At 66.2% G+C, this 55068-nt stretch carries 58 protein-coding genes and 3 tRNA genes (1 of these 61 only partly in view); 35 read left to right on the top strand and 26 right to left on the bottom strand.

Translation table 11 applies throughout. From position 1 onward, the window contains the following. Positions 1 to 79: the end of a 2'-deoxycytidine 5'-triphosphate deaminase gene (locus tag AUL28_RS05515; protein ID WP_062230985.1), read on the top strand. It extends 1004 nt beyond the left edge of the window; the window shows 79 of its 1083 coding nt (coding positions 1005-1083); its start codon lies off the left edge, out of view; its stop codon occupies positions 77 to 79. Here the strand turns inward: AUL28_RS05515 and AUL28_RS23150 are convergent. Continuing rightward, complete coding sequence (locus AUL28_RS23150; protein ID WP_062230941.1) at positions 40 to 372, bottom strand: hypothetical protein; 333 nt, start codon at positions 370 to 372, stop codon at positions 40 to 42. The two genes, AUL28_RS05515 and AUL28_RS23150, sit on opposite strands and share 40 nt — an antisense overlap. Between AUL28_RS23150 and AUL28_RS23145 the strand changes: the two genes are divergently transcribed. From AUL28_RS23145 to AUL28_RS05495, 3 genes are all read left to right on the top strand, one after another. Continuing rightward, positions 307 to 741, top strand: coding sequence for a DUF2726 domain-containing protein (locus AUL28_RS23145; protein WP_306302751.1), 435 nt, complete (start codon positions 307 to 309; stop codon positions 739 to 741). The genes AUL28_RS23150 and AUL28_RS23145 overlap by 66 nt on opposite strands. 80 nt (positions 742 to 821) lie before the next feature. After that, positions 822 to 896, top strand: a tRNA-Gly gene (locus tag AUL28_RS05500). Between the two features lie 187 nt (positions 897 to 1083). Further along, positions 1084 to 1158 (top strand) — tRNA-Gly (locus tag AUL28_RS05495). Positions 1159 to 1321: 163 nt separating this feature from the next. Here the strand turns inward: AUL28_RS05495 and AUL28_RS05490 are convergent. The 4 genes from AUL28_RS05490 to AUL28_RS05475 all read right to left on the bottom strand — a co-directional run bounded on the left by AUL28_RS05490 (position 1322) and on the right by AUL28_RS05475 (position 4181). Beyond that, a complete protein-coding gene (locus AUL28_RS05490) occupies positions 1322 to 2986 on the bottom strand; it encodes a peptidoglycan D,D-transpeptidase FtsI family protein (protein ID WP_156419901.1) in 1665 nt (554 codons plus the stop codon). Positions 2987 to 3298: 312 nt separating this feature from the next. Next, positions 3299 to 3694 (bottom strand): hypothetical protein, encoded by a 396-nt coding sequence (locus AUL28_RS05485; protein WP_062230939.1) that lies wholly within the window; start codon positions 3692 to 3694, stop codon positions 3299 to 3301. 68 nt (positions 3695 to 3762) lie between these two features. Continuing rightward, a complete protein-coding gene (locus tag AUL28_RS05480) occupies positions 3763 to 3978 on the bottom strand; it encodes a hypothetical protein (protein WP_058635098.1) in 216 nt (71 codons plus the stop codon). 128 nt (positions 3979 to 4106) lie between these two features. Beyond that, positions 4107 to 4181 (bottom strand) — tRNA-Asn (locus AUL28_RS05475). A gap of 284 nt (positions 4182 to 4465) precedes the next feature. On the opposite strand from AUL28_RS05475, the gene AUL28_RS22535 reads away from it, so the two are divergent. After that, on the top strand, positions 4466 to 4639 hold the full coding sequence (locus tag AUL28_RS22535) for a hypothetical protein (protein WP_156418235.1): 174 nt from the start codon (positions 4466 to 4468) through the stop codon (positions 4637 to 4639). 46 nt (positions 4640 to 4685) lie between these two features. Here the strand turns inward: AUL28_RS22535 and AUL28_RS05470 are convergent, their stop codons facing one another. The 4 genes from AUL28_RS05470 to AUL28_RS05455 form a co-directional block, all read right to left on the bottom strand. Further along, positions 4686 to 6392: a methyl-accepting chemotaxis protein gene (locus AUL28_RS05470; RefSeq protein WP_062230938.1), complete on the bottom strand. Its 1707-nt coding sequence runs from the start codon at positions 6390 to 6392 to the stop codon at positions 4686 to 4688. A gap of 157 nt (positions 6393 to 6549) precedes the next feature. Continuing rightward, a complete protein-coding gene (locus AUL28_RS05465; RefSeq protein WP_062230937.1) occupies positions 6550 to 7677 on the bottom strand; it encodes an osmoprotectant NAGGN system M42 family peptidase in 1128 nt (375 codons plus the stop codon). A 10-nt stretch (positions 7678 to 7687) separates the two neighbouring features. Continuing rightward, entirely contained in the window at positions 7688 to 9397 is a 1710-nt protein-coding gene (ngg, locus tag AUL28_RS05460; protein WP_062230936.1) for an N-acetylglutaminylglutamine synthetase, read from the bottom strand. 2 nt (positions 9398 to 9399) lie between these two features. Then, complete coding sequence (locus tag AUL28_RS05455) at positions 9400 to 11175, bottom strand: N-acetylglutaminylglutamine amidotransferase (RefSeq protein WP_062230935.1); 1776 nt, start codon at positions 11173 to 11175, stop codon at positions 9400 to 9402. 167 nt (positions 11176 to 11342) lie between these two features. Between AUL28_RS05455 and AUL28_RS05450 the strand changes: the two genes are divergently transcribed. The 3 genes from AUL28_RS05450 to AUL28_RS05440 all read left to right on the top strand — a co-directional run bounded on the left by AUL28_RS05450 (position 11343) and on the right by AUL28_RS05440 (position 13988). Next, positions 11343 to 11837, top strand: coding sequence for a MaoC family dehydratase (locus AUL28_RS05450; RefSeq protein ID WP_374701408.1), 495 nt, complete (start codon positions 11343 to 11345; stop codon positions 11835 to 11837). A gap of 16 nt (positions 11838 to 11853) precedes the next feature. Then, a complete protein-coding gene (gene gph, locus AUL28_RS05445; RefSeq protein WP_062230934.1) occupies positions 11854 to 12534 on the top strand; it encodes a phosphoglycolate phosphatase in 681 nt (226 codons plus the stop codon). Positions 12535 to 12626: 92 nt separating this feature from the next. Continuing rightward, the gene (locus tag AUL28_RS05440; RefSeq protein ID WP_062230933.1) at positions 12627 to 13988 is read left to right on the top strand and encodes an APC family permease; all 1362 of its coding nucleotides are present in this window, start codon (positions 12627 to 12629) and stop codon (positions 13986 to 13988) included. Between the two features lie 60 nt (positions 13989 to 14048). Here AUL28_RS05440 and AUL28_RS05435 read toward each other — a convergent pair whose 3' ends face one another. After that, complete coding sequence (locus tag AUL28_RS05435) at positions 14049 to 14885, bottom strand: DUF2076 domain-containing protein (RefSeq protein ID WP_062230932.1); 837 nt, start codon at positions 14883 to 14885, stop codon at positions 14049 to 14051. A 251-nt stretch (positions 14886 to 15136) separates the two neighbouring features. On the opposite strand from AUL28_RS05435, the gene AUL28_RS22985 reads away from it, so the two are divergent. Further along, positions 15137 to 15286, top strand: coding sequence for a hypothetical protein (locus AUL28_RS22985; protein WP_192843406.1), 150 nt, complete (start codon positions 15137 to 15139; stop codon positions 15284 to 15286). Beyond that, the gene (locus AUL28_RS05430) at positions 15283 to 16338 is read left to right on the top strand and encodes an imelysin family protein (protein WP_062230931.1); all 1056 of its coding nucleotides are present in this window, start codon (positions 15283 to 15285) and stop codon (positions 16336 to 16338) included. The genes AUL28_RS22985 and AUL28_RS05430 overlap by 4 nt, the downstream gene beginning before the upstream one ends. Positions 16339 to 16371: 33 nt before the next feature. Here the strand turns inward: AUL28_RS05430 and AUL28_RS05425 are convergent, their stop codons facing one another. Both AUL28_RS05425 and AUL28_RS05420 read right to left on the bottom strand, forming a co-directional pair. After that, the gene (locus AUL28_RS05425; protein ID WP_058602516.1) at positions 16372 to 16623 is read right to left on the bottom strand and encodes a hypothetical protein; all 252 of its coding nucleotides are present in this window, start codon (positions 16621 to 16623) and stop codon (positions 16372 to 16374) included. An 88-nt stretch (positions 16624 to 16711) separates the two neighbouring features. Then, entirely contained in the window at positions 16712 to 16969 is a 258-nt protein-coding gene (locus AUL28_RS05420) for a hypothetical protein (RefSeq protein WP_058602515.1), read from the bottom strand. 181 nt (positions 16970 to 17150) lie between these two features. Between AUL28_RS05420 and AUL28_RS05415 the strand changes: the two genes are divergently transcribed. After that, positions 17151 to 17399: a hypothetical protein gene (locus tag AUL28_RS05415; protein WP_058602514.1), complete on the top strand. Its 249-nt coding sequence runs from the start codon at positions 17151 to 17153 to the stop codon at positions 17397 to 17399. Positions 17400 to 17455: 56 nt separating this feature from the next. On the opposite strand, the gene AUL28_RS05410 is transcribed toward AUL28_RS05415, so the two are convergent. The 3 genes from AUL28_RS05410 to AUL28_RS05400 all read right to left on the bottom strand — a co-directional run bounded on the left by AUL28_RS05410 (position 17456) and on the right by AUL28_RS05400 (position 22168). Continuing rightward, positions 17456 to 18754, bottom strand: coding sequence for an MFS transporter (locus AUL28_RS05410; RefSeq protein ID WP_062230930.1), 1299 nt, complete (start codon positions 18752 to 18754; stop codon positions 17456 to 17458). Positions 18755 to 19010: 256 nt separating this feature from the next. Next, positions 19011 to 20363: a sigma-54-dependent transcriptional regulator gene (locus AUL28_RS05405; protein WP_062230929.1), complete on the bottom strand. Its 1353-nt coding sequence runs from the start codon at positions 20361 to 20363 to the stop codon at positions 19011 to 19013. Further along, entirely contained in the window at positions 20360 to 22168 is a 1809-nt protein-coding gene (locus AUL28_RS05400; RefSeq protein ID WP_062230928.1) for a sensor histidine kinase, read from the bottom strand. Before AUL28_RS05400 ends, AUL28_RS05405 begins: the two co-directional genes overlap by 4 nt. A gap of 269 nt (positions 22169 to 22437) precedes the next feature. On the opposite strand from AUL28_RS05400, the gene AUL28_RS05395 reads away from it, so the two are divergent. Continuing rightward, positions 22438 to 23787 (top strand): dicarboxylate/amino acid:cation symporter, encoded by a 1350-nt coding sequence (locus AUL28_RS05395; protein ID WP_062217488.1) that lies wholly within the window; start codon positions 22438 to 22440, stop codon positions 23785 to 23787. A gap of 69 nt (positions 23788 to 23856) precedes the next feature. Here the strand turns inward: AUL28_RS05395 and AUL28_RS05390 are convergent, their stop codons facing one another. The 4 genes from AUL28_RS05390 to AUL28_RS05375 all read right to left on the bottom strand — a co-directional run bounded on the left by AUL28_RS05390 (position 23857) and on the right by AUL28_RS05375 (position 28203). Further along, on the bottom strand, positions 23857 to 26091 hold the full coding sequence (locus AUL28_RS05390) for a xanthine dehydrogenase family protein molybdopterin-binding subunit (RefSeq protein WP_062230927.1): 2235 nt from the start codon (positions 26089 to 26091) through the stop codon (positions 23857 to 23859). Continuing rightward, a complete protein-coding gene (locus AUL28_RS05385) occupies positions 26088 to 26576 on the bottom strand; it encodes a (2Fe-2S)-binding protein (RefSeq protein ID WP_062230926.1) in 489 nt (162 codons plus the stop codon). The genes AUL28_RS05390 and AUL28_RS05385 overlap by 4 nt, the downstream gene beginning before the upstream one ends. Positions 26577 to 26613: 37 nt before the next feature. Continuing rightward, a complete protein-coding gene (locus AUL28_RS05380; protein WP_062230925.1) occupies positions 26614 to 27876 on the bottom strand; it encodes a cytochrome c in 1263 nt (420 codons plus the stop codon). A 96-nt stretch (positions 27877 to 27972) separates the two neighbouring features. Further along, complete coding sequence (locus AUL28_RS05375; RefSeq protein ID WP_062217480.1) at positions 27973 to 28203, bottom strand: hypothetical protein; 231 nt, start codon at positions 28201 to 28203, stop codon at positions 27973 to 27975. 243 nt (positions 28204 to 28446) lie between these two features. Here AUL28_RS05375 and AUL28_RS05370 point away from each other — a divergent pair, with 243 nt between their 5' ends. Next, on the top strand, positions 28447 to 28959 hold the full coding sequence (locus tag AUL28_RS05370; RefSeq protein ID WP_062217478.1) for a hypothetical protein: 513 nt from the start codon (positions 28447 to 28449) through the stop codon (positions 28957 to 28959). A 3-nt stretch (positions 28960 to 28962) separates the two neighbouring features. On the opposite strand, the gene AUL28_RS05365 is transcribed toward AUL28_RS05370, so the two are convergent. Together AUL28_RS05365 and AUL28_RS05360 are read right to left on the bottom strand one after the other, a co-directional pair. Beyond that, positions 28963 to 29280 (bottom strand): polyhydroxyalkanoic acid system family protein, encoded by a 318-nt coding sequence (locus AUL28_RS05365; RefSeq protein WP_058635115.1) that lies wholly within the window; start codon positions 29278 to 29280, stop codon positions 28963 to 28965. A gap of 151 nt (positions 29281 to 29431) precedes the next feature. Beyond that, positions 29432 to 30823, bottom strand: coding sequence for a DEAD/DEAH box helicase (locus AUL28_RS05360; protein ID WP_062230924.1), 1392 nt, complete (start codon positions 30821 to 30823; stop codon positions 29432 to 29434). 424 nt (positions 30824 to 31247) lie between these two features. Between AUL28_RS05360 and AUL28_RS05355 the strand changes: the two genes are divergently transcribed. Both AUL28_RS05355 and AUL28_RS05350 read left to right on the top strand, forming a co-directional pair. Beyond that, positions 31248 to 32654 (top strand): sensor histidine kinase, encoded by a 1407-nt coding sequence (locus AUL28_RS05355; RefSeq protein WP_156419895.1) that lies wholly within the window; start codon positions 31248 to 31250, stop codon positions 32652 to 32654. 63 nt (positions 32655 to 32717) lie between these two features. Beyond that, on the top strand, positions 32718 to 33089 hold the full coding sequence (locus tag AUL28_RS05350; RefSeq protein WP_082640269.1) for a response regulator: 372 nt from the start codon (positions 32718 to 32720) through the stop codon (positions 33087 to 33089). A gap of 42 nt (positions 33090 to 33131) precedes the next feature. On the opposite strand, the gene AUL28_RS05345 is transcribed toward AUL28_RS05350, so the two are convergent. Further along, complete coding sequence (locus AUL28_RS05345; protein WP_062230922.1) at positions 33132 to 34295, bottom strand: D-alanyl-D-alanine carboxypeptidase family protein; 1164 nt, start codon at positions 34293 to 34295, stop codon at positions 33132 to 33134. A 149-nt stretch (positions 34296 to 34444) separates the two neighbouring features. Here AUL28_RS05345 and AUL28_RS05340 point away from each other — a divergent pair, with 149 nt between their 5' ends. Then, complete coding sequence (locus tag AUL28_RS05340) at positions 34445 to 35407, top strand: DUF808 domain-containing protein (protein ID WP_062230921.1); 963 nt, start codon at positions 34445 to 34447, stop codon at positions 35405 to 35407. Positions 35408 to 35416: 9 nt separating this feature from the next. Here AUL28_RS05340 and AUL28_RS05335 read toward each other — a convergent pair whose 3' ends face one another. After that, entirely contained in the window at positions 35417 to 37234 is a 1818-nt protein-coding gene (locus AUL28_RS05335; RefSeq protein ID WP_062230920.1) for an ABC-F family ATP-binding cassette domain-containing protein, read from the bottom strand. 110 nt (positions 37235 to 37344) lie between these two features. Beyond that, on the bottom strand, positions 37345 to 38268 hold the full coding sequence (locus AUL28_RS05330; RefSeq protein WP_062230919.1) for a LysR substrate-binding domain-containing protein: 924 nt from the start codon (positions 38266 to 38268) through the stop codon (positions 37345 to 37347). Positions 38269 to 38366: 98 nt separating this feature from the next. On the opposite strand from AUL28_RS05330, the gene AUL28_RS05325 reads away from it, so the two are divergent. Next, positions 38367 to 38612 (top strand): hypothetical protein, encoded by a 246-nt coding sequence (locus AUL28_RS05325; RefSeq protein ID WP_156419894.1) that lies wholly within the window; start codon positions 38367 to 38369, stop codon positions 38610 to 38612. A 66-nt stretch (positions 38613 to 38678) separates the two neighbouring features. Here AUL28_RS05325 and AUL28_RS05320 read toward each other — a convergent pair whose 3' ends face one another. Both AUL28_RS05320 and flgF read right to left on the bottom strand, forming a co-directional pair. Next, positions 38679 to 40010 (bottom strand): FliI/YscN family ATPase, encoded by a 1332-nt coding sequence (locus AUL28_RS05320; RefSeq protein ID WP_062230917.1) that lies wholly within the window; start codon positions 40008 to 40010, stop codon positions 38679 to 38681. Then, on the bottom strand, positions 40007 to 40732 hold the full coding sequence (gene flgF / locus AUL28_RS05315; protein WP_062217461.1) for a flagellar basal-body rod protein FlgF: 726 nt from the start codon (positions 40730 to 40732) through the stop codon (positions 40007 to 40009). Before flgF ends, AUL28_RS05320 begins: the two co-directional genes overlap by 4 nt. 218 nt (positions 40733 to 40950) lie before the next feature. On the opposite strand from flgF, the gene motA reads away from it, so the two are divergent. The 18 genes from motA to AUL28_RS05225 form a co-directional block, all read left to right on the top strand. Next, on the top strand, positions 40951 to 41823 hold the full coding sequence (gene motA, locus AUL28_RS05310; RefSeq protein ID WP_058635125.1) for a flagellar motor stator protein MotA: 873 nt from the start codon (positions 40951 to 40953) through the stop codon (positions 41821 to 41823). Positions 41824 to 41832: 9 nt separating this feature from the next. Beyond that, on the top strand, positions 41833 to 42768 hold the full coding sequence (locus tag AUL28_RS05305) for a FliM/FliN family flagellar motor switch protein (protein WP_062230916.1): 936 nt from the start codon (positions 41833 to 41835) through the stop codon (positions 42766 to 42768). Next, positions 42749 to 43099 (top strand): DUF6468 domain-containing protein, encoded by a 351-nt coding sequence (locus AUL28_RS05300; RefSeq protein ID WP_058635127.1) that lies wholly within the window; start codon positions 42749 to 42751, stop codon positions 43097 to 43099. Before AUL28_RS05305 ends, AUL28_RS05300 begins: the two co-directional genes overlap by 20 nt. Positions 43100 to 43291: 192 nt before the next feature. Continuing rightward, a complete protein-coding gene (gene fliN / locus AUL28_RS05295) occupies positions 43292 to 43612 on the top strand; it encodes a flagellar motor switch protein FliN (RefSeq protein ID WP_244498451.1) in 321 nt (106 codons plus the stop codon). Between the two features lie 10 nt (positions 43613 to 43622). Next, entirely contained in the window at positions 43623 to 44645 is a 1023-nt protein-coding gene (locus tag AUL28_RS05290; RefSeq protein ID WP_062230915.1) for a FliG C-terminal domain-containing protein, read from the top strand. 74 nt (positions 44646 to 44719) lie between these two features. Further along, positions 44720 to 45808, top strand: a complete 1089-nt coding sequence (gene flhB / locus AUL28_RS05285) for a flagellar biosynthesis protein FlhB (RefSeq protein ID WP_058635129.1) — start codon at positions 44720 to 44722, stop codon at positions 45806 to 45808. 62 nt (positions 45809 to 45870) lie between these two features. After that, a complete protein-coding gene (locus AUL28_RS05280; protein WP_058600922.1) occupies positions 45871 to 46320 on the top strand; it encodes a hypothetical protein in 450 nt (149 codons plus the stop codon). 302 nt (positions 46321 to 46622) lie between these two features. Then, positions 46623 to 47003: a flagellar basal body rod protein FlgB gene (flgB, locus tag AUL28_RS05275; protein WP_058600921.1), complete on the top strand. Its 381-nt coding sequence runs from the start codon at positions 46623 to 46625 to the stop codon at positions 47001 to 47003. A gap of 6 nt (positions 47004 to 47009) precedes the next feature. Next, positions 47010 to 47426, top strand: a complete 417-nt coding sequence (gene flgC / locus AUL28_RS05270) for a flagellar basal body rod protein FlgC (RefSeq protein WP_058600920.1) — start codon at positions 47010 to 47012, stop codon at positions 47424 to 47426. A 5-nt stretch (positions 47427 to 47431) separates the two neighbouring features. Continuing rightward, positions 47432 to 47758 (top strand): flagellar hook-basal body complex protein FliE, encoded by a 327-nt coding sequence (locus AUL28_RS05265; RefSeq protein ID WP_058600919.1) that lies wholly within the window; start codon positions 47432 to 47434, stop codon positions 47756 to 47758. A gap of 14 nt (positions 47759 to 47772) precedes the next feature. Continuing rightward, positions 47773 to 48555 carry a flagellar basal-body rod protein FlgG gene (gene flgG, locus AUL28_RS05260; protein WP_058600918.1) on the top strand — a complete coding sequence of 261 codons (783 nt, stop codon included), beginning with the start codon at positions 47773 to 47775 and terminating at the stop codon, positions 48553 to 48555. 3 nt (positions 48556 to 48558) lie between these two features. Then, complete coding sequence (gene flgA, locus AUL28_RS05255) at positions 48559 to 49044, top strand: flagellar basal body P-ring formation chaperone FlgA (protein WP_058600917.1); 486 nt, start codon at positions 48559 to 48561, stop codon at positions 49042 to 49044. A gap of 122 nt (positions 49045 to 49166) precedes the next feature. After that, entirely contained in the window at positions 49167 to 50237 is a 1071-nt protein-coding gene (flgI, locus tag AUL28_RS05250; protein WP_058600962.1) for a flagellar basal body P-ring protein FlgI, read from the top strand. 8 nt (positions 50238 to 50245) lie between these two features. Then, the gene (locus AUL28_RS05245) at positions 50246 to 50872 is read left to right on the top strand and encodes a MotE family protein (RefSeq protein ID WP_062230914.1); all 627 of its coding nucleotides are present in this window, start codon (positions 50246 to 50248) and stop codon (positions 50870 to 50872) included. Continuing rightward, entirely contained in the window at positions 50869 to 51576 is a 708-nt protein-coding gene (gene flgH, locus AUL28_RS05240; protein ID WP_192843405.1) for a flagellar basal body L-ring protein FlgH, read from the top strand. The genes AUL28_RS05245 and flgH overlap by 4 nt, the downstream gene beginning before the upstream one ends. A gap of 253 nt (positions 51577 to 51829) precedes the next feature. Then, the gene (locus AUL28_RS05235) at positions 51830 to 52441 is read left to right on the top strand and encodes a flagellar basal body-associated FliL family protein (RefSeq protein ID WP_062230913.1); all 612 of its coding nucleotides are present in this window, start codon (positions 51830 to 51832) and stop codon (positions 52439 to 52441) included. Continuing rightward, positions 52438 to 53220, top strand: a complete 783-nt coding sequence (fliP, locus tag AUL28_RS05230; RefSeq protein WP_058600915.1) for a flagellar type III secretion system pore protein FliP — start codon at positions 52438 to 52440, stop codon at positions 53218 to 53220. The genes AUL28_RS05235 and fliP overlap by 4 nt, the downstream gene beginning before the upstream one ends. A gap of 237 nt (positions 53221 to 53457) precedes the next feature. After that, the coding region (locus tag AUL28_RS05225) for a flagellin N-terminal helical domain-containing protein (protein ID WP_062230912.1) at positions 53458 to 55068 on the top strand (1611 nt) is incomplete at its 3' end.

Here is a 55068-nt window from a genome sequence, read left to right as displayed (position 1 = left end):
GCCGGACCGGCTCTACGGCCTCGATCTCAACTCCAATTATCAGGCGCAGGGGTTGAAGTTGTCGAAGCATTTCGTCTGAGCGGCATCTTCCTCTCCGGCGGGCTGCGGACGGACCTCGCCGTTGGCGCCATTGTTCTGGCGCTGGCGCTTTGGGCTGTCTGGCGCGGCCGGCGCGCAGCCTCTCTGGCGCGCGAGATCGAGGCCCTGCGGGCGGATGAAGCGCTCCGTCGCCAGTTCGCCGAAGAAAACGATCTCTCCGATACTGACAATCAGCTTCGCTTCATCGCGGCGGCAAACCTGCGCGCCGTGCGCCCGGTGAACAAGGAAGCCCAGCGCGTCCTCGACAGTCTGGATGCCTGGATCGGAGAGCATCGGCCAGATTGGCGCGTGTCCTTCGAGGTCGCGATGGGCGCTTTCGTGCGCACCGCCTATAACCCGAGAGACTGGCGGCAACGCGCCGCCTTCCGCTCCTACAACAGCAAGCGCGTGGATTTCCTCGTGGTGGACGGAGCAGGCGAGCCTCGGCTCGTCGTGGAATATCACGGCACGGGTCATGATCTTTCGGGCGACGCGGCAGAGCGTATGAGCGTCAAGCGTACCGTCTTGGAGCGCGTTGGTATCCCCTTGGCGGAAGTCCCGGCCAAGGCCGGGCGCGCTGCAACCTGGGCGCTGATCGACGCCGCGCTGAGTGACGTGGAGCCGGGCCGGGGCGCGCGTTCCGGGCATGCTAGTCGGATCTGAACCGCCCTCCTTTTTCCTCTGGTTCACCTCCGTTGATCCGCTTGCGTCGGCACGGTGCTTGCGCTACGACTTTGTCAGACGCGGGCGTAGTTCAGCGGTAGAACGCCAGCTTCCCAAGCTGGATGTCGTGGGTTCGATCCCCATCGCCCGCTCCAATCCTTCTCCAAAACGTCGGTTCTGTTTGGCCTCTAGGGAGGCCGTTTTGCGTTGCGCGATCGCTGTCGGGGGTGGTCTCGAAAGTTTCGTGTTTTCTTCACAAAGCCGCTTGCCAACGGCAACGGGATGGAGCATAAGCCGCTCATCAGCAGCGGCCCAGCGGGCAGCGGCGGAATGACAGAGCGGGCGGGCGTAGCTCAGGGGTAGAGCACAACCTTGCCAAGGTTGGGGTCGTGGGTTCGAATCCCATCGCCCGCTCCAGTCTCACCAGATATTATCTCACATGTTCAAGCTCGATGCGCATCGCATCGGGCTCCTTGCGTTTCAGCTTCCTTGCAAATCTGGCGAGCTGTGCTTGTCTCGGCTCTTGCGCTACGGGCCGGCTTCGATGGGCAGGCTCCTCAGAGCCCGCCCATCGCGATGGTCAGTAGCTGATTCCGCTCGCGACGCGCGGGCCGCCCACGAAGAGGTTCGAGCCCCAGGCACGGGCCGAGGCCATGGTGGGGAAGGGGGAGAGGGGCGGCGTGCCGGAGGGGCCGACGCCCAAAATCGGCATGACGCGCGCGATGATCTTGCCCGTCACCGGCACGGCGTTCCAGCCCGAGGTGCGGAAGCCATAGGTTTCCGGCAGGGGCTTGGGCTCGTCCAGCACCGTCATGAAGAGATAGCGCGGCGCATGGGCGGGCGCGATGCCCATGAAGGCGGTCAGCACCGTGCCGCTGTCATAACGCCCGTTCACCACCTTCTCCGAGGTTCCCGTTTTGCCGCCAATGAAATAGCCGTCCACATCCGCCTTGCCGGCCGAGCCGACGCGCGCGTTGAGGCGCATTAGGAAGCGTAGCGCCTCGCTGGTGCGCTCGGACACGACGCCCTCTGCCACCACGCGCTCCTCCACCGGCGCGCCCTTCACGAAGGTCGGGCGCAGGAGGCGGCCATTGTTGACGACGGCCGCAATGCCCATGCTCGCTTGAAGCGGCGTCACGGCGATGCCGTGGCCGAAGGAAATGGTGGCCGTGTTCAACTCGCCCCATTTGGCGGGGAAGAGCGGGCTGGCGCTTTCGGGAAGCTCCGTCGTCAGCCGATCGAGCTGGCCGAGTCGCTTCAGGAAGGTGCGGTGATGCTCCGGCCCGACCGCCATGGCCATCTTGCCCATGACGATGTTGGAGGAATGGATGAAGGATTCGGGAATGTTGAGCGGCCGGTTCTGGCCGCGATAGTCGCGGATCGAAAAGCGCCCGAAGCGCAGCGGCGCGCTGGCATCCACGACCGAGCGCATGTCGAACAAGCCGGAATCCAGCGCCATGGCCGTGGTCATGGCCTTGAAGGTCGAGCCCATCTCATAGGTACCGACGGCGACGCGGTTGATCCGGTCGGGCTTCAGCGCGTCGGTCGGCACGTTGGGGTCGAAATCGGGCAGCGAGGCCAGCGCGATGATCTCGCCATTGGTGATGTCCATGACGAGCCCCGCGCCAGCGATGGCCTGGAACTTCGTCACGGCCTCCGAGAGTTCGGAGGTCAGCGCGTGCTGGGCGCGCAGATCGAGGCTGAGCTGGATGGGCTCCAGATTGCCGCCGAGATTGAGGCCCACGCCGCGCAGCGCCTGAAGCCCCTGCCGGTCCACCCAGCTTTCGATCCCCGCAATGCCAATATTGTCGACATTCACCGCGCCGATCACATGGGCGGCCGCGCGCCCGTTCGGGTAGAGCCGGCGCAGCTCGTCGCGGAAGCCGACACCGGGAATGCCGAGCGCCCAAAGCTGGTCGCGCTCGGCCTTGCTCGTGGTGCGCTTGATCCAGGTGAAGGCCGAGCGGCTCGACAGGCGGCGGCGCAGATCGCTGGCGTCGAGATCGGGGAAGACGCGCAGGAGGCCTTCCACAGCCTCGTCCACATCCACCATCTTGCGCGGCTCGGCATAGACCGAGGCGCTGGGGACATCCATGGCGAGCACATGGCCGTTGCGGTCGAGAAGGTTGGGCCGCGCCTTGGAGGGGGGCGAGGGCCAGGCGACGGGCACTGCTTCCTCCACCGCGCCCAGCATCACGAGCCGGCCGCCGATGGTGAGGTAGCAGGCCGCGAAGATCGCGAGCATCAAGCCGGTGCGGATGCGCACATAGGGCGGTCGCCGAGAGCCGAACTCGGGTGCGGCTTTCACGGACAGGCGTCGAAGGAAGGGGAGGGGCATGGGTCTGGGGCATCCGCAGCGGCATCGGGCCGATCGAAGCCGATCGGCGGCACTGGCGGAGGGAAGTCTGCGAAAACGCTCGTTTGCCGCATCCGATCCGAGCCGTGGATGGGCGCGGGCGAGCCTGTCAGGAGGAGGGGCGGCTATCGCCTGTCCCGGCGCGACCCACCTGTTTCTGCAAACAAGGCAGCCGGCCTATCATGATCATGGCGCGGGTTGTCAGACGATTTCGCTGGCTTCGCTCCGAAACGCTGGATGTGCGCGCGGAGGCGGGCGGTCGGGACCGCCCAGAACGGGCGTCAGCCTGGGCGATGTGCGAGCCTGGCGGAATGAGGTGCCGGGCCGGGTGGCAGGGCGCCAGGGATGAACGGCGAGAGCATCCAGCGAATGCGGCTCGTCTGCGGGGGTGCTGCCGGGTTCGCTGGAATGGGCGTTGGCCGGCGAGGCGGCATGGTCATCCACAGGCGTTTCGCCGACTTCGAAGGCCAACGTGAGGGAGGCGCTCGCTTGGGCGAAGCTCGCCGGCGATGTGACGAAGCCGATCGCCACCAGCGCCATCAAGGCGAAGAGCGTGCTGGCGATCCGGTATGGGGGCCGAGCGAGACGAAGCCACATGGCACCAATCTCGCGCAGTCTTGGTTAAGGCGAGGTAAAGAGCGGGGGCTTTGCGTTCCCCTCTGGCGTTACGGATTGCCGCTGGGATTGGTCGGGGTGCTGCTTTGCTGCGACATGGACATTTCCGCGACGCTGGGGCTGGCGGTCGGTGCGCCCAGAATCAGCGTGCTCAGCATCGCACCAAAAAGCACGACCAGAAACGCCGCAATAGCGAAGCGCAGCTTTGGACCCATGGGCTTGCCATGGGTGATCGGCCGTCCGTCTTCCAGTCTTTCGATGGTCATAGCGACACTCCTCGCAATATCTGGAGGAGAAACGGGCAAGGTCACCAGCCCGTTCCATCGGAGCGCGAACGCATGACTTCGACGTCGGTGCGGTGTCCTGCAGTTCGACGATGGTGATGTTTGGAGGGTGGCTCCCCGGGCCGGATTCGAACCAGCGACCGATCGATTAACAGTCGATTGCTCTACCACTGAGCTACCGGGGAATGACGCGCTCGTACCAAGAAACCGGCAGGAGAGCAATCGCAAAATGACATTTTCATGCCAGCGCGATGAAGAAACATGGGCGGCCACGAGACCCTGACAGAGCAGTCGGGAAACGCGACCAAGGCCGATCCGTGGGAGGACTTAGCACGTGCAACATGCTCCCCCGACCGTGTGATGTCCAGCGCGCGTCTGTCGGGACGTTCCCGACGGCATGGGTTCGGGGCGTCGGCGGAACCCAAAAGACGCGCCGGCCTTTCCCTGAAAACTGAGGAAGGATTTGGGCATGAACGACAACAGGAAGCGTGTCGGGCCGGAAGACGAGTCGCGCGAGGCACAGATGGACGATGCCTCGCCTTCGAAGACGCCCGGCGATCTGGAGCCCAGCGACCAGCGCGGGCGCGATGAACCGAAAAGCGACGGCAACCCGTTCGTGACCGGAGACGTTCGCTCCAGCTGAACAGGGAAACGGCCGCTGCGAAGGCGGCCGTTTTTGGGAAAGTCTGTCAGGCGCTCAGGCGCTCGAAACCCGGTTCGTGCTCTTCGGCGTCGAGATCCAGCATGGCCGGGCCGGCGGCGCGACGAAGGGTGGACGGCTTGCGGGACGGTGCGGCGGAGGCGCTTCGCTGCGCCGCCTTCAACTTATTCTGTTCGATCTGGCGATTGGTGGCGGCGATTTCCTGTGCCTCCACTTCGCGCAGCCGCTCGCGCTCTTCCTCCGACAGTCGGAAGAAACCGGCGCGCTCTTCGAGGCGGCCCGCTTCGGAGGCGAGATGGTCGGCCGTGGCCGTCATGTCGCTTGCCGCGCCGGCATTGGCCTGCGTCACCTGATCCAGCTGGCTGATCGCCTGGTTGATCTGCTCGATGCCGATGGACTGCTCGCGGCAGGCAGCGGAGATTTCCGAGACCAGTTCCGCGGTGCGCCGGATATCCGGCACCAGCCGCTCCAGACGCAGGCCCGCATCTTCGGCGACCACCAGCGTGCGGGTGGAGAGCGCGCCGATCTCCGTCGCGGTGGCCTGGCTGCGCTCGGCGAGCTTGCGCACTTCCGAGGCGACGACCGCAAAGCCCTTGCCGTGCTGCCCGGCGCGGGCCGCTTCGATGGCCGCATTCAGTGCGAGCAGGTCGGTCTGACGCGCGATCTCCTGCACCACGGCGATCTTCTCGGCGATCTCACGCATGGCCTTCGTCGATTGCGCCACCGCTTCGCCCGTCGTGCCGGCATGTTCGGCAGCTTGGGCCGCGATCTTCTCGGTGGTGGAGGCGTTATCGGCGTTCTGGCGGACATTGGCCGTCATTTCTTCGATCGCGGCGGATGCCTGTTCGGAGGCGGCGGCCTGCTCGGTCGAACCGGACGAGAGTTTCTCGGCGGTTTCGGCCGAACGGGCCGAGCCGGCGGCCACCAGCGAGGACGAGGCGCGTACACCCGAGACGGTTTCGGAGAGTTTCGCCGTCATGTCGCTCATGGCGCGCTGCAGATCCGCGATCTCGTCGCGGCCCTTGGACAGACGCACGCCCCGCGCCAGATCGCCCGCCGCCATGTGGAGCACATCCTCGCGCAGAAGGCGCAAGGGGCGCAGCATCGGGCCGATGGCGAAATAGGCGAGAACTCCGACACCCACGAGAATTGCGGCGTTGGTTCCGGCCAGCGTGACCAGAAGTCCGTTCAAACCCGCGAGGAAATGGTCCTGCGCGACGCCGACGAACAGGACGCCGATCGTCTGGCCCGAGCCATCCTTGATCGGATCATAGGCCGTATAGAACGGCTGCCCGAGAATATCGGCCTTGCCCCGATACGGCTGGCCGTTTTTCAGAACGGCCTCGATGACGGGGGCGGCGGTCAACTTGGTGCCGACTGCACGCGTTCCGTCCGCCTTCACGACGTTGGTGGAAACCCGCGTATCGCCGGAGAACACCGTGGCGACGCCGCCGACCAGCGCCTTGATCTGATCCACCGGCTCGAAAAAACCATCGAGCTTCTGCTGGCTGACGAAGAGTTGCCCGTCCACCATGCGGAAGTCCTGCCCATAGTGGTGCAACACATCCCATGCGATATTCATATTGGTCGTCTGCTGCGCGCCAGCTTTCTCTTCGGCGTCCTTCATCATCCTGTCGCGGACCTGCCAGAAATTGGCAAACGATAAGATGAGAAGACCGCCCAGGAGCAGCATCGTCATTTTCAGGCGAACCGTCAGTCGCGGAAGGTGGGCCATGTAGAGCCTTCGTATCGAGAATGCGCACCCGGCGGATCGGTGCGGTCCAGTTCCTCGATAAAACAGGCGCTAGGGTTTCATCGGTATGAAGGGCAGGGTTGTGTGGTTCAAAAATGATACCTAAGACGCATTCATCGTTACCCAAACATTCGCGCGCTCATTCGTCTCCCGCTTCAGCCAGGGGCTGCCGAGTGAAGCCGGCGAGATCGCCGCTCTGCTTCAGGTCGCGCTCGATCTCCAAGGCTGAGACCGCATAGGCGGTGAGAAGCTCGGCCAGCGAGCGCAGGGCATGCATGTGGATACGCTCCCAGCCATGCGAGGCATCGACGCCGAAGGTGACGAGGGCCGTGCGCACATCATGCCCGGCCTCGACGGCAGAGGCGGAGTCCGAGCGATAATAGCGGAAGACGTCCTTCTGGAAGCGGATGTCCTCGTCACGGCAGAGGCGCACGAGCTTGCGCGTCAGATGATAGTCGAAGGGGCCGGTCTGGTCGGCCATGGCGACCGTCACGCCGAATTCGGAGGAGTTCTGCCCCGGCGCGCTGGTGCCATTGTCCACCGCCACCATGGAGGCGACCTCGGGCTTCAGGATCGAGGCCGCGCCGACGCCGACCTCCTCCGCAATGGTGAACAGCCAGTGGATATCCACCGGCGTCTTGGAGCCCGCGCGCTCCATTGCCTCCAACGCGGCCAGCATCACCGCGACGCCGGCCTTGTTGTCGAGATGGCGCGAGACGATGAAGCCATTGTCGAGAAATTCGGGCTGCGGGTCGATGGCGACCGTATCGCCCACATCGATGCCGAGCTTCACGACATCGGCCGGCGTGCGCACGATCTCGTCGATGCGCAGTTCCACATGCGCCCAGCCGATGGGCGCTGTGTCCACCTCCTCGTTGAACGTGTGGCCGGAGGCTTTCAGCGGGAGGATCGTGCCGCGATAGGCGGCGTCCTCGGCGAAGATCGTCGCCCGCGCGCCTTCCGCAAAGCGCGCCGACCATGTGCCGATCGGCACGAGTTCGAGCCGCCCGTTGGATTTCAGACCCTTGACCTGCGCGCCCAGCGTGTCGAGATGGCTGACGATGGCGCGGGCCGCCGCGCGGCGCGAGCCCTGCCTGATAGCCCGGATTGCCCCGCGCCGTGTCAGTTCCACCTCGAGGCCGAAGCGCTGCAATTCCTCGCTGACATAGCGCACCACCGTGTCCGTGTAGCCGGTGGGGCTCGGGATCGCGAGAAGGGCGCGCAGCTGCGCGGCGAGATAGTCGGTATCGATCGAATGGCGAGCCATGGTCGGGCGTTCAGTCCAGGCGGCGCTTCAGGCGCGCGGTGCGGGCGGAGGAGGGGATGGAGAGCGGAAACAGGAGGTCGATGAAGCGCTCGGCGGTCGGCTGCGGCTCGTGATTGGCCAGCCCCGGCCGCTCGTTCGCCTCGATGAAGACATAGGGCTCGCGCGAAGGGTCCTCGACCATGAAGTCGATGCCGCAGACGGGAATGTCGATGGCGCGCGCGGCCGCAATGGCGGCCTCCACGAGGCGCGGATGCACGATGTCGGTCACGTCGTGGATCGTCCCGCCCGTATGGAGATTGGCGGTGCGGCGAACGGTGATGCGCTTGCCCTCCGCTGGCACGTCCTCCATCGCGTAGCCGGCGGCCTTCACGGTGCGCTCGGTCTCGGCGTCGAGCGGCACGCGGCTTTCGCCTGAGGTCGCGCTCTGACGGCGGCGGGACAATTGCTCGATGAGTTCGCGCACACTGTCCGCGCCATTGCCCGTGATGGCCGGCGGCTCGCGGATCGCGGCGGCGACGAGCCGGAAGTCGATGACGACGAGCCGGAGATCGCGCCCCTGAAAGCAGCTTTCGATCAGAACCCGATCGCATTCGCGCCGGGCCGCTTCGATCGCGGCCTTCGCTTCCTCCAGCGTTTCGACGCCGACGGAGATGCCGCGCCCCTGTTCGCCGCGCGCGGGCTTCACCACGATCTGCCCATGGCTCTGGAGGAAGGCGGACAGCTCCTCGTCGTCCCCGGCCGTGATCTGCTCAGGCACCACGACGCCGGCATCGGCCACAAGGCGGCGCGTCACGCTCTTGTCGTCGCAGATGGAGAGCGCGACGGCGGAGGTGAGGTCCGACAGGCTTTCGCGGCAGCGCAGGCTGCGCCCGCCATAGGTCAGGCGGAAGAAGCCGCCGTCCGCGTCGAGGATTTCGGCGTGGATGCCGCGCCGTCGCGCCTCGTCCACGATGATGCGCGCATAAGGATTCAGCGCCTCGTCGGCGGCGGCTGCGCCGGTGAAGAGCCGCTCGTTGATCGGATTGCGCCGCTTGACCGCGAACACGGGCAGCCGGCGGAAGCCCAGCCGCTCGTAGAGCGCGATGGCGGCGGCGTTGTCATGCATGACGGACAGGTCGAGCGAGCGCCGCCCGTCCGAGCGCAGGCGTCCGGCCAGCGCGCGCACCAGCGCTTCGCCGAGGCCGGGATAAACCGCCTGCGCGTCAATCGCGAGGCACCAGAGCGAGGCGCCGTTCTCCGTGTCGCCGAAGGCCGCGACATGATCGAGCCCCGTGACGGTGCCGATCACCGCGCCGGTGCGCTCGTCCTCGGCCACGAGATAGCGCAGCGCCGAGCCCTCGCGCTGCGACCAGAGAAAGCTCGGCTCGACCTCCACCATATGACGCACCCGGTAGATGCGGTTGATGGCGGCCGTGTCGCTTTCGCGCTCCAGCGGCCGAATGCGAAAGCCGCTGGGCGCTCGCGAGGCCGGCTTCATCGCGGCGAGATCGAGCCGGTAGGTGTGGGACGGGTCGAGGAAGAGGTCGATCGGCGCCTGCGCCAGAAGCACGTGCGGCTCCGAGACATAGAAGGCGATGTCGCGCCGGGCGGGGCCTTCCTCCTCCAGCGAGCGGGCGAGATGGGCGGGGTCTTCGAAGGTCTGCGCGAAGCAGAGCCGGCCCCAGCCGCAATCGAAGGACACGTCGCGCGCCTGCGCGCTGTCGGTTTTCAGCGCCGCCATCGTCACAGCCCCTGTTCCTGGAGCCAGAGTTCGAGCAGCGCCACCTGCCACAGCTCCGAGCCCTGAAGCGGGGTGATATGGCTCGCCGGGTCCGCAAAGAGCGTGTCGAGATAGGCGGGGTCGAACAGGCCGCGCTCGCGCGCCCTCGCCGAGCCCATCGTGTCGCGCACCATGTCGAGCGTCGGGCCGGCGAGATATTTCAGCTGCGGGACCGGGAAATAACCCTTCTTGCGGTCGATCACCTCGGAGGGGATGATGCGCCGCGCGACGTCCTTCAGAATGCCCTTGCCGCCGCCCTTCAGCTTCTCAGAGGAGGGAATGCGGGCGGCCAGTTCCGCCAGTTCATGGTCGAGGAAGGGCACGCGCGCTTCCAGGCCCCAGGCCATGGTCATGTTGTCGACGCGCTTCACGGGGTCGTCCACCAGCATGATCTGGCTGTCGATCCGCAGCGCCTTGGCGACGGGATCGTCCGCGCCGGGCAAGGCGAAGTGATCGCGCACGAACTCGAAGCTGGCATCGCGCCCGCCGCGCCAGCGGGCACCGAGCTGGCTTTGCAGCACATCGTGCGAGCGGTCGAAGAAGGCCCCGGAATAAGCGGCCAGCGGATCGGCCGCGCCCTGCATCGGCGGATACCAGTGATAGCCGGCGAAGATCTCGTCCGCGCCCTGGCCGGACTGAACGACCTTGATATGCTTGGAGACCTCCCGCGACAGGAGGAAGAAGCCGATATTGTCGTAGGAGACCATGGGCTCCGACATGGCGCGGATCGCCGCCGGCAGGTTCTCCAGCAGCTCCGCGCCGGGCACGAAGATGCGGTGATGCTTGGTTCCGTAATGGCGCGCGATCAGATCGGAATATTCGAACTCGTTGCCGATCTCGCCATTGGCGTCCTCGAAGCCGATCGAGAAGGTGGACAGGCCCGTCTGCCCGGCTTCGGCCAGAAGCCCGACGATCACGGAGGAATCGACGCCGCCCGACAGGAGCACGCCGACCGGCACGTCAGCCACCATGCGCCGCTCCACGGCGCGGCGCAGATGCTCCAGAACCTCGTCTTCCCAGTCCTTCGTGGTCTTGCCCGCATCCTCGGGGCGGGGCGCGAAGGCGGGCGCCCAATAGGTCTCGTCGGCAAAGCGCCCGTCCGGCTCCACCATGCGCACCGTCGCCGGCGGCAGCTTGCGCACGCCCTTGAGGATGGTCAGCGGCGCGGGCACCACGGCGTGGAAGCTCATGTAATGGTGCAGCGCGTCCGGGTCGATCGAGGTGTCGATACCGCCGGCGGCCACGATCGAGGGCAGGGACGAGGCGAACAGCAGCCGGTCCTTGTCCTGAGCGAGATACAGCGGCTTGATGCCGAACCGATCCCGCGCGAGGCAGACGCGGCCCGTTTCGCGCTCATGGATGGCAAACGCGAACATGCCGTGGAAACGCTTCACGCAATCCCGACCCCAGGCATGGTAGCTTTTCAGGATCACTTCCGTGTCGCCATGCGAGAAGAAGCGATAGCCCATTCCCTCCAGCTCGCGCCGAAGCTCGGGATAATTGTAGATGCAGCCGTTGAAGGCGATGGTGAGCCCGAGTTCGGAATCCTCCATCGGCTGGGCGGATTGTTCGGTGAGGTCGATGATCTTCAGCCGGCGATGGCCGAGGCCCACGCGGCCGTGCAGGACCATGCCCGATCCGTCCGGCCCGCGCGGGGCGAGGCAGGTGGCCATGGCGCTGAGCGTCTCGGGGGAGGCGAAATGGCCGTCGAAGCGGATCTCACCGCAGAGTCCACACATGAGGTTTTCTTTCCGTGGGATGTCTTCGGGCTGGTCGGTCGGGCCGGTAGCTAGGGCGGCTTTTGCCGCAACCCAGCAAAAAGCGCCTGATAAGGCCGGCCCCGAGCGTGGCCTTCGCAGCCCCGAACCTTTATGAGCCGGGGGAAACGAAGGTTTCAGGACAGGCCATGACCGCGACCACTCCCAAAGGGCCCACCCTCGTGCCGATGGAAACCTATCGCGCGTATCTCGACGGCGAAGACTTCGTGTCCGACTGGCTGGTGGTGGACCAGCGCATGATCGACACGTTCGCCGAGGCGACGCACGACCATCAATTCATTCATGTGGATCCGGTACGCGCGGCCGCCGAGACGCCCTTCGGCGGCACGATCGCTCATGGGTTCCTGACGCTCTCGCTTCTGTCCATTCTCGCCTATGGCGCGATGCCCGGCGTGGTTGGCACGAAGATGGGCATCAATTACGGCTTCGAGAAAGTGCGCTTCATCACGCCGGTGAAATCCGGCGCGCGGGTGCGCGGCCGCTTCCGCCTCGTGGGGCTGACGGAGCGCGCCGTCTCCGTCCAGTCCGCCTGGGAGTCTTCCATCGAGATCGAGAACGCGCCCAAGCCCGCTCTATCGGCCCATTGGATCACGCTCGCCGTGATCGAGCCCCCCGCCGCCTGAGTCTGGAGAGAATCTCATGTCCGACACATCCTGGCCGAAAGCCGTTCTCTTCGATCTCGACGGCACGCTGATCGACTCGCTGCCCGATATCCACGCCGCGCTGAACGAGACCATGGCGAGCTATGGCGAGCCGCCCTTCACGCTGGAGGCCGTCGCCGTCATGGTCGGCGCGGGCGTGCAGGCGCTGATCGAGCGCGCCTATGCCGCGCTCGGCAAGAGCATCGACCCGGCCTCGCGCGACAAGGTGGTGGCCCGCTACCTGTCGATCTACGGCCCGCGCGCGACCGAACTCACGACCCTCAATGCCGGGGCCAGCGACACGCTGCGCATCCTGGGCGAGGCCGGGTTCCAGCTTGGCGTCATCACCAACAAGCCCCGCGCCGAGACCGACGATATCCTTCGGCATTTCGGCATTCTGGAGCGCATGGCCCTCGTGGTCGGCGGCGACGCCGGCCCGCGCAAGAAGCCGGCCCCCGATCTTCTGCTCTTCGCCGCGCAGGAACTTGGGCTGGAGCCGGCCAGCATTCTCTTCGTCGGCGATTCCGAAAACGACGTGGACGCGGCCAAGAGCGCTGGCATGAAGGTCGTGGCGCTGCGCGGCGGCTACACGGCGCTGGGCGCCGACGCGCTCGGGGCCGATCTCGTGGTCGACCGGCTGGACGAGATTCCTGGGCAGCTCCACAGCCTGACGGCGTAGTCGCGCCGCTTTTTTGCCGCAATCGGACTCGCCGTGCGTCACCTCGCCGCTATCGTCTCCCCGAGAGGGAAACCGGGAACGGGAGGATCGGGATGGGGACGCAGGACGGACACGCCAGCCTCAAACGGGCGGTCGGCTTTCCGCAGGTCGCCCTGTTCGGGCTCGGCTCCATGCTGGGCGCCGGCATCTACGGGCTGATCGGCGAGGCGGCGAAGGAACTCGGCAGCGCCATCTGGATCGCCTTCGTGGTGTCTATGGTGGCGGCGCTGCTCACGGGCCTGTCCTACGCCTCCATCGCCTCGCGCTATCCACGTGCAGGGGGCGCTGCCTATGTCACGCAGCGCGCCTATGGCCGGCCGATGCTGTCCTATGTCGTGGGCCTCGCCGTGGTCTGTTCGGGCCTCACCTCGATCGCCACCCAGAGCAATGTCGTGGCGCGCAACTTCATGGGCGTCACCGGCATCGACGCGCCGCAAAGCGTGCTTGCCATCGGCTTTCTCGTGCTTCTGGCCGGCGTCCTGTTCCGGGGCATTTCCGAATCGCTCTGGCTGAACGCGCTCTGCACCGTGGTGGAAGCCTTCGGCCTCCTGCTCGTGATCGCGGTCGGCGTCTCGTACTGGGGCAGCGCGAATCTTCTGGAATTCCCGGCAGGCGAGAGTGGTGAGGCACTCAGCGGCTCCGTCGTGCTGCTCGTCGCGCAAGGAGCGGTGCTGACCTTCTTCTCCTTCATCGGCTTCGAGGACATGCTGAATGTCTCCGAGGAGGTGCGCGAGCCCGAGCGCACCATGCCCAAGGCCATCATCGCGGCCATGCTGGCGGCCACCGCCATCTATATCGCCGTCGCCGTCACGGCGGTTTCGGTCGTGCCTTGGCGCGAACTGGCCGAAGCGCCCGGGCCACTGATCCTCGTGGTGGAGCGCGCCGCGCCCTGGTTTCCGACCAGCGTCTATGCCGGCATCACGATCTTTGCCGTCGCCAACACGGCGCTCGTCAACTACGTCATGGCTTCGCGCCTGCTCTATGGCATGTCGCGTCAGGGCCTCCTGCCGGAAGCCTTCGGCCGCGTCCATGCCACGCGCCACACGCCCTATGTCGCCATTGCCGCGCTCCTGGTGATCGTGGTGGCGCTGTCGCTCGTCGGCAATATCGGCGCGCTCGCCGCCTCCACCGTTCTTCTGCTGCTGACCGTCTTCACCGTGGTCAACATCGCGCTCGTCGTGCTCCAGAGCCGCAAGGGCGAGGCGAAGGGGCGGTTCGAGATCCCCCGCGTGGTGCCGATCCTCGGCGCGGCGCTCTGCGCCACGCTGATCGTGGTGCGCATCGCGGAGGGCGATTGGGCCGCGCCGCTTATCGCAGGCGGGCTGCTCCTCGCCATTCTCGTGCTCTATCTCGTGACGGGCGCCGGCCGGGAAGGGCGCATCGACGCCTTTCTGGAGAGCGAAAGCGCCAGTTGAGCCCCAACGAAAAGGGCCGCCCCGAAGGGCGGCCCCGCATGAGAGGTCGAGCGGTAGGCCTCACGCGTAGTCGTCGTCGCCACCGCCGTCGTCGAAGCCGCCATCGTCATAGCTGGCGTCCTGATATCCCGAATTGTCATAGCCATTGTCGTAGCCGCCCTGATCGGCCACGTCCTGCGCCTGCGGCGCCTCGTTGATGATCTCGGTGTTCTCGACCGTCGTGTTCTCGACGACCGGGGTTTCGCCGGGGTTCATGAAGGAATGCGAACCGCCGAACATGTTGCCCAGCATGTTGCCGAGCACCACGCCGCCCGCGACGCCGACCGCCGTCTGCGCCGCGCCGGCGAGGAACCCGCCGCCGCGCCCGCTCTGCATGGGCGGCTGATAGCCGGCCGGCTGACCGTAACCAGGTTGGGGCGCACCATAGCCGGGCTGCGGCTGACCATAGCCCTGCGGGGGCTGGCCATAGCCGGGGGCCGCCTGCTGTGCGCCGCCCCAAGGGCCGCCGCGCTGGGGCTGCGGCGCGCCGTAGCCGCCGTCCGGCCCGCTCTGATAGCCCTGAGGAGCGCCCATCGGTCTGTTGTCGCGCGCAGGCGCATTGTCACGCGAGGACGAGCCGCCGCCGAACAGGCTGCTGAGGAAACCGCCACCGCCGCTGCTCTGGGCCGGGCGCTGGCGCTCGGCTTCTTCCAGTTCCTGAATGCGCGCATGGGCGGCCTTGAGGGCCTCCTCCTGCACGATGATCGTCTGCGCCATGTAATAGGGCAGGTGCGGCGCGGTGGAGACACGATCGCGAATGAAACTTTCCGCCTCGCCGTCGCGGGGGGGAGCCCCCCGCTCCGCTTCGCCCAGGCGGGTGAAGAGGCTCTGGAGCATCTGACGTTCGTCGGTGTTCATCTCGTTCGCTCGTTCGCAAGCCGCCGGAGCGGCCAATCGCTTGTCCTCGGCCGGCGACTCGAAGCGGAGCGCTCGGCGGACTGCCTAGAGATGAGCGAGGGATTGTGGCGGTTCCAGCGGGGCGACGATAGATTCTTTGCGAGACGCCCGTCATCGCGCCGAGGCTGGAGCCGGCCCTGCGACGGTTGGGCGTCGCCATGGCGTGGCCGTTCGCGCTGGCGTAAGGGGGAGGGCGTTGATCACGTGCGGTCTTGCTGCGTGCGCTTGGACTGGGCAGCGGTACGGATCGCGGCCAGCTTTCGCTCGGTGCGGCTGGGTCTTGCCGGATGACGGCGGCGGCCGGCGGCTTCGGCTATGAGGAGTTCTTTCGATGCGGCATGGTGCATTTCGGCACGGCTTGATCCTCAGTCTCCTGGTGTCGACGTTGGTCGGCGCGCCGGGCTCTGCCCTCGCTGAAACCTCACCCCGCGCCGCCATTGCCTCGCAGGCGATCGAAAAGGTCATCCGGCCCGGTTACGAGCGGCTCGATAAAGCCGGCGAGGCGGAGGCCAAGGCCTTCGACACGCTCTGCGCCAAGCCGGACGAAGCGGCGCTGGTCGCGGCGCGCCAGAGCTTCGGCGAACTGGCGCAGGCCTTCGGCGCGGTGGAGTTCATCACCTTCGGCCCGATCGCCGAGGGCAGCCGGCTGGAGCGCTACCTGTTCTGGCCCGATCGGCGCGGCGCGGCGCAGCGTCAGGCGCAGATCATCGTCAACCGGCGCAACGCGGACGCGGCGACAAGCGATCTCCTGCCTCGCCAGAGCGTCGCCGTGCAGGGGCTGACGGCGCTGGAATATGTTCTGTTCGGCGCGGGTTCGGACAATCTGACGTCGCAGGCTGGCGCCTTCCGCTGCCGCTACGGCGCGACGATCGTCGGCAATCTCGGACAGATTTCCGACGCGGTGGCCGAGCAATGGCGCAACCCCAACGGCTTTGCCGGACGCCTGACCCAGCCCAAGACCTCCGACCCCGTGTTCCGCAGCCCGGACGATGTCCTGGCCCTGTTCCTGACGACGACCGTGCGCGGCCTCGATGAGATCGGCGACACGCGCCTTGCGCCCGGCCTTGCGGCCAGCCAGGGCGAAACACCGTCCAATCTCTTTCTGTTCGGCCGCAGCGGGCACGACACGGCCATGCTGGTGGCCGATATCGAAGGGCTGCGCGCGCTCCTCGCGCAGTCCGGCCTCCTCGCGCTGACGCCGGGCTTGAGTCTCTCGCCCGACACGGAACTCGGCGCGGTCGCCGTCTCCATCCGCTCGCTCGGCCCCGATCTCGGGTCTGTGGTCCAGACGAAGGAAGGCCGCGCCAAGCTCGCTGCGGCGCTGGAGCGGATCAAGGCGGTGAGAGTGGTTCTGGCCGACGAACTCGCGCCGGCCCTTGGCCTTCGGATCGAAGCGGCGCGCGCGGCCCCCTGACGCTAGAGCGCTGCCCGGCGCGTGAGGCGCTGATCAGGCGACGGCGCGGCGCGGCAGGCGATGCGAGCGGCGCACCAGCGCGCGCACGGCGATCTGAATGTCGATCGGCTGCGCCAGAATCGGCAGGACGCCGCTTTCCCACACGCGCCGATCCTCGATCGACAGGCTGCGCTGGCCATCGCTCGCCACGCGCTGCGCCACGACCATCTCGCGCGACCCCGGCATGAGAAGGCCGGCGTCGATCACGTCGGCGATCAAGCGGGACAATTCGGGGTCGGCGGACATGGGAGTTACTCCGGAAACACGTTACTCCGGAGATAGGGCCGAGACGCGCGATTTCCACGCCGCGCGCCGGCAAAGCGCAAGCTTGTGTTCAGAAATCGATCTTGCGGGGCACATAACCGCCGCGCTGCACAATGGAGGCGATGGCCAGTTGCTCGCGGATCGGCTTGGCGAGGATCGGGAGGACTTTGGTTTCGAACAGATCGCGCTCGTCGGACCCCAGCGCGCCGAGACCTTCCTGCGCCACGCGCGCGGCCACGACATGCTCCGGCGAGCCGGGCTTGATGAGCCGGGCTTCCATCACCTCGTGGATCAGCGCGTTCAATTCGGGGTCTACGGTCTTCGTCATCAGTCGTGCCTTGCGATTGCGCGGCGAGAGGTAGCGATGGATCGTGGCGCTGTCGAGAAAGCGCGAGGGGAAGTTTTTGTGTGGTCGGCCCTTGCGTTTTTCGCCGCGTAACTTTGCCGCTGACCGGAGCCAATGCCGGTGGCTCGCATTGCGGCTCGGAGGCCAACCAGAGGACCCCATCATGAGCCAGAAACTCAGCGACCACGCGCTGTCGATCCTGACCTTCGCCGCCTATCACTCGCTGGTCAGCGGCGAGGCGGTCACGCGCGTCGTTCTCGACGACGGCAAGGGACACAAGGCCGACTCGGCCGGTGTCGAGGAACTGGAAAAGGCCGGTCTTCTGAACGAGACCGGCGATCGCGGAACGCTGACGGACTCCGGCACGCAGCGTCTGGCCGGCCTGATCGAGGCCATCCGCCAGTCCGCCTGACAAAAAAGGGCGGCCGGAGCCGCCCTTGAACCTCGTCCCTTGGGGGCGAGAGCCGGTCAGGCCGTGCGGCCTGCCGCAGGCAACGAGGCATCGGAACCTCGGCGATAGATCAGAAGCGTCGCGACCAAGCCGCAAGCGCCGCCAAAGGCCATCCAGAGGCCGGGCGCGGCCTTGTTGCCGGTGGCCTCGATCATCCAGGTCGAAACAAGCGGCGTGAACCCGCCGAGCAGCGCGGTGGCCAGCGAATAGGCCAGCGAGAAGCCCGCCGTGCGCACGCTGGCCGGCACGATCTCGGTCAGCGCCACGACCATCGCGCCATTGTAGCTGCTGTAAAGGAAGGACAGCCACAAGAGGACGACCAGCATATGGCCGAAGGTTGCGTTCGCCACGAGCCAGGACAGGGCGGGATAGGCGGTGAGAATGGTCAGCGCCGAGAAGGTCAGGAGAAGAGGCTTGCGGCCGATCCGGTCCGACAACGCGCCCATGACCGGCAGCCAGAACAGGTTGGACAGGGCCGTGCAGAAGGTGACGATCAGGCTGTCGGTTTCCGACAGTTTAAGAACCGCCTTGCCGAAGGTCGGAGTGTAGACGGTGATTGTGTAAAACGAAATCGTCGTCATGCCGACCATCAGCATCCCGAGCAGCACGATCCGCCAGTTGCGCGTCAGCGAAGCGAAGACCTCGCGCATGGCGGGGCGGTGCTTGCGCTGCTGAAACTCGTGCGTCTCTTCCAGCGAGCGCCGGATATAGAACAGGAAGGGCACGATCGCGCAGCCGATGAAGAAGGGCACGCGCCAGCCCCAGTCGCTCATGGCGGCCGGCGCCAGCATGTTGTTCAAGGTGTAGCCGATCGCGGCCGCGAACATGACGGCGACCTGCTGGCTGCCCGACTGCCAGGACACGTAGAAGCCCTTGCGCCCGGGCGTCGCCATTTCGGCGAGATACACCGACACGCCGCCCAGCTCGACGCCCGCCGAGAAGCCCTGCAGCAGGCGGCCGACCAGCACCAGAAGGGGCGCTGCGAGGCCGATGGTCTCGTAGCCCGGCACGAAGGCGATCAGGATCGTGCCCGTCGCCATGATGCCGAGCGTCACGATCAGACCCTTGCGCCGCCCGATACTATCGACATAGGCGCCCAGAAAGATCGCGCCGAGCGGGCGCATCAGGAAGCCCGCGCCGAAGGTCATGAAGGTCAGCATCAGCGAGGCGAACTCGCTGCCGGCCGGAAAGAATGTCTTGGAGATATAGGACGCGTAGAATCCGAAGAGGAAGAAGTCGAACATCTCCAGGAAGTTGCCGCTCGTCACGCGCAACACGGTGGCGATCTTCGAGCTGGGGGGCCGAACGGGCGTCATAGCGTCCTCTCTGGATGGCGGCGCCCAGGGTCGGACGCAGAGGTAGGAGGTGGCATCATCACGCCGCCCATCCGGGCACGGGGGCGGGTGCCTTCCTCCTTGGCTCGCGATGGAGCGTGCGGTTGTGTAGACGAAGAGCCGGCGGCTCACAATCGAATCTTCACGAGATTGTCAGCGCGGACACCATTGCCAAATGGAGAACGCCCCGAACGCACTTTCGCGTTGGCGGCTTTCCGGCGATCGAAACTCCCCGACGCTATGTCTCGCCGGCGAAATCCTTGCGGCTGATGCCGTGGCGCTGGAGCTTGTCGTAGAAGGTCTTCCGGGGAATGCCGAGTGCCTCGATCGTCAGTTTCACGTCGCCATTGTTCTCTTCCAGCGCCTCGCGGATCGCATCCGCCTCGAAGGCGTCCACGCGCTCGGGCAGGGTGAGGCCCGCGCGGGGGATTTCCGGCCGCGATGCCACATCGGCGATCCCGAGGGCGACGCGCTCGGCGAAATGCACGAGCTCGCGCACATTGCCCGGCCAGTCATGCTCGCGCAGATGCCGGATCACGCCCGGAGATATCGCGGGCGGCTCGCGGCGGAAGCGCTTGGCCGCACGCTCCAGAAAGGTCGCAAACAGAAGCGGCACGTCGTCCCCCCGCTCGCGCAGGGGCGGGATCTGCACGGTGACGACGTTCAGGCGGTAGAACAGATCCTCGCGGAAATAGGCGCGCGCTTCGGGCGCGCCGAGGTCGACCTTGGCGGCGGCCACCACACGCAGATCCACCGCGCGACGCTCGTTGGTTCCCAGCGGGTCGACCTCGCGCGTTTCCAGAACGCGCAGGAGCTTCACCTGAAGCGCTGCCGGCATGGACTCGATCTCGTCCAGAAACAGCGTGCCGCCGCTCGAATGCTCGATGCGCCCGACGCGGCGCTTGGCCGCGCCCGTGAACGCGCCGCTTTCATGGCCGAACAATTCGCTCTCGATCACGGTTTCCGGCAGCGCGCCGCAATTGAGCGCCACGAAGGGTTTGGGCGCGCGGCGGCTCCAATGGTGCAGGGCGCTTGCCACCACCTCCTTGCCGGAGCCGGTCTCGCCTTCCACCAGAACGTCCACATCCGCATCCGCGATCTGGCGGATCGTGTGGCGCAGGCGCTGCATGGCGGGGCTTTCGCCGATCAAGGGCGCATCGCTCGCATCCACCTGCCGCGCGAGATCGCGCAGCCGTCGGTTTTCCAGAACCAGCCGCCGCTTCTCGCCGGCCCGCCGCACGGCATCCATCAGCCGCGCAGCCGAATAGGGCTTGGCGATGAAGTCGTAGACGCCCTCATGCAGGGCATCCACGGCGGTCGCGACATCGCCATGGCCGGTCACCAGGATCACCGGCAGGTCCGCGTCCACCGCGCGCAGGCGGCGGAACAGGTCCAGCCCGCTGAGGCCGGGCATCCGCAGATCGGTGACGACCACGCCTTCGAAGCCCTCGTCGATCGCAGCCAGAAGCGCTTCGCCCCGCTCGAAAAGAAGCGGGCGATAACCGGCCAGAAGCAGGGATTGTTCGTTGGCGGCGCGAATGTCGGCCTCGTCGTCCACGAAGGCGACGGGCAGGGGCAGGGTCTCGCTCATGCTGTGTTCCCTGTTTCATGGACCCATCGAAGCCGCGCCGTGAAGGTCGCACCTCGGCCCGGTTCGCTTGTCGCCGAAAGCTCGCCGCCCCATTCGGCGAGAATGTCACGCGAGATGACGAGGCCGAGGCCGAGTCCGCGCGGCTTGGCGGTGGAAAAGGGGATGAACAGGCGCGGCAGAACGGACGGGTCGATGCCCGGCCCGTTGTCGCCGACGCTGAGCGCGACCTCTTCGCCGTCCCGCCAGGCAGCCAGCACGATGCGCGCGCCCTCCGTCTCGGCCACGGCATCGAGCGCGTTCTGGAGCAGGTTCACCAGAACCTGTTCCAGGCGAATCGGCTCGCCAAGCACGCTGAGGTCCCAAGCGTCGCCCTCGCGCACCAGATCGGCCGAGACGACCGAAAAGCGATTGTGCAGCAGCATTTGCGCGCCGTCCGCCGCCTCGCGCAGCGAGACGGGGCCAAGCGGCTGCGAGCCGCGCCGCGAGAAATTGCGCAGCGCCCCGGTGATCGAGCCGATGCGATCCGTAAGGCCCACCACGAGCTTCAGATTGTCGGCCGTGCGCTGCGTGTCGCCGCGCTCCAGAAACAGGCCGGCATTCTCGCCATAGGTGCGAATGGCCGTGAGTGGCTGGTTGATCTCGTGCGCCACGCCCGCCGCGATCTGCCCGAGGGTCGCCAGGCGCGCGGCCTGGTCCAGCTCCTCGCGCAACTCGCCCGCCCGCTGGTCGGCGCATTCCCGCGCGTCCATGGCATCACGCAGGCGGCGGTTCGTGTCCGCGATCTCGGCGGTGCGCTCGGCAACGCGGCGCTCCAGTTCGGCGGCCGTGGCGCGCAGGTCGGCCTGTCGCTGGTGCGAGCGGCGGCGGCGGCGCTGGAGCGCGATGCCGGGGCCGACCACCGCCAGCACGATCGCAAAGCCGACCAGCCGGCTGGAGCGCTGCGCCTCGTCCAGCACGTCTTCGGACGGTAGAAGGAGATAGAGCCGCCAGTTCAGGCTGGGGTCTCCGAGCGGGCGCTCCGATACGAAGACGGGAATCCCCCGGTTCGGCCCGCTCGCCAAGCGGCCCTGCGTGCCGCCGTTCAAGGTCAGTTCGCTCAGCGGCGTCAGGGGCGCTTCGCCAAATTGCAGCGTTTCGCGAATGGCGTATCGCTTCTGTGGGGGAAGAGGTTGCAGCGTGTGAAAGCGCCAGTCCGGCCGGGTCGTCGCGAGGATCACGCCCGGCTCGTCGGTCGCGAAGACGATGTTGCCGCCGGCGCGCCATGTCTCTTCCACGGCGTCCAGCTCCATCTTCAGGACCACGACGCCGAGCGGCGCTTCGGCGCTGCCGACCCGGCGCGCGATATAGAGCCCCGGCCGGCGGCTGACCGAGCCCAGCGCATATTGCTCGGCTTGGCCGCCCGTGATGGATTCGGAGAAATAGCGGCGAAAACGGTAGTCGTTGCCGATGAAGCTTTGCGGATCGGCATAATTGCTGGAGGCAATCGCCAGGCCCGTGCGCGCCACGAGATAGATCACGCTCGCGCCCGTCGTCGCCGCCAGGCCGTCCAGCCGGCGGTTCACGCGCTCGAGCATCGGCTTTGTCGGCTCGCGTAGAACCGCCAGCACTTCGGGGTCTTCGGCGAGCACGCTCGGGACGGCGCGCTGCTTGCCGATCTCGCTGCGCAGGACCGAAGCCGCGGCAGCCAGAGCGCTTTCGGATCGATCCGCCAACTGGCTGTCGGCGCTGCGCCGCCCGATCTCGCCCGCCGCCAGCCAAGCCACGACCAGAAGCGCGAACCCGCCCGCCAGCGTCACGAGACGCATCACGGTCGGAGACGGACGAGGTGAAGCAGCATGGATCATCTTGTGCGGAATATCGCACAAGCGCCGGCAAAGGTTGAGTGAAAATCCGCACACGTCACGTAGCGCCCGCACTTCAAACGATTTAGAAAGCCTTGCGTTCCCGGCATGTCTGCCCTGCGCGGCATTTGGCACGGCGCTTGCAATGATGGTTTTCGAAAGGTTTGCGGATCGCGAGCCTTCACGACGCGGTCGGGATGAGCCGCGCGAAGAAACCTGTTTGGGAGGTATTCATGGCATCCATACCCGTGGTCGCGAGCGAGCCCGCTCCCCGCAAGCCGCTTTACGCGCAGCTCTACGTTCAGGTTCTGGCGGCGATCGCCGTCGGCATCCTGCTCGGCCATTTCTACCCGCAGACCGGCGAGGCGATGAAGCCGCTCGGCGATGCGTTCATCAAGCTCGTCAAGATGATCATCGCGCCGGTCATCTTCCTGACCATCGTCACCGGCATCGCCGGTATGAGCGATCTGAAGAAGGTCGGGCGCGTCGCCGGCAAGGCGATGCTCTACTTCCTCACCTTCTCGACCCTGGCGCTGATCATCGGCCTCATCGTCGGCAACGTGATCCAGCCGGGTGCGGGCCTCAACATCGACCCCGCCTCGCTCGACGGCAAAGCCGTCGCCGACTACGCCGTGAAGGCGCATGAGCAGACCATCACGGGCTTCCTGCAGAACATCATCCCGACCACGATCGTCGGCGCCTTCTCCTCGGGCGACATTCTTCAGGTCCTGTTCTTCTCCGTCCTGTTCGGCCTGGCGCTCGGCATGGTCGGCGAGAAGGGCAAGCCGGTTCTCGACTTCTTCCAGGCCGTGTCGGCTCCGATGTTCAAGCTGGTCGGCATCCTGATGAAGGCCGCCCCGATCGGCGCCTTCGGCGCCATGGCCTTCACCATCGGCAAGTACGGCATCTCCTCGGTCGCCAATCTCGCCATGCTGATCGGCACCTTCTACATCACCGCCTTCCTGTTCGTGTTCGTCGTGCTCGGCGCGGTCTGCCGCTACAACGGCTTCTCGATCGTCGCGCTGGTCCGCTACATCAAGGAAGAGCTGCTGCTCGTCCTCGGCACGTCCTCTTCGGAAGCCGCTCTGCCTTCGCTCATGGAAAAGATGGAAGCGGCGGGCGCCAAGAAGTCTGTCGTCGGCCTCGTCATCCCGACCGGCTATTCGTTCAACCTCGACGGCACCAATATCTACATGACGCTGGCCGCGCTCTTCATCGCACAGGCCACCGGCATCCATCTCTCGCTGGGTGAGCAGGTCCTGCTGCTTCTCGTCGCCATGCTCTCCTCCAAAGGCGCGGCGGGCATCACGGGTGCGGGCTTCATCACGCTGGCCGCGACGCTCTCGGTCGTGCCTTCCGTTCCGGTCGCCGGCATGGCGCTGATCCTCGGCATCGACCGCTTCATGTCGGAATGCCGCGCGCTGACCAATCTCGTCGGCAATGCGGTCGCGACCCTCGTCGTCGCTCGCTGGGAAGGCGAACTGGACACCGACCGCCTCCATGCCGCGCTGGCCGGCCACGCCAAGCCGCTCGGCCCGGCCACGGAAGAGACCGGCACGATCCAGGTCGTCCCGGCCGAGTAAGCTTCGCTCTTGGAGCGATTGTGAGAAGCCCGCCCCGATCAATCGGGGCGGGCTTTTTCGTTTTGGGCTTCACGCTTCGAGCGCGGCCGTGATGCGTTCGGGCCGCAGCGGCAGATCGCGCAGGCGCGCGCCAGTGGCATGGGCCAGCGCATTGCCGATGGCCGCCGCCGCCGGCCCCTGCGCGGCTTCGCCTGTGCCGAGAAAAGGCTCGTCCGGCCGGTCGAGAACATGCACCTCGACCGAGGCCGGCACGTGGGAGAAGCGCAGGATCGGATAGCTCGCCCAGTCGCGCGAGGCCGGGCCGCGCTCGCCGAAGGCGACCTCCTCGAAGAGAGTCCAGCTTGTGGCCTGGATGATCCCGCCTTCGATCTGGTTGCGGATGCCGTCCGGGTTCACCGCCTCGCCGCTGTCGCAGGCCGCGACGACGCGCCCGATCTGGATGTTTCCCGTGTCGCGCTCGACGCTCAGCTCCAGCGCGACGGCGCAATAGGCCGCGAGGTTCTTGTAGCGGGCATAGCCGAAGCCGCGTCCGTGTATCGGACCCTTGGGCACCCAGCGATCCCAGCCGAAGCGCATGGCCGCCGCTTCCACCACGGCGCGCGCGCGCGGGTCGCTCAAATGCGCCAGCCGAAAGGCCACGGGGTCCGCCCCGGCGCGGAGCGCCAACTCGTCCATGAAGCTCTCGAGCGAGAAGATATTGTGATAGGCCCCGAGCGAGCGGAGCGCCGACACGCGCACCGGCATCTCAGCGACGAAGTGGTTGGTCACGCGCTGGTTCGGGAGGTCGTAGCCCGGAATGGCGTTGCGGTCGCCGCCGCCCGTCGGCTGCGGAATGGGACGCGGCGTTTCAGGCTCGAAGGGCGGCTCCACCAGCCGGCCGGCCAGAAGATTGCCCGCCGTGCCCGGCCGCGTCGAATGGGGCATGGACCAGACATCGTAGGACCATTGCGTGATCCGCCCCTGAGGCGAAAGCCGCGCGCCGATCTGCGAGACCATGGCCGAGCCATAGGGCTCGAACAGATGCTCGTCCTCGCGCATCCATTGCAGGCGTACAGGCCGGCCCGGCACGGCGAGCGCCAGAAGCGCGGCATCGCCGGCCGCATCGTCCGCGCCATTATGACCGTAGCAGCCCGCGCCCTCGGCATGGATGACGCGCACGCGCTCCGGGGGCAGGCCCGTCAGTTCGGCAAGGGCCGCTCGGTCGGGGAAGACACCCTGCGTATGGCTCCAGACGGTGAGCTGGCCGTCGCGGATTTCGGCGAGCGCGCAGGACGGGCCGATCGAGCCGTGCATCTGATAGGCCCGCCGGTAGGTCGCGGTGATCCATTCGCCCTCCGGCGCGGGGCCGGTGGTCTCCGCGATCACGCTCGTCTCGGCCGGTGCCATGCGCAGCCAGGCATGGATCGAGCCGACCGGGGGCAGGGGGGCGGGCTCGTTCCAGCGCGCCAGCCGGGCGAGAGCGTCGCGCGCGCGGATCGCCTGCCATTCCGTTTGCGCCACGATGCCGACGAAGCTGCCCTGACGCACGACTTTCAGAACGCCTTCCATCGCCTCCACCTCGGCTGGCGCGAGGTCCAGAAGCCGCGCGCCCGGCAGGGGCGGCCGTAGGACGCGGGCATGAACCATGTCCTTCGGGCGCATATCCTGAAGATAGGCTGCCCGCCCGGTCAGCTTGGCGGGAATGTCGAGGCGCGGCACGGGCTGGCCCACCACACGCCGCTCGGCCCCCTGAATCAGCGGCGCGCCGGGGCGGGCGTCGATCGCCAAATCCAGCCCGGCCACGAGATCAGCATAGGCAAGGCTCCGCCCGTCCGGCGCGCGCACGATGCCGTCTTCGGCGGTGAGGCTCTCGGGGGCAAGCCCCAGCCGTTCGCCGGCGCGGGCCAGAAGCAGGGCGCGAACCTCGGCCGCCGCATGGCCGATAGCCGCGCCGCTCTCGCTGATGGACTGACTGCCGGCGGTGAAGCCTTCGTTCGGCGTCGCGCCCGTGTCGGCGGTCTGAAGGCGGACCCGATCGGGCGCCATGCGCAGTTGTTCCACCGCGATCTGCCAGAGCGCGGTGCGCACGCCCTGGCCGAGCTCTGCCTTGCCGGTGAAGACGGTGGCCGTGCCACCCGGCTCCAGCCGAATCCAGCTGTCCAGGCGGGGCGTGTCGTCCAGACTGCCCGGCAGCGCGCCGCCGGCCTGCGCGCCCTCGCCGCCGATATCGGCCTCTTGCGCGCGCGCGGAACCCGGCGCGAGCGCGAAGAAGAGCGTCAGCGCGCCGCCTTTCAGCACGAGGCGGCGGGAGAGGTCGGGGCTCATGGCTTGGAGCCCTCAAGCTTGGCCGAGGCGGCGGGAGGCGTCGTCACGCGCAGGGCCGCGCGGAGAATGCGCGCGTGGGTGCCGCAGCGGCAGAGATGGGGCTGAAGCGCCTCCCGGATCGCCGCCTCGTCGGGCGAGGCGTTGCGGCGTAGAAGCCCTTCCACGGCGATGATCATGCCGGGAATGCAATAGCCGCATTGGGCCGCCTGTTCGGCGATGAAGGCGGCCTGCACCGACCCCGGCTTCTCGCCGGCCCCGAGCCCTTCCAGCGTCACCACTTCGCGCCCGTCGAGCGCTGCCACGGGCAGGAGGCAGGAAAAGGAGGAGCGTCCGTCCACCAGCACGGCGCAGGAGCCGCATTGGCCGACGCCGCAGCCATATTTCGCCCCGTTCAGCTGCAACTCGTCGCGCAGGAGATAGAGAAGCGGCATCGTCGGATCGGCGTCCGTCTCGACGCGCCGGCCGTTGACGGTCAGCGTCACCATGTCCGATCGTTCCTTTGTGAGAAGGGCACCGCGCGCCTCACGGCAACCCCGCCCGATCCGCCAGCTCGTTCACCGTCGCATCCAGCTGTTGGAAGGGCGGCTCGTCGGAGTAGCGCGCGCGGATATAGGCGGCGAGATCGGCCACCTGCTGGCGCGTCAGAAGCCGGGCGAAGCCGGGCATGGCCACGCCCGCCGCGCCGGGCGCTAGCTGCCGGCCGTGAAGAATGAACTGCACGAGATTGCGCGCGCTCTCGGCGTGGGTCGCGCCGCTTTTCTCCAGCGGCAGGCCTTGCGAGGCGGAGGCAGGGGAGCCGCTGTGACAGCTCGCGCAGGCGCCGGCGAAGAGCGCCGCGCCCGGCATCGTGTCCGGCTTGGTGTCCGTCCGGGGCGCGAGCGGCGCTCGTTCGCGCTGCTGCATGAGCGACAGGAGATAGGCCGAGATGGCGCTCGCGTCCTCCATCGGCGTGCGGGCGAGATGCGCGCCGACCGGCTGCATCGGGCCGGCGGCCGCGCCGTGATCCCGGTCGAACCCATCGCGCAGATAGGTTTCGAGAGCGCCTTGCGTCCATGGCGCGGTCACTTCGATCGGCCCGGCGATGGCGGGGGCCGACCAGCCGGCTGACAGGCCGCCGCGCAGGGCCTCGTCGCTCTTTTCAGCTTGGATCAGATTGCGCGGCGTGTGGCAGGCCCCGCAATGGCCCGCGCCCTCCACGAGATAGCGCCCATAGTCGAGCGGCTCGCTGAGCGCGGGATCGGGCTCGAAGCGCCCCTCGCGGAAGGCCAGGAGCTTCCACCCGGCCAGAAGCGGGCGAAAGCGCAGGATGGCCGGCAGATCGTTCTCCGGCGTGGTCCGGCGCACCGGCTCGCGCGTCATCAGAAAAGCGTAGAGCGCGGCGATGTCGCCGTCCGAGAGTTTGGTGAAATGATCATAGGGAAAGGCGGGGTAGAGATGCTCGCCCTTGGCGCCAATGCCCTCGCGCAGGGCGCGGGTGAAAGCCTCGAGCGACCAAGTGCCGATGCCGGTCTCGGCGTCCGGCGTGATATTCGTGCCGTAGATCGTGCCGAAGGGCGTGTCCACATCGTAGCCGCCGGCATAGGGCGCGCCGCCGGGCGCTGTGTGGCAGCTCACGCAATTGCCGATCAGCGCCACGCGCTGCCCGCGCTCGACCGCCAGCTGCGAGAACGCGGCGCGCGGCTGAGGCGGCACGGGCTCCATCGCCTCGGGGCTGAGGGCATACACGAGAAAGGCTAGCCCCGCCGTCAGAAGCAGGCCGAGAAGAAGGGCAGCAATCCGGATCAAGTCCGCAGGGTTCCGGTTCGTCGGAGACATCCCGGCATAACCTACGGCGTATCCGCCGCAAGGCCAGAGCCGATCACGCCAAGGTCAGCTATTGCGCTATTCCGACACCGCATAGAAGCGCCCGGCAATGCGGTGGCGCTCGCCATCCTCGACGAACTCGGCCAGCGACACGAAGGCGAGCCCCAGTTCGGGGCCCTTCGACCAGACGATGCGCGAGCGATGCTTGTAGGACTCCACCTCGTCGAACAGGAAGAGCATCTCGGGAATCATCACCTGCACCGGCGCGAAGGCGCGAATGCGCGCGCCGCGATCGGAGCGTTCCACCACCGCGCAATCACACAGGAATTGGCCCCCCTCCGTCAGGAGCTTGGCGGGCCGCAATCTCGTTTTGCGGCGCGATTGCCGGCGTCTGTCGCGGATCAAGAGAAGAGGACTCCGAGAGGATGCAATGCCTGATTCATATCCGACTAACCTTAACGCGCGATTTACTGAGCGTCGATGCGGGATCGTCGATCTTCGTTAATGGGCCGAGCGCCACCCTTGGGTCATTCCGCACCCGAGGATTGCGCCATGACCAACATCGCCACGCTGGACCTCTACGACGAAGAAACAGAGGAAGCGGAGTCCACACGCCCGCCGATCAAGCTGGCCCGCTTCGCCGACGACTGGTCGATGGCTGACTGGGTGGTGGGGTCCGGGTCGGTTCTTCTGGCGCTCGCTTCGGCTGGCTTCTTCACGTGGTCCTTCGTGGTGTCGATCCGGTCGCCGGATTACTTTCAGGAAGCGGCGCTCGCCAACATGCCGCCCAAGACCGACAAGATCGAAACCGGCTCGCTCGACATGGCCAGTGCCATGCCCGCGCCGCAGATCGTGCGCCTGCGCGAGCCGACGGCGGACGATTATCAGATCGTGATGGTGTTCAAGGACGAGGCGCTGCTGGCGACGCGCAACGAGCTGATGCGCGTCAAGGTCGGCTCCGTGGTGCCGGGGCTCGGCTCGATCCGCTCGATCACCCCGGGTCCGTCCAGCCCGGTCATCGTGGCCGAGAACGCCACGCTGCGCAGCGCCCCCGCAACGCCTTGAGGCTCAGGCCTTCTTGCTCTCCAGCAGGATCTGCCCCTCGGAGCGGATCTTGCCGGTGACCTTGTTGGCGAGCGAGGCCAGAAAGCCCGGTAGGTCCAGTTCGATATGGACGTGATCGTCCAGAATATCGAGCCGGCCGACAATGCGCTGGCCGAGCATTCCGGCGCGGAAGTCGAGATGATCGCCGGTCCACTGGTCCTCGAACTTCAGCATCCCGCCCGTCGCGTCGGAACGCACGCGGTCGAACCCTTCGCTGATGCGCTGGCGCGCCGCCTCGCGCGTCAGCTTGTGCGGGATGTCGACCTTTACCGTCTCGGCCATGAACTTGGTCTTTCGTCGCGGGTTTCGTGCCCTGCATATGGGGGATGAGAGCCCCGGCGCAACTGCCGCGCGCCAAAGCGAGGGACCGGAGCGCGCATGAAAAAAGGGGCCTTGCGGCCCCTTTTCTCGCTTCTCTGATGATGCGCGAGGATCAGCCCGCGACGCGCGAGCCGCCCTGCGGACGCGAACCGCCGCCCCGGCGGGTGCGGTTGCGCCCCGGGTTGGCGTTGCGCTCGTCCGAACGGGAGGACTCGCCGCGTGGCGCACCGCGCTGCATGTCGCCATGGGGGCGACGCTCGCCCGGCTGGCCGTTACGCCCGCCGCGTCCACCCTCGCCGCGAGGGGCCGGGCGCGGTCCGCGCTGGGGACGGGCCGCCCGCTCGCCGCGCGGCTCGTCGGCCACGGCCGAGGCGTCGGAGAACTCGTTGGTCTGCACGTCGAAGCGCAGGCCCGTGATCTTCTCGACCTGACGCAGCTTGGAGCGCTCGGACGGATCGCACAGCGTCACCGCGATGCCCGACTTGCCCGCCCGCGCCGTGCGGCCGATGCGGTGCACGTAGCTTTCCGGCTCTTCCGGCAGGTCGAAGTTCACGACATGGCTGATGTCGTCGACATGGATGCCGCGCGCCACGATGTCGGTGGCCACGAGAACCCGCAGCTTGCCGGCATGGAACTCCGACAGAGCGCGCTGGCGCGCACCCTGGCTCTTGTTGCCATGGATCGCGAGCGCGCCGATGCCGGCCTTTTCCAGGTCTTCCGACAGACGGTTGGCGCCATGCTTGGTGCGGGTGAAGATGACGGTCTTCTCGAAGCCCGGCAGATGCTTGATCAGCCAGTGCTTCTTCATCTTCTGCGGGACGAGGAAGACGCTCTGGTCGATCTTCTCGACCGTCACGACCTCGGGCGTCACCTCGACGCGCACCGGGTTCTTCAGGAACTTGGCGGCCAGCGAGGCGATGTTGTCGGGCATGGTCGCCGAGAACAGAAGCGACTGGCGGCTCGTCGGCAGCATCTTCACGATGCGGGTGATGTCGCGGATGAAGCCCATGTCGAGCATCCGATCCGCTTCGTCGAACACGACGTGGCTGATGTCGGCGAGCGTCAGGCCGCGCTGGTCGATCAGGTCGAGAAGGCGGCCCGGGGTCGCGATCACGATATCGACGCCGCGACGAGCCGCTTCCATCTGCGGACGGATCGACACGCCGCCGAACACGGTCATGTGGCGGATCGGCGTGCCTGATGTGAAGCCCTTCACGTTATCCGCGATCTGGATGGCGAGTTCGCGCGTGGGGGCAAGCACCAGAACCTTGGCGGAGCCGGACTTCGGCCGGCCGCCGGCGCGCAGGAGCTGGTCGATAATGGGCAGGGAGAAGGCCGCGGTCTTGCCGGTACCGGTCTGGGCGATGCCCAGAACGTCGCGGTTCTTCAGAACGGCAGGGATAGCCTGCGCCTGGATCGGCGTCGGCACGGTGAAGTCCATGGCCGCGAGAGCGGACAGAAGCGCGTCGGCAAGGCCGAGCGCCTGAAAATTCGTTTGGGTCAAGAAATGCCTTACGATGGCTTCGGCCCACAGGAGGGCCGATAAACGGCTGAACGTTCCTGCGCGGGAACAGATCAGCGCGGACCGCGGCTGGCACGAAAATTTCGACCAGCAGGCGCCCGACCAGTCCGATTCTCGAACATCGCAGAAGGCAGGCGCAGCGCAAACGCGGAATTACCGGGCCTATATCGGCGCGTCGCAGTTCAGCGTCAAGCGGTTTCCTCGCGCGCTGAGCGATCGTCAGCTATGCAGATATATTCGGGCCTACCGTCCCGCAGGGGGAAGCCACTTGGATTTTGGCGCTTCAGGCTAGATATGAAGAATGGACAAGACGGGGGTTCGGGGCTTGCAGGGGAAACAGGGGCTCCAGTGGCACGATGAGGGGAACATGGCGTTCCTTTCGGGTGGCGGGGAGTGCGGCGCTTTGATGCGTGCGTTCGATTGGTCCGCGACATCGCTGGGGCCTGTCGAGGCATGGCCTCAAAGCCTGAGGACGGTTGTCGGCATCACGCTCGGCTCGCGTCAGCCCATGCTGATCGTCTGGGGCCCGGACCGGATCACCCTCTATAATGACGGCTATGCCGCCATGTGCGGCCAGCGCCATCCCCAGGCGCTCGGCCGCCCGTTTCGCGACCTCTGGTTCGACCTCTGGGACGTGGTGGAGCCGATCCTCGACCGCGCCTATGCGGGCGTCTCCACGCATATGGATAATATCGAATTCGTGATGCACCGGAACGGCTATCCGGAGGAAACGCATTTCGCCTTCTCCTATACGCCCGTTCGCATCGAGTCGGGCGAAGTGGGCGGCATGTTCTGCGCCTGCACGGAAACCACGGGCGAGGTGATCGCGCGGCGTCAGATCCTGGCAGAGCGCCCCCGATTCAGGCAGATGTTTCAGCAGGCCCCGAGCTTCATGGCCATGTTGCAGGGGCCGGAGCACCGCTTCGAATGGGTCAATCCCGCCTATCAGGCGCTGATCGGAAACCGCGATCTGATGGGCCGTCCCGTCGCGGACGCGTTGCCCGACGCGATGGAGCAGGGCTATGGCGACTTGCTCGACCGTGCCTATGCGAGCGGCGAAGCCCTGACGCAGGCAGGCGCGCGCTATGTGGTGGCGGGCGAGCCGGACACCCAGCCCGTCGAGCGCTATCTCGATTTCGTCTACCAGCCGCTGCGCGACCCTGTGGGCCAGGTGACGGGCATTTTCGTCGAAGGCTACGACGTGACGTCCCGCATCATGGCCGATCAGCAGCGCGTCGAGCTGATGCGCGAGCTGGCCCATCGCATGAAGAATTCCATGGCCATGGTGCAGGCCATCGCCACGCAGACGCTGCGCCAAGTCGGCTCGCTGGAGGAGGGGAGGGATGCCCTGTCCGGCCGCATCGCGGCGCTGGCGCGCGCGCAGGATATCCTGACACGGGACGACTGGGAAACGGCCGAAATCCACGAGGTCGTGGCCTCCGCGCTGGTGGCACTGGAACATGTGCGCGAGCGTATCCGCGTATCCGGCCAGTCCTTGGTGCTGCGCAGCCAGCAGGCGCTGGGGCTGTCGCTGGCGCTTTACGAACTCGGCACCAACGCCGTGAAGTACGGCGCCTTATCCAACGAAACCGGCTATGTGGACATCGAGTGGGCTGTGTCGCCCGAAGGCGCGTTCGATCTCACCTGGCGCGAAACCGACGGCCCGCCCGTCGTTTCGCCGGAGCGCAAGGGCTTCGGCACACGGCTGATCCAGCGGATCGTCGCGCCCTATTTCGACGGTTCGGCGTCCATGGATTTCCCGCCGGAGGGCCTGGTCTTCGCGCTGCATGGAAAGGTGAGCGCAAGGCTATAGTAATAGCTTCGAACTAATGGCTCCGGACGCGTCCGAGCCCGTCTCGTTCGAAGGATACTTCCCTTGGGTCGTGCTTTCCTGCCCCAGCGCCCCGGCGCCGTGATTGTCGATGATAACACGCTGATGATGATGGATGCGATGGACATCGCCGAAGAGGCCGGCTTCGTGTCCTATGGGGCACGCAACGCCGATGAGGCGATCCGCCTTCTGGAAACGTCACCCGACATTCGCGTGCTCTTCACCGATGTGCAGATGTCCGGCTCGATGGATGGCTACCGCCTGGCGGCGACGGTGCGCGAGCGCTGGCCGTCCGTGCGCATCCTCGTGACGTCGGGTGTGCGCGGGCCGGAAGTGGACGAACTCCCCGCAGACAGCCTGTTCTTCTGCAAGCCCTATGCCCATCACGCCGTGGCCGATGCCATGACGCGGCCCTAGCTCTGACAGACGAAGAGGCCGCGCCCGGCGGCCTCTCTGCCCTTATCGGAAATGGCCGAGCACTTTGTTCTGGATGCGCTGGAACAGGCCGGCCGCCTCGACGGGCTTGGCCGCGTAGAGCGGCTCCTCACGCAGGACCTGCCCGTCGCGCATGACCTTCAACTGCGCGATGCGTCGGCCCTCGGGCACGGGCGCGTCCACCGGGCCGATCGGCTGAATCTCGGTCGTGACCGGGCCGCCGCCTACGCCGCGCGGTTGGAGGAACCGGATCTCGCCGGCCGGGCGCACAGGCACGCTCGGCTCGGCCCCGTTCTGCACCGGCACTTCGCCGATCGCTTCGCCGGCCTTGGCCACCACCACCGTTTCGAACCCGCGCAGGCCGGCCGTCATCATGGCGCGGGCTTCCTCGGCCCGCTCCTTCACGCTCTTGAGGCCCGTCATCGCAAAGACGATGCGCCGGCCCGTGTCGTCCTTGGCCGAGGCGACGAGACCATAGCCCGCTTCCGCCGTGTGCCCCGTCTTCAACCCGTCCGCGCCCAGCGCCAGCAGAGGGTTGCGCGAGCGCTGGGTGATGCCGTTGAAGGTGAATTCCTCTTCCGAAAAGAGCGGATACTGCTCGGGAAACTCGCGGATGATGTAGCTTGCCAGCGTCACGAGATCGCGCGCGGAGACATATTGGCCGGGATCGGGCAGCCCGTGCGGATTGGCGAAATGCGAATGGGTGAGCCCCAGCTCGCGCGCCTTGCGGTTCATCATCTCGGCAAAGGCCGGCACCGAGCCGGCAATCCCTTCGGCCGCCACGATCGTCGCGTCGTTGCCGGACTGAATGGCGATACCCTTGATGAGATCGCCGAGACTGACCTGTGAGTTCAGCGGCAGGAACATGGTCGAGCCGCCCGACGCCGCGCCCCCGGTGCGCCAGGCATATTCGGACACGGGGAAAGTCTCGTCGAGCCGCACCGAGCCCTTGCGCAATTCATCGAAGATGACGGCGAGCGTCATCAGCTTGGACAGGCTCGCGGGCGGAATTTCCTGATCCGGGCTCTTCTCGAACAGAACGGTGCCGCTCGCAAGATCAACCATCATCGCCGTGCGCGCACTCGTTTCCAAAGCCGCTGCGGGCTGGCCGAGAACGAGCAGCAGCCCGGCCAGGGTCAAAAGCCGCGTCGCGATCGTCCGCGATTCGATCCGCGTGCCTGAAGCCATGATGCGTCTCCCTGAATGCCTGCCCCGCATGAAGAGTGCATCGCACCGCGTAAAAGAAAAGCGGCGAGTGCGCACGATCTCGTTGGATGGACATTCGGCGTGTATGAACGGGGTCGGACTGTGTTCTTTCGATCAAGGCTGCAAGCATCATGAGCATCGGACTGATCGCCCTTCTGGACGACGTGGCGGCCCTCTCGAAGGTCGCGGCGGCCTCGCTGGACGATGTCGGCGCGCAGGCCGCCAAGGCCGGGGCGAAGGCGGCGGGCGTCGTGATCGACGATGCGGCCGTGACGCCGCGCTATGTCGTCGGCTTCTCGGCGGACCGCGAATTGCCCATCGTCTGGCGCATCGCCAAGGGCTCGGTGCGCAACAAGCTCCTGTTTCTCCTGCCAATCGCGCTGGCGCTCGGCGCTTTCGCGCCTTGGGCGATCACGCCGCTCCTGATGCTCGGCGGCTGCTATCTCTCGTTCGAGGGCGCGGAAAAGATCTACGAGAAGCTTGTGCCCCATGCCGAGCACGCTGATGAGGAGACGTCCCTTCCGCCAACGACCGACGCCGCGCTTCTGGAAGAGCAGCGCGTGGCGAGCGCGGTGAAGACCGACTTCATCCTCTCGGCCGAGATCATGGCGATCACGCTGGCCGGTCTGCCGGATGGCAGCATCTGGACCAAGGCGGTGGTCATGGCCATCGTGGCCGTCGGCATCACGGCTGTGGTCTATGGCGCGGTGGCGCTGATCGTGAAGGCCGACGATGTCGGCGTCGCGCTGGCCCGGCGGGGGGAGGGGGCGCTCGCCGCCTTTGGGCGCGGGCTCGTGCGCGTCATGCCGCATTTCCTGCGCGTGCTGGCGGTGGTCGGCACGGCGGCCATGGTCTGGGTTGGCGGCGGCATTCTGGTCCATGGCCTCGCCGGATATGGCCTGAGCGGGATCGAGCATGTGATCCACGAGGCGAGCCTCACCGTGGCGAACCTCGCCCCCGGCATCGGCGGCCTCCTCGGCTGGTTCGTCACGGCGCTCGGCTCGGGCCTCGTCGGCCTCGTCGTCGGCTTCGCGCTGATCCCGATCGTCGGCCGGGTCATCGCCCCGGCCTGGAAGGCGGTGAGGAAAGGCTGAGCCTGAAGCTCAACCCTCCATCTCGGCGCGCAGCATCTCCAGCTCCAGCCATTCGTCCTCGGCCTTGGCCAGGGCCGCGCGGTCCTTCTCGATGGCGCCCGCGAGCTTGGAGAAGCGATCGGGGTTTTTGGTGAAGAGCGCGGGATCGGCCATCTCGGCTTCCGCCTTGGCAATCGCGGCTTCCAGCTTGGCGATCTCCTTCGGCAGGTTCTCCAGCGCGAATTTCTGCTTGAAGGAGAGCTTGGTCGCCGCGCCCACCGGCTTGGATGCCGTGCTTGCGGAAGCGCCCGAAGCCGCCGGTTTCGGCTTCTCGGCCTTGCGCGCTTCCTTCTGCGCGCCGCGTTTCTGGGCGGCCATGTCGCTGTAGCCGCCGGCATATTCCAGCCAGCGCCCGTTCTCCTCGGGCGAGATCACGCTCGTCACCGTGCGGTCGAGAAAGTCGCGGTCGTGGCTGACGAGCAGGACCGTGCCGGGATAATTGGCGATCAGTTCCTGAAGAAGGTCCAGCGTCTCCATGTCGAGATCGTTGGTCGGCTCGTCCAGAACGAGAATATTGGCGGGGGTCGCGAGGGTTTTTGCCAGGAGCAGACGCGCCCGCTCGCCGCCCGACAGGTTTCCGACCGGCGTTCGGATCTGCTCGGCCTGGAACAGGAAGTCCTTGAGATAGCCCGCGACATGGCGCGGCTCGCCATTGACCATGACCTGATCGCCGCGCCCGTCCGTCAGCGCGTCGGCGACCGAGAGATCGTCGCGCAGCGAGGCGCGCTTCTGGTCGAGAAAGGCGAGGTCCAGATTGGTGCCGAGACGCACGGTGCCGGAATCGGGCTCCGTCTCGCCGATCAGCATCTTGAGGAGCGTGGTCTTGCCAGCGCCATTGGGGCCGACGAGCCCGACGCGATCGCCACGCTGGATGCGCGTGGAGAAATCGTCGATCAGGACGCGCTCGCCATAGGCCTTGGAGATGCCCTTGGCTTCAATGACGAGCTTGCCGCTTTCGCGCGTTTCGCCCACCACCATCTCCACCGTGCCCACAGCGCGGCGGGCGTTCTTGCGGTCGGCGCGCAGCTGGTGCAGGCCGGCGAGGCGGCGCTCGTTGCGCGTGCGCCGGGCGGTGACGCCATAGCGCAGCCAGTGCTCCTCGCGCACGATCTTGCGATCGAGCTTCTGGAGGTCGCGCTCTTCCTCTTCGAGAACCTTGTCGCGCCAGGCTTCGAAGCCGCCGAAGCCTTCGTTCAGGCGGCGCGCCGAGCCGCGATCGATCCAGACGGTCGCCTCGGTCGTGCGCTCCAGAAAGCGACGGTCGTGGCTGATGATGACCACGGCCGAGCGGATGGAGCGGATTTCCTCTTCCAACCATTCGATGGTCGGAAGATCGAGATGGTTGGTCGGCTCGTCCAGAAGCACGATGTCGGGCTCGGGGGCGAGCACGCGGGCCAGCGCGGCGCGGCGCGCCTCGCCGCCCGACAGATCGCCCGGCCGCGCGTCGGCGCGAAGGCCCAAGCCCTCGATCAGCCGCGTGACACGGTAAGGCTCGTCGGCGGGGCCAAGGCCCGCCATGACATAGGCTTCCACCGTCTCGGCCGTGCCGAAATCGGGCTCCTGCGCGAGATAGCGGATGGTCGCGCCCGGCTGGCGGAAGACCTCGCCGCCATCGGGCTCGACGAGGCCGGCTGCGATTTTCAGGAGGGTCGATTTGCCGGAGCCGTTGCGCCCGACCAGCGCAATGCGATCCCCCGGCAGGACGCCGAGTTCGACATGGGTGAGAAGAGGGGTGCCGCCGAAGGTGAGGCGCACGCCGTCGAGGCGGAGGAGCGGGGGAGGAGCCATGGGCGGCTTCTAGAGCATTTCCGGCCGAAGCGGAATTGTCTCGGCGTTGGAGGCCCTGTGAAAACATCAGGCGGAAGAATGCGGTGCGAAGGCGAGCGCACCGGACGCGATCAGCCGCTCGGCCCGAAGCTTGATCGCTCCTTCTCTCCCTCCGGGAAATGCCCCAGGAGCCAGTCGCGAAACACTCGGATCTTGGGCGAGGTCCGGCGCGCGGGAGGATAGCAGAGCCAATAGCCACGCTCGGTCGGACAGAGGATATTGAAGGGCTTGCGCAACTGCCCGGACGCCAGAAGCTCCTTGTAGAAGAAGGGCGTGAGGATTGCGACGCCATGCCCGGCCGCCGCCGCGATGGCCTCCAGATCCTGCCCGCCCATCTTGTGGCCGTCATCCTTGTCGAAGCCCGGCCGCTCGATTCCCGCATGGGCGAACCACTCGTTCCACCAGGGATCGGTCGGGTCGATCAGGGGATAGTGCAGGAGGTCGGCGGGGCTGCCGAGCGGCAGGCCGACTTTCGCCTCCAGCGCGGGGTTCAGCATCGGCGTGAAATCGGCGCGCAGCAGAAGATGCGAGACGAGAGGGCTGGTTGGTCTCGGACCGCCGCGAATGGCGATGTCGACGCCCTCGCGCTCGAAGTCCGCGAGCACGCGTGTCGTCTGGAGTCGCACGGCGAGCTCAGGGTGAGACAGCTGGAAGGCGTAGAGATGCCGAGCCAGCCAGCCGGTCGCGAAGGTCGGGATGACGCTGATGGTGAGAACGCCCGAAGCCCCGCCGCGCGCGGCCTCGAACGCGTCCGCGATGAGATCGAAGGCCTGGCTCGCGTTTGAGCCGAACCGCTCTCCGACCTCCGTCAGCGCGATCTGTCGTTTGCCCCGCAGGAACAGCGGTGCGCCGACGCGCTCTTCCAGAATCTTGATCTGATAGCTGACGGCCGCCTGCGTCATGCCCAGCTCGGCCGCCGCCTTGGTGAAGCTCAAATGGCGCGCGGCGGCCTCGAAGGCGCGAAGGGCGGCAAGGGGTGGCAGATTGCGAGACATAATGCATAAAACTCCCTTATGCATCATGCCCGAGCTTCGATTGGACCCGCAAGCCGCCTCACGCCATGTTCGAGCCTATCAACAAAGGGAACGAACCCATGCGAACGGGCATGCTCGACGGAGCGCGCACGGCGGAGCCCCGCCATGCGTGGACAAAACTCGGCTTATGGCTGGCTGCGCTGGCGCGGCGTCTCGCGCCGCCGGATCGCGTGATGCGCGAAGACGAGATGCCCGACTGGATCAAGCGAGACATCGGCTGGCGGGATGGCCCGGCCGAGCGCCCACGCGCCGAACTGGAAGGCTGGAGCCGGCGTGAGCCATCCAGGCGATCGCGCTTGGACTGACGCGGGGTCGAGGGGAATCCTTGCGGATGAAAAGCGCCGGGAGCATCGCCCCGGCGCTTCGGCTTGTCAGCCGCCGGCCATGCCGGCCTTGAGACGCCGGGACAGTTCGTCGAAGGGCTGGTCGGTCGGGCCGTCGGCGGGGCCTTGCAGAAGATTGCCATAGACATGAGGCACGAGATCGACTGCCTGGTCGAGCGTCGCGTCCGCGCCGCGCTGATACCCGCCGAGAAGGCGCAGGTCGCGCGTGTCCTCGTAGCGCGAGATCATGGAGCGCAGCCGCGTGACCAGTTCTCGCTCTTCGTGGCTCCAGGACAGGTCGGCCAGACGCGAGATGGATTTGAGAACGTCCACGGCCGGGAAGCGGCCTTCCTCGGCGATCGTGCGGCTCAGCACGATATGCCCGTCCAGCGTGCCGCGAATGGAATCGGCCACCGGTTCGTTGTGATCGTCGCCATCCACCAGAACCGCGAAGAGGCCGGTGATCGTGCCGCTGTCCGGCGCGCCGGGGCCGGCGCGCTCCAGAAGGCGGGGCAGTTCGGAAAAGACGCTCGGCGGATAGCCGCGCGCCACCGGCGGCTCGCCGGCGGCCAGCGCCACGTCGCGCGCCGCATGGGCAAGGCGCGTCACCGAATCCACGATCAGGAGAACATGGTCGCCCTGGTCGCGGAAATATTCGGCGACGGTCATGGCGGTCTTGGGTGCGAGGCGGCGCATCATCGGGCTCTCGTCGCCCGTCGCCACGACCGTCACGACGCGGCTGAGCTCGCCCTGCATCGTCACTTCGAGGAACTCGCGCACCTCGCGGCCGCGCTCGCCCACCAGCGCCACGACCACCGTGTCGAAGCCCTTGGCCCGCGCCAACATGCCCATCAGCGTGGATTTGCCGACGCCCGACCCGGCGAAGATACCCATGCGCTGGCCGCGAATGAGCGGGGTGAAGATGTCGATCGCCTTGACGCCCGTCGCGACCGGCTGCGTCACGCGCCCGCGCCGCAGCGCAGCGTCCGGCAGCGTGTCGGTGAGATAGCTGACCGGGCCTTGTTCGAGGGGGCCCCGATCGTCGCAGGGGCGACCGAACGCATCGATCGTGCGCCCGCGCCAGCTGGCGGCCGGCGATACCGTGACGGGGCCGGTGCGCCAGGCGAGCGAGCGAACGCCGCTCTGGAAGCGCACCGCGAAGGGCTTCACCGTGGCCGAGGCTTCCTCGACGCGCACGACCTCGCCCAGTTCCTCGCCTTCGGGGCCGTCGCAGACCACGCAGTCGCCGAGCTTCACATAGGGGCTGAGGCCCGCCACGCGGAAGGACTGCGCGGACACATCGACGATATGCCCGCTGATGCGGATCAACGGCTCGTTCAGGCCCGAAAGATCGACCTTCTGCCTGGAGCCTGCCGTCATTTCGTGGCTCCGAGCTGGGTGACGGCGGAGTTGAGCGAGTTCTCGGAGGTCTGGATCATGTTGGCGGCCTGCTCGAAGGCCCGCTGCACTTCGATGAGGCGCGTCATCTCAAGAATGGGATTGACGTTGGAGCCTTCCACATAGCCCTGCGCGACGGCCGTGTCCTCGAAATCCACCAGCGGCTGGGCTGCCTTGTTGGGAACGACGCCGGAGGTGCCGGCGCGCTGGAGATCGGCGCCCACGGGCATCTTGAACAGGCCGACCGCGCCGATCTGCACGTTCTTCTGCGTGATCATGCCGTCATGGGCGATGGAGATCGGACCGCCCGAGGGATCGATCATCAGGGGCGCGCCGCCGACATCGAGGAAAGGCTCGCCGTTGACGGTGACGAGTTCGCCGGTCGGCTTCATCTGCATCCGCCCGTCGCGCGTATAGACGGTGCCCTTGGGCGTCTGGATGGCGAAGAAGGCGTCGCCCTTGACGGCCATATCCAGCGAATTGCCGGTCTGCGTCAGCTCGCCGGCGCGGGTGGAGATGTAGCGCTCGCCGCCCGAGGTGAAGGCGACCGTCTCAGGGGCGGTACGCGACAGGAAGCTTTCGAACTTCACCTCTTCGGAGCGAAAGCCGACCGTGCGCGCGTTCGCCAGATTGTTGGCGATCGTGTCGAGGCGCTTTTCCGTTGCGAGCTGACCGGAGAGAGCGACGGGAAGCGATGTCTGCATGGGGGAGGCCTTGGATCGCGAGGAAATGCCGGTTCCGCAGGGCGCGGGCGGGCCTGTTCCGGCGTTCGGAAAAAGCCCGTTCTCCCTGACAATAACCTGCCGCAAATGGCCTGAACCTGACCGCGCGATGCACGCTCCAGCTGTTGCGCACCGCACAGTCTCACGCAAGTCGGGGTGCCTAAGGGTTAACGAAATCCTTTCTTCACCAGGGGCACCCGATGGGTATCATTCTCGGCCTTCTCGTCACGATTGGCTGCGTTCTCGGCGGCTATGTCGCTGCCGGCGGCCATCTTTATGTTCTCTGGCAGCCCTACGAACTGCTCATCATTCTGGGCGCTTCGCTCGGCACGTTCCTGGTCGCCAACAACATGAAGGTCGTCAAGGACACCGGCAAGGCGATGGGCGAGGCCTTCAAGGACGCCGTTCCCAAGCAGCGCGACTATCTCGACCTTCTGAGCCTGCTCCACTCGCTGATGCGCGAGATGCGCTCCAAGTCGCGCTCGGAGGTGGAAGCCCATGTCGACAATCCGGCCGAGTCGGCGATCTTCAGCGCGTTTCCGAACATCCTGAAGAACCAGGCGATGACCAACTTCATCTGCGATTATTGCCGCCTGATCATCATCGGCAATGCCCGCCCGCACGAGATCGAGGCGCTGATGGACGAGGAAATTCACACCGTCCAGCATGACAAGATGAAGCCCAAGCAGGCGGTTCAGGAAGTTGCCGACGGTCTGCCCGCGCTCGGCATCGTCGCCGCCGTTCTGGGTATCGTTCACGCCATGGGCGCGCTCGACCAGTCGCCCGAAGTGCTCGGCCATCTGGTCGGCGCGGCGCTGGTGGGAACCTTCGCCGGTATTTTCTTCTCCTACGGCGTGTTCGCCCCGATGGCGGCCAAGATCAAGTCCGTACGCGACAAGCAGATGCGCATGTATGTCATCATCAAGCAGACGCTGATCGCCTACATGAACGGCGCCCTGCCGCAGGTGGCGCTCGAATACGGCCGCAAGGCGATCTCCGCCTATGACCGTCCGACCATCGACCAGGTCGAAGCCGAGACGATCGGCGGCGGCGCAGCGGCTCCCGCGGCTTAAGGAGGCTCCATGGACACCGTTACCGACCGCCGCATCGGGGAGCGTCTTCGCTCGGCGGCCCGGATCGAACCGGACCGCTATCCCCGCCTCAAGATCATCGGCGCCGCCTGGGCCGAGGCCGCAACGGCCAAGATCAACGCCAACTATGCCACGCCCCTCAAGATCGAGTTCGTGGATCTCTCGAACTTCACGTTCGATGCCGGCTCGATGAGCGCCACAGAGACCCAGCTCGCGCTGACCGTGCGCTCGCCCAAATGGCGCGAGACCGCCATTCTCGCCGCCGGCCCGTTCTTCGCCGACACGATCGCGGAAGCGGCCTTCGGTGGCGACGGGCGCAACAAGCCCGAAGCCGGTCGCCCGCTCACCAGCGTCGCCCGGTTCTTCGCCGACAACGCGCTGCGCGCCTTCGTGGACTGCGGCAACGGCGTGTTCGGTGACATCGCCCCGCTCGCCATGGCGCCGGACCGCCTCATCGCCGACGAGATCGGCGCCAAGGTCGATGCGTTGATCCCGGCCGACAGCCGGCAGTTCGTGGAGTTCCGATTCGAGCTGTCGATCGGTCGCTGCGTGGCGGCAATGCGGGTCGCCATCCCCGAGTCGGTCCTCGCGACGCACAAGCGCGCGCTGGCCGTGATCCCCGACACCAGCCCCTCGATCGTCGACGAGAGCTGGACCAAGGGCCTCGAAGCCGGATTCCAGAAAGCCGACATGCGCGTGAGCGCGCTTCTGGCCGAACATCCGACCACGCTGGGCGAAGTCGCCTGTTTCCAGGTCGGCCAGACGATCTCGCTCGCCGTCACGATGGAAAGCCTGCTCGTTCTCGAATGCGAGGGTCAGCGTCTGTTCCGCGGGCACATGGGTCGCTCGCGCGACAGCTACATGGTGCGCATCGAGGAAGCGGTCGATCCGACGGAGGAATTCATCGATGACATCCTGGCTGATTGACGCCCTTCTGGTCAGCGCCCTGCTTGTCACGAGCTGGCGCACCGGCACCATGTATCGCGAGCTGCGCCGGCTGCGCAGCGACGAGACGGCGCTCCGGGCCGTTCTGGTGGACGCCGATCAGTCCATCAACAAGGCGGCCAATGCCGTCGTGCTTCTCAAGAGCGAGGGCGTCCGTACGCTCCAGACCCTCGAGGAGCGCATGGCCGAAGCCCGCGAGCTCGCCGAGCGGCTCGACATCATTCTCGACAGCTACGAGCGCCGCCGGATCGCCCCGGCCAACGATGCCGACACGCCCTCCCGCTTCGCGTCAGTTCCAGTCGCTATTCGTTAATAAATGATGGGTCGCTTCGACCCGACGACGTTCCGAAGGACCTTTTCTTCCATGGCCAACCAGACGATCGACCTCGAGACCGAAACGACCTTCACCCCGAATTTCGGGATGGAGGAGAGCGAATTCGCCACCGAGACCGACGCCGAGCTCGGCGCCGAACACGGCTTCATGGCGGAAGGCTACGACGATGAGATGCCGATGGCGGCCGCGGCCGACCTGCCGCCGGTTCAGCCCAATCTCGACGTCATCATGAACATCCCCGTCACCATGCAGGTCGTGCTCGGCTCGACCGTCATGCCGGTGGCCAATCTGATGAAGCTCGGGCGCGGCGCGGTGGTCAAGCTCGACACCAATGTCTCCGATCCGGTGGACCTGATGGTCAATGGCCGCATCGTGGCGCGCGGCGAGGTGGTCGTTCTCGAAAACGAAGATCAGCGCTTCGGCATCACGCTGACGGAAATCGTGTCGCCGGCCGCCCACCAGGCGCGCGCGAAGTCCTCCGGCGCGATCTGACGGTTCGGCCATGTTGGGTGCTTACACTCCTCTGGAGCTCGAAGGGCCGCAGAAATCGGGCGCCGCGCGCGCCGCGATCCTGCTCCTGACGCTCGGCGGCGAAGGCGCGGCCAAGCTCCTCAAGCATTTCTCGCCGGAAGAAATCCGCACGTTGCGCCAGGGCGCGTCGCAGCAGAAGCCGATCACGGCCGTGGAACTCGACGCCATCGTCGCCGACTTCCAAGACGCGTTCCGCGCCGGACCCGGCCTGATCGGCCTGGATTCGGAGCTGTCCAAGCTTCTGCGCTCCTCGCTCTCCAGCGAGGAACTCGCGCTCGTCTTCGACGCCGACGAGGCCATGGAAGGCGATGTCGGACTGCCCGTCTGGTACGAGATGGAACAGCTCGGCGCGCAGGCGATCACGGCGTTGCTCCTGAAGGAGCATCCGCAGGTCATCGCCTATGCCGTCCAGCGCCTCAAGGCCGAGGTCGCGGCGCAGGTCGTCGCCTCCTTCGAAGGGCCGCTGCGCAACGACGTGGTGCGCCGTATGCTGTCGGCCAAGCCGCCGACCGAGCAGATGTCGCGCCTGATCGAGCATCGCTTCCGCGAATCCTTCGTGTCGGCCGGCAACGGCGCCGAGCGCAAGCAGCGCCACGCGACGCTGGCCGAGATCGTCAACCGCATGGAAAAGCGGCAGACCGACGATCTCCTGAACGCGATCGAGACCAGCGAGCCGGAAGAAGCCAAGGAACTGCGCAAGCTGCTCTTCGCCTTCGAGGACATTCCGGGCCTGCCCAGGAAGTCCCGCCTGCTCCTGTTCGATGCGATCCCGACCGAAACGGTCACGCAGTCGCTCTCGGGCACCGACGAGACCATGCGCGAGGCCGTTCTGTCCGCGCTCGGCGCTCGCGCCCGGCGCATGGTCGAGGCCGAACTCAGCCGCAACGAAGCGGTCGCGGCGACCGCCGTCCAGGACGCGCGCCGCTCGATCGCCGCCGCCGCGCTCCGCCTGTCGGCGGAAGGCCGGCTCGACCTCACCGAACGAGGCGAATGACGGCCAAGGCCGGGCGGGGACCATGAGGGTCCGCGCCCGGCCCTGTGCCTTATGCGATTGGGAGCGGACGGACCATGGCGGACGGTGCGGACAAAGAGTCCCAAACGGAAGACCCGACAGAGAAGCGCATTCAAGATACGATCGAGAAGGGCAATCTTCCGGTCTCTCGCGAAGCGCCGATTCTCGCCTCGCTCCTGGCCGCCATCGGCGTCGTCATCTTCCAGGCCCGCAACAACGCGGCGCAGCTCTTCAGCGATCTCAAGGTCACCTTCGAGAACCCGACGCAATGGTCGATCGGCAACGGCTACGACGCGCTCGGCTTTCTTCATACGATCTCGCTCCAGACCGCCCATTTCGTGCTTCCGGCCACCGGGCTCTTCATCGTGGCTGGAATACTGGCTTCCCTTCTTCAAAATCCGCCCCAGATCAATCTTGAGCGAATTCGTCCCAAAGCGTCCAACGTCTCGCTAACCCAAGGTTGGGGAAGACTGTTCGGAAAGCGCGGTTTCACCGAGTTCGCTAAGTCATTGTTCAAGTTCTTCGGCGTTATGATCATCGTCGGTTGGATACTTTCCAAGGAACTGCCTCTCTTGTTGGCGACGATGTTCTCAGATCCGCAGCAGCTTCCCGAAACGATCCTCGGTCTGGCCATGCGCCTGCTCGCGGCCGTGTCGGTGGCCACTATCCTGCTCGTGGCGGCCGATCTCCTGTTCTCCCGCATCTTGTGGCGGCGCGACCTGCGCATGTCCAAGCAGGAGATCAAGGACGAGATGAAGCAGGCCGAAGGCGACCCGATGGTCAAGGCGCGCCAGCGCCAGATCGCCCGCGAGCGCAACAAGCGGCGGATGATGGCCTCGGTGCCCAAGGCCACCGTGGTGATCGCCAATCCGACGCACTATGCCATCGCGCTACGTTATGTCCGCGAAGAAGGCGGCGCGCCGCTGGTCGTGGCCAAGGGCGTCGACGCCATGGCCTTGAAAATCCGCGAGATTGCCGAAACACATGACATTCCTGTGGTCGAGGACAAGCTCTTGGCAAGGTCGATGTACGATCATGTGGAAGTCGATCAGATGATCCCTCCGCAATTCTTCAAGGCCGTCGCGGAAGTCATCTACTATCTCCACGAGCGTCCGGGGACGCGCCTGGAAATTGGTGTCGCCTAATCGATCCGGACCGCGTGTTTCCTAGCCCGGATCATCTTGTTCTTCCCGCGTAAAGGTTCTCCATGGGCGCCCAAGTCATGCTTAACGTTCGCAACAAGCACGCAGCCGAACGGGAACGTCTCGTGGCGAACGGCCTCCGCGAGGTCGTGGCTGAACTGCGGCTTGTGGAACCGGCCGACTATGTGGCGTTCCTGCGCATGGACGCTTTCGGCAATATCGCCGACATCGTGGAATCCTCCGCCCAGCTCTATCTGGCGCCCGGCGTCCTGCGCTTTGCCGAAAGCGGCGAGGAGCACTTGAGCTGGGGCTCGGCCCCGACCATCGATCTCGACCTCGAACTGCGCCTGCCCGAGGTGAGCGTCCACTTCCGCCTGACCCTCACCGCCACGCGGGCGGCTGTCCATATCAATTATATCGCCTTCAAGGACCCGGACGCCGACCCGAGCGTCAACACGCAGCGTCTGGCGAAAGCCATCGAGGCCGCGCGGATGCGCACCGCGCCTCGCGTGTAAGCTATCGGCGTCGAGCGTGGCTGCGCCAAGCGGGCTCTTGTCCTTTGTCTCGCGCATGGTCTGGGCTCGAAAGCCAACTCGCCTTTCAACGGACATGCGCTGACCAGCACCTCGCTCGTCTCCCGACCCGCCACAGACCCCGCTCGAGCGGGGTCTTTTTTTGACCGGGCGGCATGTATTAACTACGATTAATACTTGTTAACATCAGGTTAATAAACGAGTTTTTCATGTTTGGCCAGCTTCGGACAAGTGCCTATCCTTAAAACGGCGTTACGAGATGTTTCTCGAGGATTTACGCCTTCATGAGCGATCTTTATCTTTTCGGCCTGTCGTCCACCCGCGCAGACTGGCTTTCGCAGCGTCAGGCGGTCGTGGCCGAGAACGTCGCCAACGCCAACACGCCCGGCTATCGCGCCAAGGACGTGTCGCCCTTCACCTCCGTTCTCGAAACCACCAAGCTGGAACTTGCTGCCTCCAACCCCAGCCATCTCGTGGCCTCGGCCGGGCGGGATTTCGGTGTGGACGAAACGCGCCAGACGCCTTGGGACATCACCCATTCCGGCAACTCGGTGAGCCTCGAGCAGGAAATGCTGAAGGCCGGTGAGATCTCCCGAGACTTCGCGCTCGATACGTCGATCGCCAAGGCCTTTCACCGCATGTATCTCCAGACGCTGAAAGGCTGACAGTCGATGACCGATGCCATCTCCTCCGCTCTTCGCATTGCCGCCAGCGGTCTCGAAGCCCAGTCCACGCGCCTGCGCGTCGTGGCCGAAAACGTCGCCAACGCCCGCTCCACGGGCGAGGGGCCGGGCACCGATCCCTACCGCCGCAAGACCGTGACCTTCACCTCCGAAATCGACCGTCTGACCGGCGCCGAGATCGTTCGGGTCAAGGATGTCGGCCTCGACCGCTCGCAGTTCAAGTCGGAATACGATCCGGGCAATCCGGCGGCCGACGGCAACGGCTACGTCAAGATGCCCAATGTCAGCCCGCTCGTCGAAATGGCCGACATGCGCGAGGCCAACCGCTCGTATGAAGCGAACCTGCAGGTGGTCAAGCAGGCGCGTGAGCTGATCAACCTGACCATCGATCTCATGAGAGGCTGAACGCCATGATCCCCGCTATCGGAAGCGCGGCCGCGCGCGTCGACACTTTCCGCCTCGATCCCACCTCGATGTCGGTTGGCACGACCGCCGCCGGCGAGGCTCACGCGGCCGCCGGCCAGGGCTTTGCCGCCGCGATGGCCGATATGGCGCGCGAAGCGAACCAGACGGTGAAAAGCGCCGAAGCGACCTCGATCCAGGGCGTGAACGGCAAGGCCTCGACCCAGGCCGTCGTGGACGCGGTCATGGGCGCCGAGCGCACGCTCCAGACGGCCATCGCGATCCGCGACAAGGTCGTCTCGGCCTATCTTGAACTCTCCCGCATGTCGATCTGAGAAAGACCAAAGCAATGCGCGCCCTTGCGATCGCCGCGACCGGCATGAACGCCCAGCAGACCAATGTCGAAGTGATCGCGAACAATATCGCGAACATCAACACCACCGGCTACAAGCGCGCCCGCGCCGAGTTCACCGATCTTCTCTACCAGGTCGAGCGCGCGCAGGGCGTGCCCGCCCGTGGCGGCGAGAACACGATCCCCGAGGGCGTGCAGATCGGTCTGGGCGTGCGCACGGCCGCCGTTCGCACCGTCCATATCCAGGGCGCGCTGCAGCAGACCGGCAACGATCTGGATCTGGCCATCAACGGCCAGGGCTATTTCCAGATCCAGGGCCCGAACGGCGAAACGCTCTACACCCGCGACGGCGCCTTCAACAAAAGCGCCACCGGCCAGCTCGTCACGCTCGACGGTTTCGTGGTCGATCCCGGCCTCACCATCCCGCAGGACACGACGCAGGTCTCGATCAACGAGGCAGGTCAGGTTTACGCCAAGGTCAGCGGCCAAGATCAGCTCATCGGCCAGATCTCGCTGGTCAACTTCGCCAACGAGCCGGGCCTCGCCGCGCAGGGCAACAACCTGTTCCGCGAGACCGTCGCCTCCGGCACGCCGATCGCCGGCGTTCCGGGCGATCCCGGCTACGGCGTGATCAAGCAGGCCTATCTGGAAAATTCCAACGTCGATCCTGTCAAGGAAATCTCCGAGCTGATCTCGGCGCAGCGCGCCTACGAGATGAACTCCAAGGTCATCCAGGCAGCCGACGAAATGGCCGGCGTCGTCTCGAAGGGTATTCGCTAAACCATGATCGCAGCCCCGCTTCTTCGCCGTTTCTCCCTCGCGGGCTTGCTTGGCGCGGGGCTTCTCGTCGCACTGTCGCCGGCCCCGGCCGGCGCGGCCGATCTCAACCTGCCGGTGCCGACCGCCGTGGTCTATCCCGGCCAGAGCGTGCTCGACAAAGGCATCATCCCGATGCGCTTCACCGTTCCGGGCGAGCAGCTGTCCTCCTATGTGGTCGAAGAGGGGATGCTGAAGAACCGACTCGCCCGCCGCACGCTGCTGCCCAACCAGCCCATTCTCCTGTCCGACCTGAAATCGCCCGACTCGGTGACCGCCGGCGTTCCGGCCAAGCTGATCTATCGCGAGGAAGGCCTGCTGATCACCGGCATGGGCCTGCCGCTCCAGTCCGGCTCGGCGGGTCAGGCCATTCGGGTTCGCAACACCGACAGCGGCGTCACGATCTCGGGCATCGCCATGGAAGACGGCACGATCGAGGTGTCCTCACAATGAGCCTCAAGCGAGCGATGCTCGTCGCCACGAGCCTTTCCTTCGGCCTGACCTCCGCCTTTGCGGCCGATTATGCGGGCGCCGGCTACAGCCAGGCCGGCATCGGCGCGCGCGAGAATTTCAACATGGTGGTGCCGCGCGTGCGCCCCTCGGGCGGCGTGCGCATCAAGGACATCACGACCGTCAAGGGCGTGCGCGACAACCAGCTCGTCGGCTACGGTCTGGTGATCGGCCTTCAGGGCACGGGCGACAGCCTGCGCAACTCGCCCTTCACCGAACAATCGCTCCAGTCCATGCTCGACCGCATGGGCGTCAACGTGCGCTCGGCCAATCCACGCACGCGCAATGTCGCGGCCGTCGTCGTGACCGCCGATCTGCCGGCCTTTTCGGGCATCGGCTCGCGCATCGACATCAACGTCTCCTCGCTCGGCGACGCCTCGTCGCTGATGGGCGGCACGCTGGTGATGACGCCCCTCTATGGTCCCGATGGCGAAATCTACGCCGTCGGCCAAGGCGCGCTCGCCGTCAGCGGCTTCTCATCCGAGGGCACCAACGAAAGCCTGACGCAGGGCACGCCGACCACTGGCCGCATCGCCGGCGGCGCCTTGATCGAGCGCGAGGTGCAACGCGCGACGGTGGACACACCCACCATCACGATGGAACTGCGCAACCCGGACTATCGCACGGCGATCCGTGTGGTGGACGCGATCAACGCCTTTTCGGTGCAGGCCTATGGCCGCCCGGTGGCGCGCGAGCAGGACTTCCGCAACATCACGCTGACGCGCCCGCCCAAGCTTTCCTCGACCCGCTTCCTTGCCGATCTCGGCGATCTTCAGATCACGCCCGATCAGGCCGCCAAGGTCGTCATCGACGAGCGCACCGGGACGGTGGTCATCGGGCAGGACGTCAAGATTTCGACGGTCGCCGTCACCCATGGCAGCCTGACGGTCCGCATCACCGACACGCCCAATGTCTCGCAGCCGGCGCCCTTCTCCAACGGGCAGACCGTTGTGACCAAGGACACGACGGTGGACGCGCAGCAGGGCGGCGGCAATCTCGCCATCGTGCAGGGCGCCAATCTGGACGCCGTGGTGCGCGGGCTCAACCGGCTCGGCCTCAAGCCTACCGGCATCATCGCCATTCTTCAGGCCATCAAGACCTCCGGCGCGCTTCAAGCCGACCTCGTGGTTCAGTGAGATCCGTCATGACCCCTTCGCCCTTCGTCCGCTCGTCTTCGCTTCGCACCGCGCTTCTGGCCGGCGTCCTGGTTCTGGGCGGCTTTCAGTTTGCTGAGGCTTCGGGCAGCAAAGAGCCCGTCGGGCCGCCGACGACGCCCGTGAAGGTGCGCGTCATCGGCGCCGACGGCACGGAAGCCTCCGTTCCAGTTCAGCCGACGACGGACGTGCAGCGTTACTGCTCCAATATTTCCGACCCCGCTCTCGACGCGCGCAACGCCCTTCAGCTCGCTCAGCTGAAGGAGGCCGAAGGTCAGCTCAACGCCCGCATCGAGGAACTCGATGCCAAGCGCAAGGAAGTCGAAGGCTGGCTGGCCGAGCGCAAGGCCTTCATCGAATCCACCTCGGACACGATGATCCAGATCTATTCGGGCATGAAGCCGGACGCAGCCGCCGGCCAGCTCGCCGGCATGACGCGCCCGGCGGCGGCCGCGCTGCTCACCCGTCTCAAGTCCCGCCAGGCGAGCGCCATCCTGGCCGAGATGCCCGCGCCCGTCGCGGCGGAACTGGCCGCCATCATCACCCAGAAGACCGACCGCGCGGCCCAGATGGACACTGCCGGTTCGCCGCCCGCTGCCGAGGAACAGAAATCGTGAGAATCCTCGCCTGCCTTCTTGCCACCGGCGTTCTGGCCGGTTGCACCACGACGCGCGAAGACCTGATGAAGGAGCCCGTGCTGACGCCGGTGGGAACGGGGCTGCATCAGTTCCCGCCCGTGGTTCAGCCGCAGGCCGCCTATTCGCCCGAGCCGCCGCGCCACGTGAACTCTCTCTGGACCGGCCGCAACGCCGACTTCTTCCGCGACACGCGCGCGCTCAATGTCGGCGACATCGTCACGGTCAAGATCAAGATCGACGACAAGGCCAAGCTCGACAACAACACCAAGCGCTCGCGCGATTCGGGTGTCAGCGTCGGCGCCGATCTCAAAGGGTCCTTCGGCTCCTGGGGGCTTCCCACTGTGGGCGCCGATCTCGGCCTCAAGAACGGCACCAAGACGGCCGGCAAGGGTACGGTCGATCGCCAGGAAGAGATCAACGTCTCGGTCGCGGCCGTGGTCACGCAGGTTCTGCCCAACGGCAATCTCTATATTGCCGGCCAGCAGGAAATCCGCGTCAATTTCGAGGTTCGCGTTCTCTCGATTGCCGGCATCATCCGGCCGGGCGACATCCTGCCCAACAACACGATTTCCTACGAGAAGATCGCCGAAGCGCGCATTTCCTACGGCGGCCGGGGTCGCCTCACGGAAGTTCAGCAGCCGGCTTGGGGCCAGCAGGTCCTGGACAACGCGCTGCCTTACTGAGGCGTCCAGGGCGAAGCGCCGCTTCGCCCGAACTCTCCATCCTCTCCCTTGGAAACGGGTCGGTTCGCCGGCCCGTTTTTTGTTGCGCGCTGCGGTCAGGCTCGGGCCAGCACGATTTATTAACACTTTCCTCAATGCCCCACCCGCCCGCGATGCGTCGCGCCAGTGGCGGGGCATCGAGGCCGCGATGGAACCCGCTCGGACGGGAGGCTGCGGCTTTCCCACTGCGCATTGTCTCGTGCCGGAGCGCCTGATGACCGACCTCACTCCCGAAGCGCTTGCCATTCTTGCGGGCGGCGATCCGAAAGCCAAGAAGGGCGGCAAGATGCAGATGATCGCCGTGGTGGCGGGTCTGACGCTTCTGGCGGCCGGCGGCGGCGCGGCGCTGGGCTTTCTCCTGAAACCGGCTCCCGCACCCGCGCCCGATGCGAGCGCGGCGGAAGCTCATCCGGCTGATGCCGCGCATGGCGAGGCCAAGCCCGCTGAGGGCGGACATGGCGAGTCGGCCAAGGCCGAGACGGGCGAGGACGGCTCGCTCGCCAACAAGGAAGCCAAGGGCGAGCCGCCCAAGGAAAGCTTCGTGACGATTCCCGCCATTCTCACCGATCTGTCCTCACCGGTTGGCGCGCAGGCCCGCCTCGAAATGGGTCTCGTGCTGCGCCAGCAGGGCACGGAAAAGGTGGACGAGGCAGCGCTGACCAATCAGGTCCAGGCCGACACGCTCGTTTTCCTGCGCACGCTGGAACTCGCGCAGATCGAGGGCTCGCGCGGCCTTCTTCATCTGAAGGAAGACCTTCTGGAGCGCGCGCGCCTGCGCTCGCCCGCCGTCGTCGACGTCACCGTTCGTTCGCTGGTGGTGAAGTGAGACGCGCGCTTCTCGCCGCCGCGCTGCTCGCGGCGGCCTGGGCCGCGCCCGCCCATGCGCAGGACGCGGTGGCCAATGCCGCCAACAGCCTGGCCTCGCTGATTCCGGCCGGCGATACGGCCGTCTCGGGCCGTATCGTCCAGCTTTTCGGCATCGTCACGGTTCTCTCGATCGCGCCCGGCCTCCTTGTGATGGTCACGGCCTTCACGCGCGTCGTCATCGCGCTGTCGATCCTGCGCTCGGGGCTCGGCCTTCAAACGACGCCCGCCAATCTCATCATCATCTCGCTGTCGCTCTTCATCACCTTCTTCGTGATGATGCCGACCTTCGATCAGAGCTGGCGCGACGGGTTGCAGCCTTTGATGAAGGGGCAGATCACGGAAGAAGAGGCGCTGCCGCGCATTGCCGAGCCCTTCCGCGATTTCATGCTGGATCAGGTGCGCAGCCAAGATTTGGCGCTCTTCTCCGACTTCGCGCAGGCCTCGAATCGCGACCGGCTGCCGGAAGTGCAGCAGGGCTCTGGGGAAGGGGAGGTCGTGGATTTCCGCGTTCTCGTTCCCGCCTTCATGATCTCGGAACTGCGCCGCGGCTTCGAGATCGGCTTCCTGATCGTCCTGCCCTTTCTGGTGATCGACCTGATCGTGGCGACCCTCACCATGTCCATGGGTATGATGATGCTCCCCCCGACCATCATATCGCTCCCCTTCAAGATCCTGTTCTTCGTCCTGATCGACGGCTGGAACATGCTGACGGGCAGTCTGGTGCGATCGTTCATGTAGTCAGTAAGTCGATCTATTGACTGGTGCTTCCAGCACAGGCTTGGCGGTGGTCAGAATGGAAAAATCGAGTGACAAAAACGAATTTTACCACGCCTTAAACTTTGACTCCTAGATTGAGTGTCATAGGAGATTGACCGATGAAAGGCCCAAGGGCTCACGGTCATAGGCATGAAGCCGAACTCCTATGCCGGCTCGATCCGGTCTGTCCCAACGATTGTATTTATCGGGACATCTTCCATGACCTCTGTGAACACGAACGCTGCCGCTCTCACCGCGCTGCGTACTCTCCAGGCTACCCAGTCTCAGCTCGAGACCGTCCAGGGCCGTATCTCTACCGGTTTCAAAATCGGCGAAGCCAAGGACAACGCTGCCTACTGGTCGATCTCCGCGACGCTGAAGTCGGATAACAAGTCGCTCGGCACCGTCAAGGATGCACTCGGTCTGGGTGCTGCCACGGTCGATACGGCCTACCAGGGCCTGACCAAAGCCAAGGACGTTCTCGACGAAATCAAGTCGAAGCTGACGGCTGCGACGCAGGACGGCGTCGATCGTAACACGATCCAGAACGAAATCAGCCAGCTTCAGGACCAGCTGAAGTCGATCGCCGGCTCTTCCGTTTTTTCGGGCGAGAACTGGCTGTCGGTTGACTCGTCGGCGACGGGCTACAACGCGACCAAGTCGATCGTCGCTTCCTTCGCTCGCAGCGCCAACAACGCTGTCTCCATCGGCACTGTGAACGTCGATGTTTCGAAGGTCGCTCTCTTCGACGCCAACCCGGCAAGCTCGGGTCTCCTGAACACGAAGAACGCTCTGACGGCCGCTGACGGCTCGCTGCTGACGGTTGGTGGTATCGACGCGACCGGTGCAACCCCGAACAACCAGGGTCTGGGCGCTGTTTCCACGGTGCTCGGCACCGGCAACCAGACCGCGACGCAGGCTGTAGCGACGCTCGGAACGCTGAACCTCGTCGGTCTCGACAAGACGGACCGCATCACGTTCAACCTGCAGGTTGATGGTGGTTCGGTCATGCCGGTCACGTTCAAGCCGACCACGGTCACCAACGCGACGAACTTCGTTTCGTCTCTGCAGTCCACGATCGACACCGCTGTCGGCGCCGGCAAGGTGACTGTCAGCGTCGACGCTTCGAACAACATCAAGCTGACCACGGCCAGCTCGGGTGGTTCGTCCGCGATCGCCGTGACGGGTATGCAGGCTGTTGATGGCGATGGCGTCCTGACGGGCCTTCTGGGAACGTCCGTGACGGGTACCGCGCCTGGTGCTGGCACGGCCACTGCGGCTGTCGCTACGACGGCTCCGGCCACCGACAACACCTACACGGCGCTGAGCGGCTCCGACACCATCACGTTCACGTTCCAGTACGGCTCGCGCTCGTACCTGGCGACGTTGAACAACGGTAACGCCGGATCTGCGACTAGCGAGGCCGCCTTCGTTACGGCGCTTCAGAGTGCCATCGATAACGCCACGGACATGAACGGTGGTACCACACTCGGCACCAACAAGGTAACGGCTGCGGCTGTTGGCGCCACCCACACCTTCACCCTGACGACGACTGCCAAGGGCCAGGACCAGGCTGTCGGCATCTCGAACGTTCAGGCGACCGGTACCTCGGCCACCACGCTCAAGGGTCACCTGGACAACGGCGGCACTTGGGGCGCAACGACCGCCGTTGGCACGTCGACAGCTGCCGCCTACACGTTCGCTGCCGCGATCAACACGTCCGGTGTTCAGCCTGGCGACCGCATCGCGATGGACGTCACCTTCACGGACGCGGCGGGTTCGGTTGGCACGCACAACTCGACGGTCTATATCTCGACCGCCGGTGTGACG

The sequence above is a fragment of the Aureimonas sp. N4 genome (genome assembly GCF_001463925.1).
GTDB lineage: Bacteria > Pseudomonadota > Alphaproteobacteria > Rhizobiales > Rhizobiaceae > Aureimonas > Aureimonas ureilytica_A.
This window is presented reverse-complemented; position numbering and strand designations above follow the sequence as displayed.

Bases quoted from the DNA above. Each gene is read 5' to 3' on its own strand.
- AUL28_RS05480 (WP_058635098.1), bottom strand. From the start codon at position 3,978: ATGACCATCGAAAGACTGGAAGACGGACGGCCGATCACCCATGGCAAG.
- AUL28_RS05335 (WP_062230920.1), bottom strand. From the start codon at position 37,234: ATGGCTCCTCCCCCGCTCCTCCGCCTCGACGGCGTGCGCCTCACCTTC.
- AUL28_RS05490 (WP_156419901.1), bottom strand. From the start codon at position 2,986: ATGCTCGCGATCTTCGCGGCCTGCTACCTCACCATCGGCGGCCGGCTC.
- AUL28_RS05405 (WP_062230929.1), bottom strand. From the start codon at position 20,363: ATGAGCGAGACCCTGCCCCTGCCCGTCGCCTTCGTGGACGACGAGGCC.
- ngg (WP_062230936.1), bottom strand. From the start codon at position 9,397: ATGGCGGCGCTGAAAACCGACAGCGCGCAGGCGCGCGACGTGTCCTTC.
- AUL28_RS05355 (WP_156419895.1), top strand. From the start codon at position 31,248: ATGCGTGCGTTCGATTGGTCCGCGACATCGCTGGGGCCTGTCGAGGCA.
- AUL28_RS05390 (WP_062230927.1), bottom strand. From the start codon at position 26,091: ATGAGCCCCGACCTCTCCCGCCGCCTCGTGCTGAAAGGCGGCGCGCTG.
- fliN (WP_244498451.1), top strand. From the start codon at position 43,292: ATGCCGATGGCGGCCGCGGCCGACCTGCCGCCGGTTCAGCCCAATCTC.
- AUL28_RS05300 (WP_058635127.1), top strand. From the start codon at position 42,749: ATGACATCCTGGCTGATTGACGCCCTTCTGGTCAGCGCCCTGCTTGTC.
- motA (WP_058635125.1), top strand. From the start codon at position 40,951: ATGGGTATCATTCTCGGCCTTCTCGTCACGATTGGCTGCGTTCTCGGC.
- AUL28_RS05365 (WP_058635115.1), bottom strand. From the start codon at position 29,280: ATGGCCGAGACGGTAAAGGTCGACATCCCGCACAAGCTGACGCGCGAG.
- AUL28_RS23150 (WP_062230941.1), bottom strand. From the start codon at position 372: ATGCTCTCCGATCCAGGCATCCAGACTGTCGAGGACGCGCTGGGCTTC.
- AUL28_RS05465 (WP_062230937.1), bottom strand. From the start codon at position 7,677: ATGGCTCGCCATTCGATCGATACCGACTATCTCGCCGCGCAGCTGCGC.
- AUL28_RS05425 (WP_058602516.1), bottom strand. From the start codon at position 16,623: ATGTCCGCCGACCCCGAATTGTCCCGCTTGATCGCCGACGTGATCGAC.
- AUL28_RS05435 (WP_062230932.1), bottom strand. From the start codon at position 14,885: ATGAACACCGACGAACGTCAGATGCTCCAGAGCCTCTTCACCCGCCTG.
- AUL28_RS05340 (WP_062230921.1), top strand. From the start codon at position 34,445: ATGAGCATCGGACTGATCGCCCTTCTGGACGACGTGGCGGCCCTCTCG.
- AUL28_RS05345 (WP_062230922.1), bottom strand. From the start codon at position 34,295: ATGGCTTCAGGCACGCGGATCGAATCGCGGACGATCGCGACGCGGCTT.
- gph (WP_062230934.1), top strand. From the start codon at position 11,854: ATGTCCGACACATCCTGGCCGAAAGCCGTTCTCTTCGATCTCGACGGC.
- AUL28_RS05370 (WP_062217478.1), top strand. From the start codon at position 28,447: ATGACCAACATCGCCACGCTGGACCTCTACGACGAAGAAACAGAGGAA.
- AUL28_RS05330 (WP_062230919.1), bottom strand. From the start codon at position 38,268: ATGTCTCGCAATCTGCCACCCCTTGCCGCCCTTCGCGCCTTCGAGGCC.
- AUL28_RS05420 (WP_058602515.1), bottom strand. From the start codon at position 16,969: ATGACGAAGACCGTAGACCCCGAATTGAACGCGCTGATCCACGAGGTG.
- AUL28_RS05265 (WP_058600919.1), top strand. From the start codon at position 47,432: ATGATCCCCGCTATCGGAAGCGCGGCCGCGCGCGTCGACACTTTCCGC.
- AUL28_RS05235 (WP_062230913.1), top strand. From the start codon at position 51,830: ATGACCGACCTCACTCCCGAAGCGCTTGCCATTCTTGCGGGCGGCGAT.
- flgG (WP_058600918.1), top strand. From the start codon at position 47,773: ATGCGCGCCCTTGCGATCGCCGCGACCGGCATGAACGCCCAGCAGACC.
- AUL28_RS05410 (WP_062230930.1), bottom strand. From the start codon at position 18,754: ATGACGCCCGTTCGGCCCCCCAGCTCGAAGATCGCCACCGTGTTGCGC.
- AUL28_RS05395 (WP_062217488.1), top strand. From the start codon at position 22,438: ATGGCATCCATACCCGTGGTCGCGAGCGAGCCCGCTCCCCGCAAGCCG.
- AUL28_RS05320 (WP_062230917.1), bottom strand. From the start codon at position 40,010: ATGACGGCAGGCTCCAGGCAGAAGGTCGATCTTTCGGGCCTGAACGAG.
- AUL28_RS05305 (WP_062230916.1), top strand. From the start codon at position 41,833: ATGGACACCGTTACCGACCGCCGCATCGGGGAGCGTCTTCGCTCGGCG.
- AUL28_RS05440 (WP_062230933.1), top strand. From the start codon at position 12,627: ATGGGGACGCAGGACGGACACGCCAGCCTCAAACGGGCGGTCGGCTTT.
- flgF (WP_062217461.1), bottom strand. From the start codon at position 40,732: ATGCAGACATCGCTTCCCGTCGCTCTCTCCGGTCAGCTCGCAACGGAA.
- AUL28_RS05450 (WP_374701408.1), top strand. From the start codon at position 11,343: ATGACCGCGACCACTCCCAAAGGGCCCACCCTCGTGCCGATGGAAACC.
- flgA (WP_058600917.1), top strand. From the start codon at position 48,559: ATGATCGCAGCCCCGCTTCTTCGCCGTTTCTCCCTCGCGGGCTTGCTT.
- AUL28_RS05245 (WP_062230914.1), top strand. From the start codon at position 50,246: ATGACCCCTTCGCCCTTCGTCCGCTCGTCTTCGCTTCGCACCGCGCTT.
- flgC (WP_058600920.1), top strand. From the start codon at position 47,010: ATGACCGATGCCATCTCCTCCGCTCTTCGCATTGCCGCCAGCGGTCTC.
- AUL28_RS05415 (WP_058602514.1), top strand. From the start codon at position 17,151: ATGAGCCAGAAACTCAGCGACCACGCGCTGTCGATCCTGACCTTCGCC.
- AUL28_RS05290 (WP_062230915.1), top strand. From the start codon at position 43,623: ATGTTGGGTGCTTACACTCCTCTGGAGCTCGAAGGGCCGCAGAAATCG.
- AUL28_RS05470 (WP_062230938.1), bottom strand. From the start codon at position 6,392: ATGGCCCACCTTCCGCGACTGACGGTTCGCCTGAAAATGACGATGCTG.
- AUL28_RS22535 (WP_156418235.1), top strand. From the start codon at position 4,466: ATGAACGACAACAGGAAGCGTGTCGGGCCGGAAGACGAGTCGCGCGAG.
- AUL28_RS05280 (WP_058600922.1), top strand. From the start codon at position 45,871: ATGGGCGCCCAAGTCATGCTTAACGTTCGCAACAAGCACGCAGCCGAA.
- flhB (WP_058635129.1), top strand. From the start codon at position 44,720: ATGGCGGACGGTGCGGACAAAGAGTCCCAAACGGAAGACCCGACAGAG.
- AUL28_RS05385 (WP_062230926.1), bottom strand. From the start codon at position 26,576: ATGGTGACGCTGACCGTCAACGGCCGGCGCGTCGAGACGGACGCCGAT.
- AUL28_RS05485 (WP_062230939.1), bottom strand. From the start codon at position 3,694: ATGTGGCTTCGTCTCGCTCGGCCCCCATACCGGATCGCCAGCACGCTC.
- AUL28_RS05325 (WP_156419894.1), top strand. From the start codon at position 38,367: ATGCGAACGGGCATGCTCGACGGAGCGCGCACGGCGGAGCCCCGCCAT.
- AUL28_RS05455 (WP_062230935.1), bottom strand. From the start codon at position 11,175: ATGTGTGGACTCTGCGGTGAGATCCGCTTCGACGGCCATTTCGCCTCC.
- flgI (WP_058600962.1), top strand. From the start codon at position 49,167: ATGGTGGTGCCGCGCGTGCGCCCCTCGGGCGGCGTGCGCATCAAGGAC.
- AUL28_RS05400 (WP_062230928.1), bottom strand. From the start codon at position 22,168: ATGCGTCTCGTGACGCTGGCGGGCGGGTTCGCGCTTCTGGTCGTGGCT.
- flgB (WP_058600921.1), top strand. From the start codon at position 46,623: ATGAGCGATCTTTATCTTTTCGGCCTGTCGTCCACCCGCGCAGACTGG.